This is a genomic window from Lysinibacillus sp. NPDC059133 (assembly GCF_042755925.1).
In the GTDB taxonomy this organism is placed as follows: Bacteria; Bacillota; Bacilli; order Bacillales_A; family Planococcaceae; genus Lysinibacillus.
This window is the reverse complement of sequence record NZ_JBHZDH010000022.1, coordinates 19697-70466: the sequence shown is the minus strand read 5'-3', so window position 1 is coordinate 70466 and position 50770 is coordinate 19697. Positions and strand designations below refer to the sequence as shown.

The 50770-nt window shown below is 35.8% G+C and carries 45 protein-coding genes, 2 riboswitches and 1 other annotated feature; of the genes, 13 read left to right on the top strand and 32 right to left on the bottom strand.

Annotated features, from left to right (window positions below; genetic code table 11):
• Nucleotides 1–183 (top strand): hypothetical protein (locus tag ACFXN8_RS13570; RefSeq protein WP_386845743.1); only part of this gene is annotated, 183 nt, incomplete at its 5' end.
• A 263-nt stretch (nucleotides 184–446) separates the two neighbouring features.
• Here ACFXN8_RS13570 and ACFXN8_RS13565 read toward each other — a convergent pair.
• From ACFXN8_RS13565 to ACFXN8_RS13550, 4 genes are all read right to left on the bottom strand, one after another.
• Nucleotides 447–1469 carry an ABC transporter substrate-binding protein gene (locus ACFXN8_RS13565; protein ID WP_386845741.1) on the bottom strand — a complete coding sequence of 341 codons (1023 nt, stop codon included), beginning with the start codon at nucleotides 1467–1469 and terminating at the stop codon, nucleotides 447–449.
• A gap of 353 nt (nucleotides 1470–1822) precedes the next feature.
• A complete protein-coding gene (locus ACFXN8_RS13560; protein WP_386845739.1) occupies nucleotides 1823–2401 on the bottom strand; it encodes a TetR/AcrR family transcriptional regulator in 579 nt (192 codons plus the stop codon).
• The gene (locus ACFXN8_RS13555; RefSeq protein WP_386845737.1) at nucleotides 2398–4599 is read right to left on the bottom strand and encodes an FtsX-like permease family protein; all 2202 of its coding nucleotides are present in this window, start codon (nucleotides 4597–4599) and stop codon (nucleotides 2398–2400) included. The genes ACFXN8_RS13560 and ACFXN8_RS13555 overlap by 4 nt, the downstream gene beginning before the upstream one ends.
• Nucleotides 4600–4616: 17 nt before the next feature.
• The gene (locus ACFXN8_RS13550; protein ID WP_386845735.1) at nucleotides 4617–5309 is read right to left on the bottom strand and encodes an ABC transporter ATP-binding protein; all 693 of its coding nucleotides are present in this window, start codon (nucleotides 5307–5309) and stop codon (nucleotides 4617–4619) included.
• A gap of 240 nt (nucleotides 5310–5549) precedes the next feature.
• Between ACFXN8_RS13550 and ACFXN8_RS13545 the strand changes: the two genes are divergently transcribed.
• From ACFXN8_RS13545 to ACFXN8_RS13535, 3 genes are all read left to right on the top strand, one after another.
• Complete coding sequence (locus ACFXN8_RS13545; protein WP_376075053.1) at nucleotides 5550–5804, top strand: hypothetical protein; 255 nt, start codon at nucleotides 5550–5552, stop codon at nucleotides 5802–5804.
• A gap of 82 nt (nucleotides 5805–5886) precedes the next feature.
• On the top strand, nucleotides 5887–6282 hold the full coding sequence (locus tag ACFXN8_RS13540) for a DUF1259 domain-containing protein (RefSeq protein ID WP_376075055.1): 396 nt from the start codon (nucleotides 5887–5889) through the stop codon (nucleotides 6280–6282).
• A 290-nt stretch (nucleotides 6283–6572) separates the two neighbouring features.
• Nucleotides 6573–6617: riboswitch (PreQ1 riboswitch) on the top strand.
• Between the two features lie 6 nt (nucleotides 6618–6623).
• On the top strand, nucleotides 6624–7106 hold the full coding sequence (locus tag ACFXN8_RS13535) for a QueT transporter family protein (protein WP_386845732.1): 483 nt from the start codon (nucleotides 6624–6626) through the stop codon (nucleotides 7104–7106).
• 202 nt (nucleotides 7107–7308) lie between these two features.
• Here the strand turns inward: ACFXN8_RS13535 and ACFXN8_RS13530 are convergent, their stop codons facing one another.
• Together ACFXN8_RS13530 and ACFXN8_RS13525 are read right to left on the bottom strand one after the other, a co-directional pair.
• The gene (locus ACFXN8_RS13530; protein WP_386845730.1) at nucleotides 7309–8040 is read right to left on the bottom strand and encodes a CPBP family intramembrane glutamic endopeptidase; all 732 of its coding nucleotides are present in this window, start codon (nucleotides 8038–8040) and stop codon (nucleotides 7309–7311) included.
• Nucleotides 8037–8750 carry a MerR family transcriptional regulator gene (locus ACFXN8_RS13525; protein WP_386845728.1) on the bottom strand — a complete coding sequence of 238 codons (714 nt, stop codon included), beginning with the start codon at nucleotides 8748–8750 and terminating at the stop codon, nucleotides 8037–8039. The genes ACFXN8_RS13530 and ACFXN8_RS13525 overlap by 4 nt, the downstream gene beginning before the upstream one ends.
• Nucleotides 8751–9008: 258 nt before the next feature.
• Nucleotides 9009–9209: a binding site (T-box leader), on the top strand.
• A 59-nt stretch (nucleotides 9210–9268) separates the two neighbouring features.
• On the opposite strand from ACFXN8_RS13525, the gene trpB reads away from it, so the two are divergent.
• Nucleotides 9269–10432, top strand: a complete 1164-nt coding sequence (trpB, locus tag ACFXN8_RS13520) for a tryptophan synthase subunit beta (RefSeq protein ID WP_386845726.1) — start codon at nucleotides 9269–9271, stop codon at nucleotides 10430–10432.
• A 41-nt stretch (nucleotides 10433–10473) separates the two neighbouring features.
• On the opposite strand, the gene ACFXN8_RS13515 is transcribed toward trpB, so the two are convergent.
• A complete protein-coding gene (locus ACFXN8_RS13515; protein WP_386845724.1) occupies nucleotides 10474–12099 on the bottom strand; it encodes a long-chain fatty acid--CoA ligase in 1626 nt (541 codons plus the stop codon).
• 297 nt (nucleotides 12100–12396) lie between these two features.
• Between ACFXN8_RS13515 and ACFXN8_RS13510 the strand changes: the two genes are divergently transcribed.
• Entirely contained in the window at nucleotides 12397–13392 is a 996-nt protein-coding gene (locus ACFXN8_RS13510; protein ID WP_386845722.1) for a serine hydrolase domain-containing protein, read from the top strand.
• Between the two features lie 262 nt (nucleotides 13393–13654).
• Here the strand turns inward: ACFXN8_RS13510 and ACFXN8_RS13505 are convergent, their stop codons facing one another.
• Nucleotides 13655–14608, bottom strand: a complete 954-nt coding sequence (locus ACFXN8_RS13505; RefSeq protein WP_386845720.1) for an L-threonine 3-dehydrogenase — start codon at nucleotides 14606–14608, stop codon at nucleotides 13655–13657.
• Nucleotides 14609–14959: 351 nt separating this feature from the next.
• Nucleotides 14960–16633 carry a methyl-accepting chemotaxis protein gene (locus tag ACFXN8_RS13500; protein ID WP_386845718.1) on the bottom strand — a complete coding sequence of 558 codons (1674 nt, stop codon included), beginning with the start codon at nucleotides 16631–16633 and terminating at the stop codon, nucleotides 14960–14962.
• Nucleotides 16634–17038: 405 nt separating this feature from the next.
• On the opposite strand from ACFXN8_RS13500, the gene ACFXN8_RS13495 reads away from it, so the two are divergent.
• Nucleotides 17039–18208, top strand: a complete 1170-nt coding sequence (locus tag ACFXN8_RS13495; protein WP_376075071.1) for an FtsW/RodA/SpoVE family cell cycle protein — start codon at nucleotides 17039–17041, stop codon at nucleotides 18206–18208.
• 178 nt (nucleotides 18209–18386) lie between these two features.
• On the opposite strand, the gene ACFXN8_RS13490 is transcribed toward ACFXN8_RS13495, so the two are convergent.
• Genes ACFXN8_RS13490 through ACFXN8_RS13480 form a run of 3 tightly spaced genes read right to left on the bottom strand, consistent with a single transcriptional unit; the run spans nucleotide 18387 to nucleotide 22733 of the window.
• A complete protein-coding gene (locus tag ACFXN8_RS13490; RefSeq protein WP_386845716.1) occupies nucleotides 18387–19745 on the bottom strand; it encodes an aspartate aminotransferase family protein in 1359 nt (452 codons plus the stop codon).
• 24 nt (nucleotides 19746–19769) lie between these two features.
• A complete protein-coding gene (locus ACFXN8_RS13485; RefSeq protein ID WP_386845714.1) occupies nucleotides 19770–21299 on the bottom strand; it encodes a CoA-acylating methylmalonate-semialdehyde dehydrogenase in 1530 nt (509 codons plus the stop codon).
• A 24-nt stretch (nucleotides 21300–21323) separates the two neighbouring features.
• Nucleotides 21324–22733, bottom strand: coding sequence for an amino acid permease (locus ACFXN8_RS13480; RefSeq protein ID WP_376075076.1), 1410 nt, complete (start codon nucleotides 22731–22733; stop codon nucleotides 21324–21326).
• Nucleotides 22734–23089: 356 nt separating this feature from the next.
• Between ACFXN8_RS13480 and ACFXN8_RS13475 the strand changes: the two genes are divergently transcribed.
• Nucleotides 23090–24658 (top strand): PucR family transcriptional regulator, encoded by a 1569-nt coding sequence (locus ACFXN8_RS13475; RefSeq protein WP_386845712.1) that lies wholly within the window; start codon nucleotides 23090–23092, stop codon nucleotides 24656–24658.
• Nucleotides 24659–24745: 87 nt separating this feature from the next.
• On the opposite strand, the gene ACFXN8_RS13470 is transcribed toward ACFXN8_RS13475, so the two are convergent.
• A complete protein-coding gene (locus ACFXN8_RS13470) occupies nucleotides 24746–25540 on the bottom strand; it encodes a carbon-nitrogen family hydrolase (RefSeq protein WP_386845710.1) in 795 nt (264 codons plus the stop codon).
• Between the two features lie 82 nt (nucleotides 25541–25622).
• The gene (locus ACFXN8_RS13465) at nucleotides 25623–26417 is read right to left on the bottom strand and encodes a PhzF family phenazine biosynthesis protein (RefSeq protein WP_386845708.1); all 795 of its coding nucleotides are present in this window, start codon (nucleotides 26415–26417) and stop codon (nucleotides 25623–25625) included.
• A 138-nt stretch (nucleotides 26418–26555) separates the two neighbouring features.
• Here ACFXN8_RS13465 and ACFXN8_RS13460 point away from each other — a divergent pair, with 138 nt between their 5' ends.
• The 5 genes from ACFXN8_RS13460 (at nucleotide 26556) to ACFXN8_RS13440 (ending at nucleotide 31959) form a co-directional block, all read left to right on the top strand.
• A complete protein-coding gene (locus ACFXN8_RS13460) occupies nucleotides 26556–27725 on the top strand; it encodes a pyridoxal phosphate-dependent aminotransferase (protein WP_386845706.1) in 1170 nt (389 codons plus the stop codon).
• 238 nt (nucleotides 27726–27963) lie between these two features.
• A riboswitch (SAM riboswitch) is annotated at nucleotides 27964–28069 on the top strand.
• Nucleotides 28070–28157: 88 nt separating this feature from the next.
• Nucleotides 28158–28991, top strand: coding sequence for a MetQ/NlpA family ABC transporter substrate-binding protein (locus tag ACFXN8_RS13455; protein ID WP_386845704.1), 834 nt, complete (start codon nucleotides 28158–28160; stop codon nucleotides 28989–28991).
• A 104-nt stretch (nucleotides 28992–29095) separates the two neighbouring features.
• On the top strand, nucleotides 29096–30121 hold the full coding sequence (locus ACFXN8_RS13450; RefSeq protein WP_386845702.1) for a methionine ABC transporter ATP-binding protein: 1026 nt from the start codon (nucleotides 29096–29098) through the stop codon (nucleotides 30119–30121).
• Nucleotides 30114–30785, top strand: a complete 672-nt coding sequence (locus ACFXN8_RS13445) for a methionine ABC transporter permease (RefSeq protein WP_386845700.1) — start codon at nucleotides 30114–30116, stop codon at nucleotides 30783–30785. Before ACFXN8_RS13450 ends, ACFXN8_RS13445 begins: the two co-directional genes overlap by 8 nt.
• 13 nt (nucleotides 30786–30798) lie before the next feature.
• The gene (locus ACFXN8_RS13440) at nucleotides 30799–31959 is read left to right on the top strand and encodes an alpha-hydroxy acid oxidase (RefSeq protein WP_386845698.1); all 1161 of its coding nucleotides are present in this window, start codon (nucleotides 30799–30801) and stop codon (nucleotides 31957–31959) included.
• 509 nt (nucleotides 31960–32468) lie between these two features.
• Here the strand turns inward: ACFXN8_RS13440 and ACFXN8_RS13435 are convergent.
• The 18 genes from ACFXN8_RS13435 to ACFXN8_RS13350 form a co-directional block, all read right to left on the bottom strand.
• Nucleotides 32469–33668, bottom strand: a complete 1200-nt coding sequence (locus tag ACFXN8_RS13435) for a glycine C-acetyltransferase (protein WP_386845696.1) — start codon at nucleotides 33666–33668, stop codon at nucleotides 32469–32471.
• Nucleotides 33669–33727: 59 nt separating this feature from the next.
• On the bottom strand, nucleotides 33728–34804 hold the full coding sequence (locus tag ACFXN8_RS13430; protein WP_386845694.1) for a nucleotide kinase: 1077 nt from the start codon (nucleotides 34802–34804) through the stop codon (nucleotides 33728–33730).
• A 395-nt stretch (nucleotides 34805–35199) separates the two neighbouring features.
• The gene (locus ACFXN8_RS13425) at nucleotides 35200–35919 is read right to left on the bottom strand and encodes a LytR/AlgR family response regulator transcription factor (RefSeq protein ID WP_386845692.1); all 720 of its coding nucleotides are present in this window, start codon (nucleotides 35917–35919) and stop codon (nucleotides 35200–35202) included.
• 5 nt (nucleotides 35920–35924) lie between these two features.
• Nucleotides 35925–37223: a sensor histidine kinase gene (locus ACFXN8_RS13420; protein ID WP_386845690.1), complete on the bottom strand. Its 1299-nt coding sequence runs from the start codon at nucleotides 37221–37223 to the stop codon at nucleotides 35925–35927.
• 50 nt (nucleotides 37224–37273) lie between these two features.
• A complete protein-coding gene (locus ACFXN8_RS13415) occupies nucleotides 37274–37414 on the bottom strand; it encodes a cyclic lactone autoinducer peptide (RefSeq protein WP_386845688.1) in 141 nt (46 codons plus the stop codon).
• Nucleotides 37411–37983: an accessory gene regulator B family protein gene (locus ACFXN8_RS13410; RefSeq protein ID WP_386845686.1), complete on the bottom strand. Its 573-nt coding sequence runs from the start codon at nucleotides 37981–37983 to the stop codon at nucleotides 37411–37413. Before ACFXN8_RS13410 ends, ACFXN8_RS13415 begins: the two co-directional genes overlap by 4 nt.
• 532 nt (nucleotides 37984–38515) lie before the next feature.
• Nucleotides 38516–39358 (bottom strand): ABC transporter permease, encoded by an 843-nt coding sequence (locus ACFXN8_RS13405; protein WP_386845684.1) that lies wholly within the window; start codon nucleotides 39356–39358, stop codon nucleotides 38516–38518.
• Between the two features lie 19 nt (nucleotides 39359–39377).
• On the bottom strand, nucleotides 39378–40109 hold the full coding sequence (locus ACFXN8_RS13400; RefSeq protein ID WP_386845682.1) for a SagB/ThcOx family dehydrogenase: 732 nt from the start codon (nucleotides 40107–40109) through the stop codon (nucleotides 39378–39380).
• A 23-nt stretch (nucleotides 40110–40132) separates the two neighbouring features.
• A complete protein-coding gene (locus tag ACFXN8_RS13395) occupies nucleotides 40133–40966 on the bottom strand; it encodes a thiopeptide-type bacteriocin biosynthesis protein (protein ID WP_386845680.1) in 834 nt (277 codons plus the stop codon).
• A gap of 11 nt (nucleotides 40967–40977) precedes the next feature.
• The gene (locus ACFXN8_RS13390; protein WP_386845678.1) at nucleotides 40978–42144 is read right to left on the bottom strand and encodes a hypothetical protein; all 1167 of its coding nucleotides are present in this window, start codon (nucleotides 42142–42144) and stop codon (nucleotides 40978–40980) included.
• A gap of 20 nt (nucleotides 42145–42164) precedes the next feature.
• Nucleotides 42165–43649, bottom strand: a complete 1485-nt coding sequence (locus tag ACFXN8_RS13385) for a YcaO-like family protein (protein ID WP_386845676.1) — start codon at nucleotides 43647–43649, stop codon at nucleotides 42165–42167.
• Between the two features lie 188 nt (nucleotides 43650–43837).
• Complete coding sequence (locus ACFXN8_RS13380) at nucleotides 43838–45262, bottom strand: hypothetical protein (protein ID WP_386845674.1); 1425 nt, start codon at nucleotides 45260–45262, stop codon at nucleotides 43838–43840.
• 5 nt (nucleotides 45263–45267) lie between these two features.
• Nucleotides 45268–46008 (bottom strand): ABC transporter permease, encoded by a 741-nt coding sequence (locus tag ACFXN8_RS13375; RefSeq protein ID WP_386845672.1) that lies wholly within the window; start codon nucleotides 46006–46008, stop codon nucleotides 45268–45270.
• Between the two features lie 12 nt (nucleotides 46009–46020).
• Entirely contained in the window at nucleotides 46021–46746 is a 726-nt protein-coding gene (locus tag ACFXN8_RS13370) for an ABC transporter ATP-binding protein (RefSeq protein ID WP_386845670.1), read from the bottom strand.
• 11 nt (nucleotides 46747–46757) lie between these two features.
• Entirely contained in the window at nucleotides 46758–49235 is a 2478-nt protein-coding gene (locus ACFXN8_RS13365; RefSeq protein WP_386845668.1) for a lanthionine biosynthesis protein, read from the bottom strand.
• Nucleotides 49204–50253 carry a hypothetical protein gene (locus tag ACFXN8_RS13360; RefSeq protein WP_386845666.1) on the bottom strand — a complete coding sequence of 350 codons (1050 nt, stop codon included), beginning with the start codon at nucleotides 50251–50253 and terminating at the stop codon, nucleotides 49204–49206. The genes ACFXN8_RS13365 and ACFXN8_RS13360 overlap by 32 nt, the downstream gene beginning before the upstream one ends.
• A 100-nt stretch (nucleotides 50254–50353) precedes the next feature.
• Nucleotides 50354–50527, bottom strand: coding sequence for a thiazolylpeptide-type bacteriocin (locus tag ACFXN8_RS13355; RefSeq protein WP_386845664.1), 174 nt, complete (start codon nucleotides 50525–50527; stop codon nucleotides 50354–50356).
• A 78-nt stretch (nucleotides 50528–50605) separates the two neighbouring features.
• Nucleotides 50606–50770, bottom strand: a 165-nt coding sequence (locus ACFXN8_RS13350; RefSeq protein ID WP_483869458.1) for a thiazolylpeptide-type bacteriocin, incomplete at its 5' end; no start/stop codon positions are given.

Genomic DNA, 50770 nt, shown 5'->3' with positions numbered 1-50770 from the left:
CGTCCGATGAGCCGCTTGGGCCAACAGATGTTTTTTGCGCGAAAGCGAAGTGCTAACGTAGCGGCAGCAAAAGGGTTTCATTCTGTGCGAAAGCGAAGTGCTAACGTAGCGGCAGCAGCACCGAGGTTGGTCACGAAGGCGTTATCACAGGATGTGATGGTTTTAGCCTTCGTTCCTCTATAGCTAATCCCCAAGGAGTCGCCCAGCCTCCCACTCCAATCAACTTATTCACATGGCATACTTTTAACAAGACTTGAACCATAACCTTCTCAATAAGGTGAAACTAGAAAAGATTATCCCATCATACTTGTGAATCAATACATAATTCTAAATAGAATGGTGATTCTTCCGCATAATTGATTTCAATTTTTATTCTAAAAGTAGATAAAGCGGAGGCAGTTTTAGTTCTCCCCCGCTTCGTCTCATAAGATGATCATGTTAGGCCATTACTTTTCTACAAGCTCTGCACCCCATGAATCTTTAATGTCGATTCCTAAATCATCCGCTACTTTTTTATTTATTAATAGTTTTAGCTTTTGTGGATATTGAGCTGGAATATCGGCAGGAGTTGCTTCACCTTTTAGAATCTTCACAGCCATTTGCCCTGCTTCATAACCGATGTCATAATATTCAAAACCATATGCCGCTAAGCCACCACGTGCCACAGAGTCAAGCTCGCCTACAACTAATGGTAATTTATTTGCATTCGCTACATCAATGACAGACTCTAGTGCCGAAACTACTGTATTATCAGTAATGATATAGAATGCATCGGCTTTACCGATTAACGATTCAGCAGCTTGTTTTACTTCTGCAGACGTTGCCGCAGATGCCTCAACCACTGTTAAGCCTTGTTCACCCATCACTTTTTTCACTTCTTTTACTTGCGCTACTGAGTTTTGCTCACCAGCGTTGTAAACCATACCTACTTTTTTCGCACCCAATTCCTTTAAGAATGCCACTGTTTTCGAAATAGTATCAGGATGTAAATCGATTGTTCCTGTTACATTTTTCCCTGGCTTCCCCATAGAGTCAATGAGCTGTGCTCCAACAGCATCTGTTACAGAAGTAAAGACAATTGGAATATCACTAGTAGCCGTCGCCGCCGCTTGTGCAGATGGCGTAGAGTTAGCAAAGATTAAATCTACATTGGCACTTACTAGATTGTTTGCAATCGTCGTGTTAAGACTGTTATCTCCTTGCGCTATTTGCGGATCGTAATCAACTTTTAAGCCAGATTCTTCAATTGCTTTTTTGAAACCTTCAGTTGCAGCATTTAAAGATGGATGCTCCACAATTTGAGTAATCCCGATCTTATATGTTTTATCATCTGCATTGCCGCTCTCACTTGCGTTATTCGTTTCGTTCCCTTTTGAATCCGACGAACTAGAACCACTGCTACCACAAGCAGCAAGCATTAAAACTAACCCCAATAACAGGAACGAAAGCTTTTTTAAATTGCTTTTCACAAATAATCCCCCCGATTTTGAATCTTTGATATTTATCACACTTTAGCCAAGCAAAGTGTGAACGTATCGCTATATTATCGTTATTATCGAGGTTCGTCAACAACATTATGAATGTTCTGACTTTTAAATCCAACTAAATATTTTATCTTTTCATTCAATTTGCCGCTTTAAACCGCTAAACTGCGCTGTTTTTACAAATGGATTTCTTTTTCTAACATAACAAAAATTTTTTTGACAATTTAGCGAAGTTATTTTTCTGACAACTAATTATATGCAATATATGTAAAAACTGAAAAACCTGACATTCTCCATTGGAAATGTCAGGCTGCCTTCATAACAGGTATAATGCGCTCTTACTTTTTCAAAATATCAACTAACCAACTACTTTGTGGTAACGGGATATCTGGGAAGCATACGTACGTTTGAGCAACACCTTGAATGGCTGAATAAAAACAACCTGCGAGTGCTTTAGGATCACCACCTCGTATTACTCCCTTAACTTGACCCTCTTTTACTAAACTTTCAAATCCCTCAGATGCTGCAAGATCCTTAGCAACTTGTTTTATAGTATCTGGTAAGTTACTTGCTATTTGCGTTTGCGCAACTAACATTAATAATTTTGGCGATAATGGGTGAGTTTTAAAGGAATCAAGTATTGAAGTAACTATTCCATTTAAATACTCTAACGGTTGTGCAAATTCCCCTTCAGAAATACCAATAACAGACATACTAGTTTTAGCTCGATTTAAAAGTTCAAGGTATACCTCTTCTTTAGAACCGAAATAATGAAACAGTAATCCTTGGCTTATTCCAACTGAGTCACCAATCTCTTTTGTTGTAGTTCCTTGATAACCGTTTCTAATAAACAAATCCAAGCCCGCGTTTAGAATTTGCTCTCGTCTAACTTCCTTCTGTTCGCGGCGTTTATTCATTTCATCATAACCTCCTGCAAAGTTACTGCATTCATGCTTTTTTTATAGAGTAACATAATGACCTCGTATGAAACAGCAAAGATCACGAGAGAAATTGTTATTACCTTGCTATCTGGTGTCATTGGTATTGCTACAGTTGATGCTTTAGCCAATAAATCAAATAAAAATTTAGTTAAAACAATAGCATAGAGTGTGCCAATTATAAATCCGATGTAGGCAATTATTCGAAAGCCTGACAATACGATCCGATTGCATTCTGCATTTGTATATCCAAATGCTTTCATCATAGCCAAGTACTTACGATTAGAGGAAATAATGATTTTCATTACAATACTAATCGTTAAAATACTTAAAGCTAAGCCAATTGTGATAAATAAAAAGGATAGTGCAAAATACGTTCCTTTTTGCTGAGAGTTTGAATATAATACATCTTCAAATTTTGAAACAAACATATGCTGCTTGTTGTCAAACTCGACAATGTCTTTAGTAAATACACCATTATATCCTTCTTTTTCTAAAAGGCCAGTATTGATTGCAACATCCATATTACTGTAAACTACTTCCCCATACACCGATTGCTCAAAAGCTGTTATAGGTAACTGATACGTAACATTATTTATATGAATTTTCGCAGCGTCACCAATCGTCAAATCATATTTCTTGCGCATCCAATCATTCACCACAAGGCCTTCCTGCTTTGAAATATCTATATTCTTCTGTTTCTGAACACTATAAAGTTTAAAAAGAGAACGACTACTAAATAATGCCATAAATTGGCCGTTATTTAATACATCACCATTCGGAAATTCTATTTTACAGTCTTCTGAAAAATAAGGTGTTTCAGAGTCTAAAAGTTTCATTTCCTTCGCCTCAATAAATCGAACATTACTTTTATATTCGGAACCTTTAAGTGTTAAAGAGGATACCTTATCAGACATTGCCTGCAAAGAAAAAGCAATCTGTAAATTAGCGCTAGCCATGAATCCTGTCAGCAACGCCAAAAAGACTAACAGAAAATTATTTAATACGATTGCTTTAAAGACCGCTTTCTTAAAAGGATTAGTTGATCTGTTTTTCCTAATTCGCTTAACAAGAAAATTTAATTTTACTGATTCTGCATTATGAATCATTTCTAATGGCGGTTTACGCAAGGTAAATACGGCAATCCCAAAAGCCATTATAGAGAAAAACAGCGCGGGGATTGTTATAAACAGTATGAATTGTACAAGATCAAAATTTAGTGAAACATTTGGCACGAGAAATGTAGCATTCATTCTATTAATGAACAGAGGGCTAACTGCATAGGAAACTAAATATCCTACAACTGCGCCTATAAACAAGAAAGGTCCAATTAGGAAATATCTTTTAGCAATTTGTAGCTTAGAGTAGCCAAGTGCTTTTAAAACACCCATATTTGATTTTGCTTCATTTATATTTTGGATAATGATAGTAACAAGCAAAACCATTACAGTTAAACCGAAGAAACTTAAAGCGCTAATAAGACAGATTTTAAACATTTTTTCTTTTGCGATTAATGTAGAAAGTATTTGTGGATTATCCTCTTTCTTCAACACGGACTTTATATTTGAATCCATAAGCATTTTTTCTAGAAGGAGTTGTTTCTGTTCCTCAGATACACTTTCAAAAAAACGGCCCGAATAACTTGTTTTTTCCTGCTCATCCCAATTTGAGTAAACTTCTTCACTACATAGTATTAATGCTTGAGTAGTAGGTTTGTAGCCAACACCATTATTAGCTACCAGCGGTGAAATTGCGTCAGGTAAAGTAAAAACTCCACTAATTGAATATGTTGTATTGCTAATAGTAACTGTATCTCCTAGTGCTAATTTATTCTCCTGTGAATAATTTTTATCTATTGCAATTTCAGTTGTTCTTTTTGGAGCAACGCCTTCCAAGTATATTGGAATATCAATGTTGCGCGTATTTCGCATAACACGATATATATTTTTTTCATCATAAATGACTTTATATGTTACAGGATCATACGTAAAAGAATACTTATTTGAAAGGTCCGTTATATCCCCTCCTTGTAGAATAAGCGCAAAGTCCTGCTGATGTTGATGTTCTTGTACCTTCTTTATGGAGTCTATGTTTTGAAGATAGAAAACCAGTAACGTACAAATAAATACTGCACAGGCAACAACCATTACGAGCGGAAACTGTTTTTTTACTCTCATCAAATGTACTCCCTTTCTCACCATGTAATTTCATTAACATCTCTTGGATCAGCATTGCTAGATACTTCTACGATTCTTCCGTTACCCATTTTAATAATTTTTGTTGCGATTTGAGCAATACTAACATTGTGAGTTACCATAATAATTGTAAATTTCAATTGTTTTTGAAGTTGCTTCAAATAAGTTAAGATTTGTTTGCTCGTTTCTTCATCTAATGCTCCAGTAGGCTCATCACAAAACAAAAAATCCGGTTTTTTCGCTAATGCACGGGCTATAGACACTCGTTGTTGTTGTCCCCCTGAAAGTTCATAAGGAAGACGTTTTTCTAATCCTCGAAGTCCTAAACCATCCATTATTTCAGTAATATTTTTGTTCCCTTTTAAATCAGCACCCATTTTAATGTTAGATTCTACATTTAAAAATGGGAGTAAATAATATGCTTGAAAGATAAAAGCTGTTTTATCACGTCTAAACAACGTTAGTTCTTTCTGATTTAACCCACAAATCTCATAGTCATCATAAGTAACACTCCCTGAATCTGGCTGCTCTAAACCTGAAATTACATTAAGAAGCGTAGATTTACCGGATCCAGAAGGGCCTAAAATGACAACGAATTCCCCATCATCAATTGACAATGAAACTGAATCTAATGCATAAAGCAATTCACGACCATTTTGATAACTTTTAACCAAATTTTCTACTCTTAACATGTTAGACCTCCAAACATTTCGTTTATTAATTAATTAATCAATTAATAAATAAACGATATTATTGATTAATTAATTTGTCAATAACCAAAATGCTCCGTTCAATCATGCATAGTAAAAAGCCACATCTGGTTAGATGCGACTAAATTTTTCTACAACAATATTCCATTTCAGTCTCCTTTTTTACATTTAAAGCATATGATGCAAATGAGACTAGTGCTGTTCTCAAAAAGGAGGAATATCATGAACAATAATGAAACCAATTCAAATCAACCTTCTTATTCACAAGAGAATCAAAATGCAAATGTTGGGGATATTGACACAATCATTTCTAATCTATGTGACAGTCTATTTGCATTTGCTTTGGATTTTGCCTTAAATGCCTTAGAGTATACAAAAGAATTGGATGAGGAATTAGAATATACAGATGAATTCAAGCAACAAGTAGACGATTTAATTTTGGAAATAGAAGAAATTAAAAATATTTTAGATGAGTAATTTCAAATCAGAAACCCGTTATATGTACTACTTTCACGCCAAGACATCCTCATTATTAATATAAAAAGTAGAGGTGTCTAAAATGCAAAGCTTTCAAAATATGTGTACGAAATTTGCACAGATTGCCAACGGAAAAGCTTCTGTGGAACATGGCGTATGCTCAGTAAAACTTCATCGAAATCTTCATGTGAAAATTCAAGGTCGCCCAAGTCGTAGTGCACTTCATGCTGGGATAACATTCGAATCGCTTGATATATATGGAAATGCACTTAACTTAGGTGAAGTTGTAGTACTCCAAGAAGAATTACAGCCATTTGTTAAAGTACTTGCAGAAAATAATTTAATTATAAGTGCTATTCATAATCATTGGATATATACGGACCCAACTATTTTGTACGTCCATTTTCAATCAATAGAGCCTCCATTAACCTTTGCCCAAAAATTTGCTCAAGCATTTAGCGTTTTAAAAAACTACTGATAACTACACTTGTTAAAAGAACTGCTTAGAACAGTTCTTTTTTGATATGGCTGGACTCTCCTTAGTGGTTGTTTCTCATCTATAGTCCAATTTCATTCCATATGTAAAGAAGCAAGTGTACAAGCCCTCTTCTTATGGATTCAAAATTCGAATCCTGGTCAAACACACACCTATCTAATTAATGAGCAACGAACAAGAGCTAAATATTACCGTTAGTACTATGAATTTCTGCGCTTTTTTTACTCAACGCTATTTACAAATAAGCATGAACATTGATATGATTGCATTTGCTTCACGTGGTTCGTAACCATCCCACGTAAAAAAACTAAGGAGAAATCAATATGAAAATAAAATTTTTAGCAACGAGTGGCATTATTGCAGCGCTCTACATTGCTATTACATTACTAGTCGCACCATTTGGCTTTACAGAGGTGCAGTTCCGAATATCTGAAATGTTTAACCATTTAGTTGCATTTAATCCGCGCTTTGCCGTCGGGATCATTATTGGTGTATTTATCTCTAACCTCTTTTCACCACTCGGCATCTACGATTTAGTTTTCGGTGTAGGCCATTCGATGATTACCCTTGGATTGTTCATTCTTATTTGTAAATTTGTCAAAAATGTTTGGGCCCGTTTAGTCATCAATACATTGTTATTTACATGCACAATGTTCATCATTGCTTTTGAATTGAACTTAGCATTAGAATTACCATTCTTCTGGACATGGTTAACTGTTGCTGCAGGTGAATTTGTTGTCTTAGCGGTCGGTGCACCGATTATGTATGCATTGAATAAACGCTTAAACTTCAAAAATTTAATTTAACTGACGGATCTTATCGAGCCGTATTTAATAAAAAGAGGGACGGTTGGTTCACCGTTCCTCTTTTTTGTTGTGTTCAATTGAAGAGGAAAAATCAATAACATAGCTTATGTTTAAATTCGAATATTTTTCATGTAAATAAAGTTTTATTACCTAGCAAAAAGAGCGTTGCAATGAATAGTCAGAAAGAAAATAATATGTTATTTTAATCCTTTTCATTCTCATCTCCTAATTTTCCAACATAATCAATCAAAGCATGAAGAAGTATTAGAGGTATAATGGAGTTCAATGCGACTGCAAGCATCCCGAACACAAAGCCAAGAATGGTTGTCCGAATGACACCAGATAAACTCTGATATGTATGCGCAAGACCAAAAATTATTGAAGTACACAATAGAACGAACCAAATTGACCATTCTGGAAATAGTATGTTAAATGCAAATATAAGGAATCCACGATAAATAATTTCTTCTGTGACCCCTGCTGTCCATGCTACTTGATTCCAAATGACTTTGTCTTTCTTTGTAACAGGTAGTAACTCAGTAAACGCTATTTGCTTCATTTGTTTTTGTTTCATTAATATCATCTTATTTTTAACATTATCACTTATAAAATATCCAATCGCGTAATATAAAAGCAATATAGTACATAATAGAGCTACCCCTATGACAATATATGTAGCAATTGGTCCTAATGCTTTTGTGTTAATACTCGGCATTATTACGCGTAGTTCTTCTAAAGTAAGTTCAGAATTTGCCACTACTATTAAAATAATAAGTGTTGGTAACCACAAACCTAGCATAACAATCTTATAATAGTGTATCCTGCTTGCGGGATTAGTCGGAACACGTATTTTAAATCTTTGATATAACCAATAACCTATAATTGGCTCATATAAAAGAGTAAACCCAATGAATCCCCATAATAGTATGTTCATTTTGTTTTATGCTCCTTTAGCATGGTCTCTATTTTTTCAATTAGCCATTTTTCTTCTTGTTTACTAAATGGTGACGAAAATAACATGCTATCCAACTGTATCTCCATAAGTTTTGGTTCTGTTAGTAACCAATTAAATAATTGTGGTAATTGAGAAAAAAGTTCTTCGAGAATAGTATGTACTTCGATATCCGTAAATTGGTTCTTATAAGCTATTTTTAATTGATTTATAATGTTTATTAAGTGTGCATCATAACGAACGTTGTGACCATTTGATACATCATAACTCTCATCTACAATTTCAATTGGTAAATAACCCTTTAACCATCGCTGCTGAGATTCCATATGTAAATTATTTTGAATTAATGCAATAAATATCTCTGGTTCGATTACCTGATTTGATTGAGTCAACGAAATTGTGTATTCAAGTAGTTCAATATTCTTTTTAATTTCCACCAATTTACGGAGCATTTCCCCCTTTTGGTACTTTAAAGACTCTGTTATGTCCCATTGCGATTGCCTCATTAGCTCTTGGATATCTTTTAATGAAAATCCTAACGTTTTTAATCCCGTTATTTTTTGCAGTGTAATTATATCTTCATTTTCATAAAATCTACGTCCAGTTTCCGAAATGTAAGATGGCTTTAACAAATTCATTTCATCATAATAGCGAAGAGTACGGATCGAGACACCTTGACCAATCGAATACATTCATATTTCTCCTTTTCTTTTAATACATTCATTATAGTTTCTAACGTAACGGTAGAATCAATAATGATTTTTGCTTTTATTTATAAAGAATTAAAGAACTTTATTATCAGTTAGCAAGTAATGCATTATATCCTTCTTAAAACAGCTTGCCCGTTAATTTCTTTCAGCGGAGTCGTACAATTGTGCCTGGGAATAATTGATTTGATTTTGCACAGCACGCCTTGACACTATTCTGAAAATACTTTAGAATTCATTTCAATAAATGCTAGGAAAAAGAATAGTAGCAAGCGGTAGTACTTGAAGAGAGCTGATGGTTGGTGCAAATCAGTAGTACATACTTGTGAATGGACTTTAGAGCAGCCTCATCAAATGTGAGGACGAATTTACTCCCCGTTACCGGAGTACGAAAGCGCGCAATTTTTGCGAATGAAGGTGGCACCACGGTTACTCGTCCTTTTTACAGAAGGATTGTAGTGGCTTTTTTTTATGGAAAAATTAGAAAGAGGAGTCGAGAGAAGATGAGTACAGTAGCAGAGAAAAAAGGATATTTCGGTGAATTTGGCGGTAGCTTTGTTCCCGATAAGCTTCAAAACGTTTTAACTATTTTAGATGAAAACTTCCAAAAATATAAAGACGATGAAGACTTTAATAAAGAGCTAGACTATTATTTCCGTGAATATGTTGGGCGCAAATCTCCACTTTATTTTGCTGAAAATTTAACAAAACAATTAGGTGGCGCAAAAATTTATTTAAAACGTGAAGATCTTAACCATACAGGTTCACATAAAATTAATAACGTTCTTGGACAGATTTTATTGGCCAAGCGCATGGGTGCTAATCGTGTTATCGCCGAAACAGGTGCAGGTCAGCATGGTGTAGCAACAGCAACTGCTTGTGCAATGTTCGGGATGGATTGCACAATTTATATGGGGTTAGAGGATACAAAGCGTCAAGCATTAAACGTCTTCCGTATGGAGCTTCTTGGTGCAAAGGTAGTAGCCGTTGATAAAGGTCAAGGGCGACTAAAGGATGCAGTGGATGCAGCATTTGCTGATTTAGTAGAAAACTATGAGACAACCTTCTATTTACTTGGTTCCGCTGTTGGACCTCACCCCTTCCCTTCAATGGTGAAGCATTTCCAATCAGTCATTAGCCGTGAAAGTCGTGAACAAATTTTAGAAAAAGAAGGAAAGCTACCAGCAGCAGTACTTGCTTGTGTTGGCGGTGGTAGTAATGCGATTGGTGCCTTTGCAGAATTTATTGCAGATGAAAACGTCCGCCTCATCGGTATTGAACCTGATAAGGCTGCAACATTAAATGAAGGAACACCTGGTGAATTACACGGCTTCAAATGTTTAGTACTGCAAGATGCAGAGGGCAATCCACTACCAACCTATTCGATTGCCGCTGGACTAGATTATCCTGGAGCTGGTCCAGAGCATAGTTATTTAAAAACAATTGGTCGTGGAGAATATGTAACGGTGACGAATGAAGAGGTGCTTGAAGCATTCCAAGTGCTGTCAAAAGTTGAAGGAATTATACCTGCACTTGAAAGCTCCCACGCAGTTGCTCACGCACTAAAGCTTGCGCCAACATTATCTCCGGAAGAGAGCATTATTATCAATATCTCTGGCCGTGGAGACAAAGACGTAGAACAAGTATTTCAAATGTTAAATAAATAAAATGAAAGAGCGATTTCCCTTTATGGAAATCGCTCTTTTAACTATACGAATGAACCTAATTTCGGATAAATTTCCGCCACATTGTCTCGAAGCTTAGCTTTTAGAAACTTTCCAACTGATGTTTTTGGAATTTCATCTAAAAATACCACATCATCTGGTACCCACCATTTTGCAAATTGGCTTTCTAAAAATGCAAGAAGCTCCTCTTCACTTGCTGACATTCCTTCCTTCAACACTACGCAAGCTAGCGGGCGTTCTTGCCATTTGACATGCGGAATTGCAATAACTGCTGCTTCAAAAACAGCATCATGAGTCATTAATGTATTTTCTAAATCAACTGAGGAGATCCACTCCCCACCTGATTTAATTAAATCCTTTGTACGATCTGTTATTTTGATAAAGCCATCCTCTGTTCGTACCGCAATATCCCCTGTATATAACCAACCATCTCGATACGCATCATTTGTACGTTCATCACGATAGTACTCGTGGGAAATCCATGGACCTCGTAAACGTAACTCACCCATCGTCTCTCCATCCCATGGAACTTCGCCATTGTCATTAACAATACTCGATTCAATACCGGCCATCGTCATTCCTTGCATTGCTCGCGATTCAATACGCTTTTCAATAGGCCATTCATCCATCCAAGACATATAGTTTGATAACGCTACAATCGGTGTTGTTTCAGTCATACCATACACGACAATATACGGAATGCCATACTGCTCTTCAAATGTACGAATAAGTCGAGTGGGTGAAGCAGAGCCACCACAACAAATAGCTCGTAGCGAACTAATATCTCGCTCACGCTTCTCTTGTTCCTGTAACGCACCAATCCAAATTGTCGGCACCCCAGCTGTTAATGTAATCTTCTCCTGCTCTACTAAATCCAAAATAATTGCCGATGTGAATTGTGGACCAGGCAATACTTGTGTAGCACCCACATTGACACATGCAAATGGTAAGCCCCATGCATTTGCATGAAACATTGGTACAATTGGCATCACGACATCACGCTCGGAAATGCCCATTGAATCAGACATACTTAGCATCATACTATGTAGCACTAGACCTCGATGTGAATAAACAACCCCTTTTGGATTTCCTGTTGTAGCACTTGTATAGCACATTCCAGCAGGCTCCTCTTCCCCTATATCCTCTGGGAACTGATAGTTTTCATCTGCTGTTGCTAATAAATCCTCATAGGATAATGCATTCGGTAATGTCGTTTCTGGCAAAGTATCCTCGTCCGTCATAATAATATAATGCTTCACTGTCTTGAGCTCAGGCGCAATGTTTTCGATGATTGGTAGCAAGTCCACATCAATCATTAACATCTCATCTTCTGCATGATTAATAATGTAAATTAAATGCTCTTCTGATAAACGAATATTCACCATGTGCAAAATAGCGCCGGAACATGGTACCGCAAAATAAGCCTCTAAATGGCGATGCTGATTCCAGGCAAAGGAGCCAATCTTCATTCCTCTTGTCATCCCCAGCTTTGTGAGCGCATCCGCTAAGCGACGCGTCCTTTTCGCCCATTCCCCATATGTTAAACGGTGAATCTTTTGTGGGCTCGTCCGTGAAACAATAGTCTTTCTAGCAAAATAGCTTTCTGCTCGTTTAAAAAAGTCTGTTAATACTAACGGCGTCTGCATCATAAAAACCATCCATCCCTTCTTCTTGTGAACTCCCTTTTTTACCTTTGCGAAATATTAACAGCTAATTTAATTGAATACTATTAATATTTTGAATATGATTATAGTAGAAAATTATAAATTAAGCTATATATTCCAATAATTTTCTTTTTATTGTTAACTTTTTCTAAAATAACTCATTCACATAACGTGGGGTTGATTTCGGTTCCGGCTGGGCCTTTCCTCGAGCATTGGAGGAAAGAATGAGTACAATTAACACTTGCATACATCAATATAAGTTTACTTAAAGGAGAGAGAGAAATGATGGGGTTTGACGAATGTATAAACGAAGATTTTAGTGGGGTCATATCAGTCACTCAAAATGGTAAAAATGTATACCGTAAAGCCTTTGGATACGCAGATTTACCAAATAAAGTATCAAACAAGATTGATACGAAGTTTGCAACAGCCTCAGCAGGAAAAGTATTTGTTGCCATAGCCATTTTGCAATTGATTGAACAAAGGCGATTATCTTTTGATAGTTGTATCGGGGACATCTTGAATTTTGATTTAAAGAATATTGATCCTCATATCACCATCAGGCAGTTGCTTAATCATACATCGGGAATACCCGACTATTTTGATGAGTCTGTCATGGAAGATTATGACGAACTATGGATAGATTACCCCAATTATAAAATTCGCACATCATCGGATATCATTCCATTATTTATACATAAGCCGATGATGTATCCTACAGGAGATAGATTTCAATACAATAATACAGGATTTGTTGTTCTTGGTCTTATTGTTGAGGCCATTACTGGCTCTTCATTTGATGTATATCTTAATGAACATGTTTTTATTCCTTGCGGTATGTTGAATACGGGGTATTATGAACTGGACAGATTGCCTGCTCAATGTGCAAACGGATATGTATATGATGACAGCAGGCAAGAGTTTTATACCAATATTTACAGTGTTGACGTAAAAGGAACAGGAGCAGGAGGAGCATTTACTACTGTAATCGATGTTGAAAAGTTCTGGGCCAGTCTGATGAAGGGTCAATTGATATCGAAAGAAATGTTAAAAGAAATGTTAACTCCTCAAGTGAAAGAAGAATGCTATGGGTATGGGATTTGGCTGGATAAAAAAGAAGAAGGCATGTTTGATTACCACTTTGAAGGCTGCGATCCTGGTATAAGTTTTTATAGTTCATACGACAAACAACAAGATTTACTTATCACATTGGTAAGCAATTTTGGGTGTAACGTATGGAAAGTTTTCAGAGATATCAAAGGTTTGATCAAACGGTAAATACAACTATATTTTAACCCCGCCCTAAATTTAGGACGGGGTTATGCTTGTTTTAGGTTTTAAAAAATAAATAACTTTATTGTCTTTTACACAACGTGACAGCAACAAAAGGTTTTCATCTGTGACGCTAATCCCCAAGAAGTTGCCCAGCCTCCACTCCAATAGGTATGTTTAACAAATGTCATCCCAATCTTGATTGCCTGTAAAAATAAAAAAAGACGAAGAAAACTAAATTCTTCGTCCGATTTTTAGGATTGTTTATTTATGAACAAGCTTTTGTTTGTAGCTTGATTTTTAATTTTTCTAGCATATCAATTGTCATTTTTGCTAAGTCATACTGCACTTTAAAGCCCCATTCTTTTTGTGCCGCTTCTACATTTATAGAATTTGGCCAGCTATCTGCTATCGCTTGACGTACTGGATCTACATGATAATCCATACGGAAATGTGGCAAATGCTTTCTAATTTCCGCCGCAATTTCAGATGGTTCGAAGCTCATTGCAGTAATATTAAAGGCATTGCGATGAATTAGTTTGCTACTATCGGCCTCCATTACATCTACAATAGCTTGCAATGCATCTGGCATGTACATCATGTCCATGTACGTACCTTCTTGAATATAAGATGTATACTTCCCTTGCTTAATCGCTTCGTAGAAGATCTCTACTGCATAGTCTGTCGTACCACCTCCTGGAGGAGTTACGTATGAAATTAACCCTGGGAAGCGTACACCACGAGTATCTACGCCAAAACGATCGAAATAATAATCACATAATAGCTCACCAGCAACTTTATTTACCCCATACATTGTTGTTGGACGCTGTAATGTATCCTGTGGCGTATTATCCTTCGGTGTCGACGGACCGAACGCGCCTATTGAACTCGGCGTAAAAAATTGCAAGTTTAACTCACGTGAAACCTCTAACGCATTCATTAAACCACCCATATTTAAATTCCACGCTAGTAACGGATTTTTTTCCGCTGTTGCTGATAATAACGCCGCTAAATGCATCATCGTATCTGCACCAAAATCCTTCGCTAAATCATGCATTCTTTGTCCATCCGTCACGTCCAATACTTCAAACGGACCCTTAGAATGCTCAAGCTTCCGAATATCTGTCGCTAGTATATTGTCCTCTCCATAAATACTACGAAGTTTTTCTACAAGCTCAGAACCTATTTGACCTAGTGCTCCTGTAACCATTATCTTTTTCATTTCTCCAAACCTCCACCTGTGAACAATTGTACTTTTACGGAGTACAGTGATATATAAATAAACATTGATTTAACAACACTTCTGATGATTATCATTATAATTTGTTCATATTAAAAACACAACCATAATATTTAGAATTTTGAAAGATAGAACGTAAAACCCTTTATCCTCAGTATATGAGCCCTACATAATATTGTGCTAGCTAAACAAACAAAATACATATGTTCACTCTAAAAGTACATTTGTTCATTTTTCTTTATAGGAGCAGTATTCATTTTGTTCGAAGAAACAACCCTGCACCTACTAGTCAAAAAAGAACCTTCTTTGTCCACGAAGGTTCTTTTGTTTAAATTAAATTGAGAAACGCTTTACGGCTATTTGTAAAACTTTTGATACCTTATGTAGCTCTTTAATATAATCATGGAATTGCTGCTGCGCGGTTAACTGATCGGCTGTTAAAGTAGCTACATGTTTAGTTGATGCTGCATTCCTATCCGAAATTGACGTTAACATCGCCGCATCTTCACTAACCTTTTTCGTATGGTTGGAAATTTCTTGAACGGTTGCAGATACTTCCATTATATATGGCTTCATTGTATGTACTTTTTCTAAAATTTGATCAAAGCTTGTTGCCGTATCTCCGGTAACCTGAACACCCTTTTCAGTTGCGACTAGCACTCCCTCCATCATTTGCACAGCATAGCTAGAATCTAAATGAATGTTTTGCACTATGGACGTAATCGTTTGCGTTGAATGAACTGTCTGCTCCGCAAGCTTGCGTACTTCATTGGCCACAACCGCAAATCCCTTACCATGCTCCCCAGCTCTAGCAGCCTCTATAGATGCATTTAAGGCTAGGAGGTTTGTTTGTGCTGTAATTTTTTCAATCACCTCAACCATTTGATCGATTGTAGCTGCTCTCTCTACAAGTTTAAATATGGCGGTATTCGATTTTTCAACTGCACGTTTAATGGCCTGTATTTGTGTTAAATTTGCCTGAACAATTTCCGTACCACTTTCTGCATCACGTGCAGTTTTATGAGCAAAATTTTCCACAACCTGTACTTTTTCTAAAATCACTTGCACACCATTTAGGACTTCCTCTAGAGATGCCGTATTGGAAGCTAATTTCTCAGTAGAAGCAGCAGTCGAACTTGAAATGGACTGCACATCCTTTGCAATTTTACGCGTCGTGTTAGACGATTGCTCGGAGGATCCCTGCAGTTTTCCAGTCATTTCTTCAACCTCATGCGCGCTATTGGATACTGTATGAAGTAGTCTTTTCACCTCTGTTACCATTTGATTGTAAGACAATACTACTTCGCCAAGTTCATCCTGCGCCACATAACTGGCGTTCGCTGTGAAATCCCCCTGCTCTGCACGCTTTAATAATGACTTCAATTGACGCGTTGGTATATTCACAGCTTTTGTTGCGATAAAACCTATACAGATGACTAACAAAACAACAAATAAACATACTCCTCCTAATAACCAATAACCAAATTGCACATCTTTCTGATATGCCTGTTGCTGTTCTGTAGCCCTCTGAACTAAATAGCTTTGAGTTTCTTCTAATAATGAATGACTTTGCTGGCTTACAGGTAAATACGACTGAGCATAAAATGGTTGTTGTTCATTGTGACCTAACTGCTTATAGCGCTCCAACAAGTCTACCTGCTGTGCTAGCAAGGTCTTCAATTTCTTCATCTGATGATCCATCTTTTTATCGATTTTTAGATTTTCTAAATGATTTAAAGGCTGCTCAGCATTTTTTAAAATGACAGACATTTCTTGATAAGTCCCAGCTGAACTCACTAAATAATCTAATTGTCGTTGTGATTCCTCTAGTTCATTTAACCATCCGATTGGCACAAGTCCTTCTGTATAGCTTTCACTTGCTTGCCATGACATTTTCCGTAAATAATCAACACTAAAAATACCTAGCAACACATTCGATAGTACACAAACAATCATCAGTACAAGTAACTTGTCCTTCACCATTATGTATCGAAAAAAACGCATCATCTTCGGCTCCTTCTCCAACTCTTACCAATAATGATAGTATGAAGATATAAAGCTAGTGTTTTGTTTTTGTAAAGATTGTACGAAGAGTTATGAAATTATAGCGATTTATCTCTGCAGAAAATCATCATATTTAACAGCACATTTTGTTTCAGGCGTTCGTGAACAGCCGGTTTTGCTTACAACACACTCTTAGCAACAAGCAATCCCATTTGATGAGGTCAAAAGAAACGAAACGTTATTCTAGCAACCCATAAAAATACTCATATTGAATCATATGTAAAATTAAATAATTAGTAAAATTAGTTTATAATTTGTATTTTTTGTAATAATCATTTAACTTGCAACCTTCTGCATTTCCTATCGTTGTCTATTAATAGTTCGGTTTATGTTAAAGGAGGTGTTTGAATGTTACAGTTTAATAAATTAGATAAAACTTTAGTCATTAGCTTGTCATTGCTCGGTATTATTAGTTGTCTTTTTGTCCATTCCAGTAGTACGGTGTTTGAGCAGTATACAAGCTCGTTTATTATAAAGCAGTTTTTTTATTACCTAATTGGATTTTTAGTTATGTATGGAGTAGCAACGCTTGATATCGAGCAACTAAAAAAAATAGGATGGCCATTTTATTGGGCGATGGTCTTGTTAACATTTGCTTTATTTATTGCACCCGAAAGTATAGCTCGGACTGTTAATGAGGCGAAGCGTTGGTACCAAATTCCAGTGTTAGGATCATTTCAGCCGTCGGAGTTTTTAAAGTTCGCACTTTTAATTGTTGTCAGTAAGGTCATTGTTGCACATCGAGAGAAATATGTGCGCCCTACCTTTTTAACGGATATGCGGCTACTCTTAATCATTGCTATTATCACTCTTCCCCCTATGCTTGCTGTTTACAAGCAACCTGATACGGGCATGGTCATGCTTTATATGTCGATGATTGTACCGATGATTTTCTTTTCAGGTATACAAAAAAAATTGCTAATAATCTTTACAGCCATTCCAGTATCAATTCTCAGCGTTGTGGCTATTCTATATGTAAAATTTAATGAATTTTTTACAGACAAAATATTAAATAAAATGTCAGGGCATCAGATTTCTCGAATTAATGGATGGTTGCAGCCTAATGAATATCCGGACTCATCTTTTCAAACAAGGCAAGGGTTTTCAGCAATTGGTTCAGGACAGTTTACCGGAAAAGGTTATATGAACAATAATGTCTATGTCGTGGAAAAGCATACAGATTTCATTTTTGCCAACATCGCTGAAGAGCTCGGGTTCATTGGAGGGGCATTTGTCATTACTCTTCTGTTTTTTGTTATTTACCGTATTGTTCTCATTACAGTAGTAGCACAGGACCCATTTATGACGCTGATGGGAGCAGGCATTGCTAGTTTATTAGCCTTCCAAATTACACAAAATATCGGTATGACAATTGGACTTTTACCTGTAACAGGTATGACATTACCATTTTTAAGCTATGGCGGAAGTTCACTCATCTCCAATTTCATGTTAATGGGCATTGTGTTGATTATCTATAATTCTTATAGTGGCTACATGTTTAAAACAACAAAAGAGTAGGTGAAAGTGTGTATGAACAATACTTTAAAAAAGAGAATTTTATTATTACTATTCCTAACCGGAGGAGCTTTGTTCATACTCATACTGCGCCTAGCCTTTCTTATGCTATAAGACAATCAAAAGCTGTCTCTAAAGTTTTACTACGACTTTAGAGACAGCTTTACTTTTAGATTTTATATTATGCCTTCACTTTATGAATACTATCAATCACAACTTTTATAATTGTATCAAGATCCTCTTGTACAATATTAAGTGGTGGAGATAATGTTAATACGTTATTGAAGCCTGCAACAGTGGCACCATTTTTACCTATAATAACACCCTGCTCCTTACATGCCGCAATAACAGCATTTACTTTATCTACTGGTAAAGGCTCTTTCGATGTTTTATCTGACACTAACTCGATGCCAATTAATAAACCTTTGCCTCGAACATTCCCAACATTCGGGTGATTAGCCAATGCTTGCTGAAGTGTTTGCAAAGTAGCCGCTCCAACCTCACTAGATCTTTCAAATAATGCTTCTCGCTGAAGAATTTCAATATTTTTCAATGCGACCGCACATGTGACTGGTGATCCGCCAAATGTATTGACATGACGGAAATAACCGTATGCATCAGACTCAGTAAATGCCTCATAAATTTCTCGTTTTACCGCTGTAGCTGATAATGGTAAATAGGCACTTGTAATTCCTTTGGCCATTGTAATAATATCTGGTTTTACACCGTAGTTCATGAATCCAAATGGCTTACCTGTTCGACCAAAGCCACAAATTACTTCGTCTACAATCATTAAAGCTCCATGTTTTTTACACACTTCTTCAATGCCCCTTAAGTAATTTTCCGGAGGCATGATGACGCCCCCACCTGTAATAATTGGCTCTAAAATCATTGCGGCTACTGTTTCACTTAGCTCCCACGTCATCGTCTTATCTACAGCTTTTACGCTTGCTAAATCTGTCGGAGCAAGTGTATCACTTTCATGTTCTCTATATTGATCAGGTGGTGCTACATGGATAAAGCCCGGAGATAATGGTTCATATTTATATTTTCGTTCCGCTTGCCCTGTCGCAGCCAATGCGCCAAAAGAGCTTCCGTGATATGCACGGTAGCGAGAAATAATTTTATAGCGAGAGCTTTCTCCTTTTTGTTGATGATACTGACGCGCAATTTTAAACGCAGTTTCATTAGCCTCTGACCCACTATTAGAGAAGAAAACAACATAATCTCCACCAAGCATTTCATTAATTTTTTCAGCCAGTTCAACTGCCGGTAAATGTCCCTGCGATAAAGGCGCATATGCATTTTTCATCATTTGCTCATGTGCTACATCCGCTAATTCCTTGCGTCCATAACCTACATTTACACACCACAATCCCGCCATTGCATCGATGTATTCAACGCCATCTGTATCAACAATCCTCGCACCATTTGATTTTTCTACTACATAGGTTGCTTGTGGATTGTAGGGTTTCATTGAATGCCATACATATTGTTCATCTTTCTTTAAAATATCACTTTGAAGATTTACTTGAACCATATCTATACACCCCTTTATGTTTTTTCACTTATTCGCATCGTTATTGCTTGGGAACGCAAATGAACTTGTCGTATCCTCTGTTTCATCTGGCCAGCGTTCAGAAATCGTTTTTGCTTTCGTAAAGAATCGTGCTTGGTCTGGTCCAAACATATGCCCTTCGCCAAACTTAGAGCGCTTCCATCCGCCAAAATTGTGATAGCCAACCGGAATTGGAATCGGAACATTAACGCCTACCATTCCTACTTCAATTTCTTCCTGGAATTTACGCGCCGCCGAACCGCTGCTCGTAAACATCGTGACACCATTCCCAAATTCATGGTCATTAATTAAATCAATAGCTTCTTGTAAGGTTTCAACGCCTACAACAATACGCGCAGGACCAAAAACCTCCTCTTTAAAAATAGTCATTTCTGGAGTTATATTATTTAACAATGTCGGACCCAGATAGAAGCCTTTAGATGTTTCACATATTTTTGGATTTCGGCCGTCCGTTACAAGATTTGCTCCTTCCGCAATAGCACCATCGATATATCGAAGAATGGTATCTTTTGATTGTTGCGTAATAACTGGGCCAAAGTCTACCTCCTCGTCTGTATATGGACCAACCTTTAATTTCAAGATTTTCTCTTTTAATATTTCTGTAAAGCGTTGTTCCGTATCTTTCCCAACGACGATCGCTCCTGAAATGGCCATACAACGTTGAGAAGCCGCTCCATATGCTGCACCTAAAAAGGCATTAGCCGTTTGCTCTAGATTTGCATCTGGCATGACAATCATAAAGTTCTTCCCGCCACCAAACGCAGCGACACGTTTATTGTGCTTCGTCCCTGTTTGGTAAATATACTCCGCAACAGGTGTGGATCCAACAAATGAAATTGCTTGTATCTCTTTATTTTCTAGCAGTTCATTGACCGCCTCTTTATCGCCATTAACGACTGTCCAAATTCCATCTGGCAGTCCTGCCTCTTTCCATAACTTACTTAAAAATAATGCTGAGATCGGCACACGCTCAGACGGCTTTAAAATAACTGCATTTCCTACCGCAACCGCCATACTTGTAATCGCCAGTGGTACCATAACAGGGAAATTAAATGGCGCAATGGTTGCCACAACTCCAAGTGGGGCTTTTGCAGAGAAGGCATTAATATTGCCGCCTACATTAACCGAGTATTCCCCCTTCAGCATTTGCGGGGCACTTATTGCCATATCTACGGATTCAATGCCACGAACAATTTCGCCCTTAGCGTCTTCCTTTGTTTTCCCACTTTCCTCACAAATCGCTTCAATCAGCTCATCCTGTCTTTCTACTAATAACTGACGGAAACGATGCAAAACCTCGACTCGTTTACCAATCGATGTCTTTTTCCATGATGGGAAAGCTGCCTTCGCTAGCTGGATAGCTTGCTTCACCTCATCTCTAGTCGCTAACGGAACTTGCGCAATGACCTCACCTGTTGTTGGGTTATAAACTTCCGAGTAACGACCACTAGTACCGGCTGTTTCAACACCATTAATAAAATGTGATAACGTTTTCATTTTTTGCTGAACTGTCATAATTTCCCCACTCCTCGTTTATTGTTATTCAAAATCCAATTTTTCCTTTTGAAAAATAGAACTTGCTTCATCTACTGGGTTAGGTGACTTTTTCTTTTGTGTAACTAAATAGAAAATCATCACTACTGCCACTACTACACATGTAAATAAAATTTGTGAGCGCATCGATTCAATAAAGAACATAGCGACTAGCAAAGCTGTGATAACCAATATTGTGAAATACGTTAAATATGGGAATAACCACATTTTCACTTTTAATAACTCGGGATTTTCTTTCTCAATTTTCCGTCGCATTTTTAATTGTGAAAAAGCAATGATTAAGTAAAGAATCAACGTGATTGCACTACATGAACTAAGTAAAAACATAAATACTTTATCTGGTGAAACATAGTTCATGATAACGGCAATATAAGAGAAGAATGTCGCTGTTAATATGGCATTAACAGGTGCTCCCTTTTTATTTAATTTCAAAAATGCTTTTGGGGCCTCCCCCTTCTCCGCTAAAGAAAATACCATTCGAGATGTAGCGTAAAGCGCGGAGTTTAAGCACGATAAAACCGCTGTTAAAACAACAAAATTCATGATTTGTGCAGCTGCGGGAATACCGATATAATCCAACACTGCTACATAGGGACTTGTTAAAATATCTGAGGAATGCCAAGGTAATAATGTGACAACTACCGTTATCGATCCCACGTAGAAAATCAAAATACGCCAAGTAATTGAATTTGTAGCTTTTGTCACCGCTGCTAACGGTTCGTCAGATTCCCCTGCTGCAATAGCAACAATCTCCGTGCCCATAAAGGAGAAAATAACAATGACTACGCCCATCAAGACAGCACCAAAACCATTTGGTAAAAAGCCACCCTCACCGATTAAATTGGCAGTACCTACCGCATCAAAATTAGGTGCGATACCGAAAATAATAAATGCACCAAGTGCCAAAAAAGCTATAATACTTGTAACTTTAATAAGAGAGAACCAATACTCAAATTCACCAAAAGCTTTTACGGAAACAACATTTGTTAAAGTAAGTGCTACGGTTAATAAAAGACTTAGTAGCCATAAAGGGATCCCATCATACCAATATTGAATAATCGCAGCTGCTGCCGTTGCCTCTAAAGCAATGGCGACAACCCAGAAAAACCAATATAACCAGCCAATCATAAAACCAGCCCACGGACCAATTGCTTCATGTGCATAATGCGCAAAAGATCCACTTGTTGGATTGACAGCTGCCATTTCTCCAAGCATTCGCATGACAAGAATAACGATAATACCCGCAAATATATAAGATAAAATTGCGCCAGGGCCGGCTAAGTTAATCACTGAGCCACTCCCCATAAATAGACCGGCTCCGATAACCCCTGCAATAGCGATCATCGTCATATGCCTTTTCTTTAACCCTCTTTGTAAATGCGTCTGTTGCTCCATATCAGCCCACCTCTTTTATTAGATTGGAATACCGCTTACAAAAATTTTACATGTTACATAGAAACGAAGTAATAGACAAACTGTAAAATTCTATACATTTGTTTTAAACATAATGTAAAATAGACTAAACATTCTTAAAATATGATATTTCAGTTTATTTAAGCAAAAACAACACATCAATAAGAAATTAAGAAAAAGGTCTATGATCAATTATGCCTCGGCATAATTGCGTCCGGAATCGGCTTTGTGCTTGCACAAAGAACTCCTTTCCGATTTCCTTGACATCCGCCGGAGGCAACTTATTTCAGCGGATGTTTGTACACCCGCTGAAATAAGTTAAAAGGAAGGGGGATAAAATGAGTCAATTTAAGCTTCAAGTGAAGGATGTATTAGAAAACACATACTTCCAAAGTGCGGAGGTCGTAGCTGGTGAAGAAGGATTATTACGCATTGTAAAGTGGGCCCATGTCATTGAAATTATACAAGTAGATAATTTTCTAGCTGGTGATGAATTAGTTTTAACAACAGGGATAAGCCTTCAGCACAGCATAGAGAACTTTATCTTTTTCGTAGAATCCTTAATCCAAAAAAATTGCGCGGCATTGTGCATTGAATACGGGACTTCCATACAGACCATCCCGGAAGTAATTGTAGCCCTTGCTAACCGTCACAGCTTCCCTATTATCGTTTTTCATGACACGGTTCCTTTCGTCCGTATTACACAAGATTTACATAGTCAAATTATGAATCAACAATATTTAATGATCTCTACTTTAGAATCCTACTCTCAAACATTAAATAAAAATGCTCTATTAGGGCAAACTGCAGAAGAAATTTTACAAAATATGTATCATGAATTGAAGACACAAATTATCTTTTCTATTAAAGGTCGAGAGCCTATCTTTTTTCCAAAGATGCCGCATCATAAGCGCCAACAACTAGTAACGATGAAAAAATCAGCACCCGTATTTAAAAATGAACCAATCTTTATTTTTGACCAGCATTATGCAGATTTAACGCTCTATAGAGAGGATGGTCTATTCTCAGAGTTCGAATTACTTATTTTAGACCGTACAGCTACTGCCCTGGCACAGTTGTTAATGAGAGAATTTTATATCGAAGAGAAAAGGGACATTGAGGATGCCTCTATTTTAGCGGATTGGATCGATCAAAAACTATCGAAAGAAGAAATCTATAAATTTATCGTCACCTATCATTCTAACTATAAGCTTTCTAGCGGGGCTGTTTTTATTTTAGCAACTCCTAATGCAGTCTCTAAGGTACAAGAGGATATTGTCTACAGTAAGCTCTACTATCGAAATCTTTTTGAGCAAAATGGATTTATACCATTTTTATGTGAAAGAAAAAGTTATGTCATTTTTATTTTACTCCATACGAAAGATAGTAAATCGAGTCGCGAATTATTAAATACATTAGTTTCTTCCGTTCAGAAAACTGATTTTTATAAAAAACAAATGGTTCAAGGGTATCAAATAGCCATTGGCAAAGTCGTTGCAGACGTAGAGGAAATACCGAAGAGCTATCAAACTGCACTCGAAACATTGTATATTTGCAGTAAAGTACAAACAACATCTTATTTTTATGATGATTTACATCTGTATCACCTCATCTATAAATTACAGATGCAAGTAAATTTACAGGAAGTGATTCAAGATTATTTGCAGCCCGTTATTGAATACGACAAAAAATATAACAGTAAGCTATTAGAAACCTTGCAAGTATACTTACAAACGAACGGCTCCAAACAACAAACTGCCAACCAACTGTTCATCGTCCGTCAAACGCTCTACCATCGTTTAAAAAAGCTTGAAAGTCTCTTAGGGGAAAATTTCATGAAGGGACATAATCGGATTACGCTTGAATTTATGTTGCTTGCTAATTCTTTAATTGAGGATAAAAACTAAAATACTTTGCTTTTGCGGGGTTTATCGGTGGTGTTGATTGGTTAGCACGCTCAAGGTTGCTTTGTTCCTTGAGCGTGCTATCAGATTTTAATTTTCGGTAACTACTCCGCTATATAATCCTGGTCTGCGGTCGTCATAAACTGGAATTCTACCTCGTACTTCATCGACAATCGAGAAGTCCACGTCAATGACAGCGACTTCTTCATCCTCTGCGCCAACCCAAAGCACTTCACCCCATGGTTGAATAATCATTGATTGACCATTGAAGTTTTCTACCTTTCTAGAAATACGATTAACAGCGATCACAAAGCATTGATTTTCAATGGCACGTGCTTGCAACAATGTTTTCCAATGGTCGATACGTGGTGTCGGCCATTGCGCCGGTACGAACAATACCTTTGCTCCCTCTAAGGCGTGAGCACGTAGCCATTCTGGGAAGCGAATATCATAGCAAATCACGCCTGCAGCCTCGATATCACCTAGGGCAAAGCGATTCATTTCATCGCCTGCTTCTAAATATAAATGCTCGTCCATCAAACGGAAAAGATGTGCCTTGTTATATTCACCTACTAACTCACCATTGTTATCAAACGTATACATCGTGTTGTAAAATTTATCGCCCTTCTTCGTTGAAACAGAGCCACCAACAATATGTACGCCAAGCTCTTTCGCTAAATCTGATAAAAATGCTTTCGAACGTTCTCCATCCACATCTGCAAGCTCTGGTAATTTTTCAAGTGCATAGCCTGAATTCCACATTTCCGGTAGTACAATAATTTCTGCACCTTGTTTTGCCGCTTCACGAATCTTGTCCTCAGCGCGAGCAAAATTTTCTTCTACTTTGCCAAAGCCTACGTTTAATTGAATACAACCAATCTTCATTACTATTCCTCCTCTAGACAGTACTGTTCTGTATTTATACTACAATAAATCAACCTTACTTCCATGGTTTAAGCTCAAATATTTAGATTAATATTTCACCACTTAATACTTGAACTGCCGAACCCGCAATAGCCACATCTTTTATTTTCGGTGTAACGTACAATAGCCCACCACGTTTTGAAAGCTGTTTGCTCACAATGCTTTCTTTTGATAACTTTTCACACCAGTAAGGTCCTAACGCACCATGAGTGGAACCATTTACATGGTCTTCATCAATACCCTGTGCTGGAGAAAAGAATCTTGAGACAATATCAATCCCCTCATCTTTAGAACGGCTTGTAATACAAACACCACGTACCGGGAACTGTTTCATCGCATGAAAATCAGCTTTGAAATCTGCAATATACTCTTCGTGACTTAGCTCCACTATATAATCCAATTCTGTTTTCCCGACATATGTTGGTTTCACACCAAGCCATTCTTCAAGCTCCAAAGGACATTCAATCTTTTCTAACCGATACTTTTGAATTGTTATTTCAACTAGTTCATTCAACCAAATTGCTTGCAAAGGGCCGCTTACAGTCTGGAATGTAATCGAAGAATTGACGGGTACAATTCCTTGTTTCCAAAGTAAAAAAGCGCTAGCGATTGTTCCATGTCCACAAATCGGTATTTCCTTTGCTGGTGTAAACCATCTAAGAAAAAAATCATGCTCCTTCTTTTGGACAAAAGCTGTTGTTGGTACGGGAATCTCCTGAGCAATTTTCTGCATGGTCGACTCAGGTATTGTTGAATCAAGTAAACAGACTGCTGCGGGATTTCCCTTGTAAAGTTCTGTAGTAAAAGCATTGACGATAAAATATGAGACTTTGTTCAATTTTTTCACCTCATAAATATAATCGGGTCTCTTTTAGTTTTTAGTTAACTGAAAAGACTCTAGACATTTAGTAAAAAAAGTAATACTATTTGCTTCATATCTTTAATAATTATTATATTCTGAAAAAGGTGAACATGGATGGAATTCTCAAAAAAACTACAGCAACTTCCAACTCAATTTTTTGCAGCACTTGTGCAAAAAGTAAACACTGCTCTAGCTGAAGGGCGTGATGTTATTAATCTTGGTCAAGGTAATCCTGACCAACCCACTCCTTCACACATTATTAAAGCATTACAGGAGGCAGCAGAAAATCCTCAAAATCATAAATACTCTCCATTTCGTGGCATAGCAGAATTACGCCAAGCAGCAGCAAACTTCTACAAACGTGAATACAATGTTGACATTGATCCTGACACAGAAGTAGCTATTCTCGGTGGTACGAAAATTGGTCTTGTTGAGTTACCGTTAGCCGTTTTAAACCCCGGGGATACTATGCTATTACCCGATCCTGGATATCCAGATTACTTATCAGGTGTCGTATTAGGCGATGTTAATTTTGAAGTCATGCCTCTTTTTGCAGAAAATCATTTCCTGCCCGATTATAATGCTTTATCCGATGCAGTAAAAGAAAAGGCAAAGCTGCTTTACTTGAATTACCCGAATAATCCAACTGGCGGTACTGCAACACTTGAATTTTTCGAGGACACAGTACGCTTTGCAAAAGAGCACAACATTATCGTAGCACATGATTTTGCCTACGGAGCGATTGGATTTGACGGCAATAAACCTATCAGCTTCCTCCAAGCTGACGGTGCAAAAGATGTCGGTATCGAAATGTATACATTATCCAAAACGTATAATATGGCAGGCTGGCGCATTGGTTTTGCAGTTGGTAACCCCGATATTGTTGCAGCCATTAACCTTATTCAAGATCATCTATTTTGTAGTCAATTCCCCGCAGTGCAACAAGCGGCGGCAGTTGCACTTACCGCTTCACAGAGTTGCACTGACAAGTTAAGAGCAACTTATGAGCGTCGACGAAATGTCCTGATCGAAGAAGCTCAGCGAATTGGTTGGCAAGTAGCGGCACCAAGAGGCTCTTTCTTTGCATGGCTCCCTGTTCCATTAGGTTTTACGAGTGAACAATTTGCCGATTTATTGCTCGACAAGGCTGATATCGCAGTAGCTGCAGGCAATGGCTTCGGTCAATATGGTGAAGGCTATGTACGGGTTGGTTTACTTGTTAGCGAAGACCGCTTACGTGAAGCGATTAGCAGAATTGAAAAATTAAACTTATTTAGCTCATAAACATTTCAATCCCCCTACTTGAGTAGACTCTACCCGAAAAACTGTTCCATTAGCACAAACTTGCTATGGGAACAGTTTTTTATTTCACTATCTTTTTTTGTTGCTCCAACCCTACTTCTAGCGGATTCTTTTTCAACTAAATATTATAATAAAATAAAAAATTTTAAAAATTCGATTGACTTACTATATTCTATAATTTATATTAGTTCTATCGGATTTACAAAAAAATATTATAAATCTCTTATCAAGAGTAGCTGAGGGACTGGCCCTATGAAGCTCGGCAACCTCCTTTTTTTAAGGAAGGTGCTAAATCCTGCAAACGATCATCGTTTGATAGATAAGAGAGGACGTTTTTTCATGAGCCTCTCTTAGTTTATAAGAGAGTTTTTTTTATTTTTAACTACCGATAAAACAACTTTGGAGGTATGTTTCATGAAAAAGAAAAACAAATTTTTATTAGGTTTAGCGAGTCTCACATTAGTAGCAGCATTAGTAGGCTGCGGTACTAAAGAAGACAGTAAAGATAGTCAAGATAAGGCTATTAATGAAAATAAAATTGTAGTGGGTGTGACTTCTGGTCCACACGAACAAATTGCAGAGGTTGTTGCAAAAGTTGCCAAAGAAAATGGCTTAGAGGTTGAACTAAAAACTTTCTCTGATTATGTTTTACCAAATACATCGTTAGCCGAGGGTGATCTTGATGTAAATAGTTATCAACACAAGCCATTCCTCGATGCATTTAACAAAGATCACAAAACAGATTTAGTGCCAGTAGGAAAAACAATTTTAAATCCTATGGGCATATACTCTGAGAAATATAAATCATTCGATGAGGTTCCTGATGGTGCAACATTCGGGTTACCAAATGATCCAACGAACGGGGCTCGTGCTCTATTTGTCCTTCAAGAGGCAGGCATCATTAAATTAAAAGAAGGTGCAGACTTAACAGCATCTATTCGCGATGTCGAAGAAAACAAAAGGAATTTTAAATTCATTGAATTAGAAGCTGCACAAATTCCGAAGCAGCTTAGTGAAGTAGATGTAGCAGCTATTAATACGAACTTCGCTCTTGATGCTGGCATTAATCCTAAAAAAGATTCAATCCTTTTAGAGTCTACTGACTCTCCTTATGTGAATTACATTGCAGTCCGTGCTGAAAACGAAGACGACCCAACAATCAAAAAGTTCGTTGAAGCTTATCAATCTGATGAAGTACGCAAATTTATTGAAGAAGAATTCAAAGGTTCTGTTATTCCGGGCTGGTAATTGACGATTAAGGACCTTTCATACAATCGAGAATCTGCGAGACTCCTACGGAAAACTAGCAGATTCTTGCTTTATAGAAGGGCTTAGAAAGGAGATATCACAGTATGATTCAATTAGAAAATATAACAAAAGAATTTAAAACTAAAAAAGATATCGTCAAAGCAGTAGATGGTATTAACTTGCATGTTAAAAAAGGTGAAATTCATGGAGTTATTGGCTACAGTGGTGCAGGAAAAAGTACCCTTATACGCTGTGTCAACTTATTAGAGCGTCCAACAACAGGAAAAGTATTGATCGACAATGTAGATATTACTTCCCTTTCTCTAAACGACCTTCGCAAAACACGTCAAAAAATCGGGATGATCTTCCAGCATTTTAATCTCTTGAAAACAGCGACTGTTTACAACAATATCGCGGTACCATTAAAACTTCTAGGCTATAACGACTCTGAAGTGAAAAACCGCGTTGCAAAATATGCAGAAATTGTTGGCCTAACAGAGAAATTAGATAGCTACCCTAGTCAGCTTTCTGGGGGGCAAAAGCAACGTGTCGCTATTGCACGTGCTCTTGCCCAAGAGCCTGAGATTTTGCTCAGTGATGAAGCGACAAGTGCTCTCGATCCTGAAACAACTGACGCTATTCTTGAGCTTCTCTTGAAAATTAATCGTGAGCTGGGCATCACTATTTTACTCATTACACATGAAATGAATGTTATTCAAAAAATTTGCGATGATGTATCCGTTCTTGAATCAGGGACAGTTGTGGAATATGGCTCTGCTATAGAGCTATTTTCGAAGCCTCAGCATCCAACGACACGAAAATTTTTAAATACCATTTCTCAACGTAATTTATCTCCTTCCCTTATCGAGCAATTAAATGTTTCGGGAAGTGTTATTCGTTTAACATTCCTTGGCGAAAGTACCGGGAAACCTTTACTTGCAGAAGTGAGCAAAGTTTATGATGTACAACCAAATATTTTAACAGCCAATATCATTGAATTAAAAAACGGCATTGTCGGTAATATTGTCGTGCATCTACACGGTGAGGCATATATCGTAGAAAAAGCACTTAAATATTTTACAGAAAATGGGGTAAGCGTTGAGGAATTAGGAGGCGAATTATATGAATAGCATTCAAAGCTTCTTTGCAGATTGGTCAGATGTTATCGGGAAATCCATTATCGAAACGTTCCAAATGGTCGGGATTTCATTATTCTTTTCTATTTTAATCGGGATCCCTTTAGGGCTTTTAATCGTTTTAACTCGTCCGGGACAATCGTTTGAAAATAAATTTCTCTATCAATTTTTCAATTTATTTATTAATATTATTCGCTCGGTACCGTTCATTATTTTACTATTCTTCATTTTACCGTTCACAAAGATAATCGTTGGCACAACTATTGGTGTAAAAGGTGTTATTGTGCCGCTTGTTGTTTATACAGCACCTTACATTGCGCGACTTATGGAAACGGCACTTTTGGAAGTTGATCCAGGTGTTGTGGAAGCTTATACAGCAATGGGTATTAAACGTCGTCACATCATTTGGAATGTCTTACTACGTGAGGCTCGCCCATCCATTATTTTAGGCTTAACAATTGCCACAATCGGTCTGATAGGAGCAACAGCAATGGCAGGAATGGTTGGTGCTGGGGGTTTAGGTGATCTCGCATACCGTTACGGTCATTTACGCTATGAGGTCGATGTGATGTATGCGACAGTGTTTATCTTAATCATCCTTGTTCAGATTATTCAATCAATAGGTAACCGCTTTGCTGTGAAACTAAAGAAAGATTAGTAGGAGGATTACGATGACAAAGACAACACCTAGCGATCTACTGTTAAAAAATATAAATGCACAGGCCCCCTTCCCTATTTGCTTTGCAGATTTAGAAAAGGCAGTTGCAGAAAAAATGGAAGCTGGTCCGTTTGGCTATATCCGTTCAGGTGCTGGGGGTGAGCAAACATTACGAAATAACCGCGCAGCCTTTGAAAAATACTCTATTATTCCACGCTTTTTACAGGATGTTTCAAGTATTGATACATCGATTGAGCTGTTCGGAAAAGTACATCCAACGCCATTCTTATTTGCTCCTGTTGGCATGAACAAAATGGCACATGACGAAGGAGAGCTTGCCGTTGCACGTGCAGCTGATCAGTTAAAAATTCCTTATATTCAAAGTACAGTTTCAAGCTATGCACTTGAGGATGTGGCACAAACAGCTCCCACTGCTACTAAATGGTTTCAATTATATTGGTCAACAAATGAGGAAATTGCCTATAGTATGGCCGCTCGAGCCGAGGCTGCTGGTTTTGAGGCTATTGTTTTAACTGTAGATACAGTCATGCTTGGCTGGCGTGAAGAAGATGTTCGCAATCAGTTTTCGCCATTAAAGCTTGGATATGCACGAGGAAACTATATGAATGACCCCGTTTTTACCGCTTCCTTACCAGATGATTCATTTGAGTCATATGTACAGGGCGTGTTGCAAAATATTTTCCACCCGACATTAAATTGGGAAAATGTACGTGAATTAAAGCGCCGTTCTAATCTCCCTATTTTACTAAAGGGGATCTTACATCCTGAAGACGCAAAACTAGCTATAGAAAACGGCATTGACGGTATTATCGTATCAAACCATGGTGGTCGCCAACTGGATGGCGTAATTGGTTCACTTGATGCTCTTCCTGACATTGTGAAAGCTGTAAAAAGACGAATTCCTGTTATTTTAGATAGCGGTGTGTATCGTGGTATGGATGCTCTTAAGGCACTCGCTTTAGGAGCAGATGCTGTTGCCATTGGTCGTCCCTTCGTCTACGGACTTGCATTAGAAGGACAGCAAGGAGTCGAAAAAGTAATGACGAATTTATATGATGAATTAAAAGTCTCTATCGCTTTAGCGGGGGCAATATCTATAAAGGGACTACGTGATATCACATTGGTGAAAGAAGATGGAGTCGATAGTAAATGAAACAAGTAGTTAGAACCAAAACATTTGTAGCTGACGCTTCGCTTTCGCTACCAAAACATTTACTGAAAGAAGTAAAAAATGATATCGCTGTTGTTTGAGTAAGAGCAGCTTTAAAAATATTTCTTAGAAACAAATACAAAAAGACCAGGATCTCAGCAATAAAGTGAGCCCTGGTCTTTTCGCGAAAGTGAATCTTACTAATCATTTTTGCTCTTAGTTTTAGATTCTATTAATTAGTACGATTAAGTCTAATAAAAGTTACAGTAATTATTAAAAAAATATATTTTTTATTTAAAGGGTTTAAAAGTAATGCCTAAACTTATGTTTTTAGACGCCGTCAATTAGGGCTTTTTAGTGATGATGAGAGATTTATCGGAATAAATTTGTGTTTTATCGGAACAATTTCAGATTTTATCGGAATGTTTCATCATTTTATCGGATCATTTATAAAATTCACTTTAATGCTAATGTTAAAAAGGGCTACCTCACTATTGAGGCAGCCCAATTTTTTATTGAATAACGCCTAGCTCACGGCCGACTTTTTCATAGATTGCTAGAGCGTCGTCCAGCATTTCTTTTGTATGTGCCGCTGTAGGCATGTTACGAACACGTCCTGTGCCTTTTGGAACCGTTGGGAAAACGATGGATTTAGCGTAGACGCCTTCTTCAAATAGGCGACGTGAAAATTCCTGTGTAAGCTTTTCATCACCAATAATACATGGTGTAATTGGCGTTTCAGATGCACCAATATTAAAGCCAAGCTTAGCAAGACCCGCTTTTAGATAATCGCCATTGTCCCAAAGCTTATCGTGAAGCTCTGTTGAGTCAATCAGCATTTGCACTGCCGCTGTAATTGCAGCAACATCACCTGGTGGTAATGCTGTTGAGAATAAAAATGGACGAGAACGCACTTTTAGCCAGTCAATTAAATTTTTCTTACCTGCTACATATCCACCAACAACACCAATTGCTTTAGAAAGTGTACCAATTTGGAAGTCAATTTCTTTTTCTAAACCGAAATGCTTCACAGTGCCCTTTCCTTTACCGGTTACACCTGATCCGTGCGCATCATCGACATATGTTATTAAATCAAACTCTTTCGCAATCTCAACGATTTCTGGTAATTTTGCAATATCACCGTCCATTGAGAATACGCCATCCGTAATAACCATGATTTTATTGTATAAGCCTGATTCTGTTGCTTCCTTTGCCTTTGCACGTAAATCGTCCATATCTGAGTGATTATAGGCAATGATTTTCGCACGTGATAAACGACAGCCATCGATAATCGATGCATGGTTTAATTGGTCCGAAAGAATCGCATCATTTTTATCCATAACAGCTGAAATAGCTGCCATATTACAGTTAAAACCTGATTGGTAAGAGATCGCTGCCTCTGTTCCTTTAAATTCAGCAAGCTTTTCCTCTAATTTTACGTGTAAATCAAGTGTGCCGTTAATCGTACGGACTGCTCCAGCCCCCACACCGTATGTCTCAATTGTTTCTTTGGCAATACGCTTTAAATCTTCATTCGTTGCTAAGCCAAGATAGTTGTTTGAGGATAGATTAATTAGATTTTTGCCACGTACCTGAATAATGGGACCGTTTGCTCCCTCTACTGGATCAATTTCATTGTATAAGCCTTGTTCATGTAAGTTTTGTAGGTTTTCATCTAAAAATGCATTCAATACTTTTGACAAGCGTATCATCCTTTCCTAGGAAAACTGTTTCTAGCTCCTAGTGTAGCATAAGCATGTTATAAGAAAAATTACTTTGTTAATCTTTCGAATAGTGGGGCAGTTTTTTCTCGCCAAAGAGATGACGATAGACAATTATCTATTAATCGACGGACTGTATACTCCGCTTCCGCATAACGCTTCGAATAACCCATTGCATCCTGCATTGCTTCTTTATACTTTGCGCGAATATCTTCAATTTGAGCTTCTGCATCCTGTGAAATTGCGCAATGTTTCCCTATATCGAAAATTTCATCCCCTAGTCTGCCGTCCTGTGGATCAAAGATATGAGGCTCCGTACTATCAAAGATGCAGAAATTTAATTCCGGGATAATAACCATATCAACAGAGTTTGCATCCAAGCCACACCAAATAATTTGTGCATCGAGCCCTCTCGCATTGGCTTCATCCGCTAAACCTTTCATTAACGAAGATTTACCTGTGCCTGGTTTTCCTTTGATCATCAATCTTCGAGCTACATTTTTCGTTATACTATCTACTGTATTTTCGGCCCCTCTCGGCGTTAATGTTCCGAGTAAGCGATGTGTGCGCATACCTGTTTTGTTTAAGACAATCGATTGGAAAACATCTGTCTTTAAATGTTCTACCTGGTCATTTAATGCCTCCCAGTTCATACAGCTCTGTGTGACTACTTCCCAATCATCATGAATCTCTATAGCTTTAGTAAGCGACGAAATACACTTCACACGCCATGACTCTCGTTCGGTCATCGTATTAGCAAGCTGTTCACCAACCTTTTCAAGCTGGATTTCTTCTAAGCAATCATAAAATGACATCACCCGATGCTTTGTGCCAAGAAAAGTCGGTTCAATCCCCCACTCCGATGACCATACAAATAATCGATTACAGCCTTGCACATACACTGCCTCTACAACATCCTCCAACAAAGCATGCTTAAACCATTCCACCGCAAAGCCCTGCTTCACATAAAAATACCCAAGCTCTTTAAGAAGCTCAGATCCTTTAAACGTCGGTGCACCCTGCAAAATATAAACTAATTCTGCCTCATCCATCATTTCTTTATATAAATGTTTAATTCCTTGCCCAGTCAGTGCGTGTCCATAATAATAGGTCACATTTCCGTTCAATTTCGATCCCCCTTTATCTTATGCCTTGCATTATATGAAGGAACCTTTAAAAAAATGAAGAGCTACTTTTATTTTTTACAAATAAAAGTAGCTTCCTATTTAATAGAATATCTATCCCACTAGAATACTGGCATTAATAAACTTTCCAAATGAACCCTGTAGTTCCGAGGTTAGTATAAATAATGGACACGTAAAAGCGAGCAATGATAGTCATAATTTCACTAAATCAATAAAAAATCCACCCAGAGTATAGAAAGTATGTTGTCAAACTTGTAGTAGAAGAAGTTCGTAAAACTGTCGGGGATTTACATATTGCAAACGTTAAAGTAATAAACAGAAATATAGCCTTCTCTTTTTAGCAACATCCACTAAAAGAGAAGGCTATGAACATGCCCTTACTTCATTAAACCTTTAACCTGTCGAGCTGAGACATAACAAACTTCACCATTATCTAAAAAAATAATTCTTTCCTTAGAATCTATATTTTTAATTTTTCCTTTATTTACAATAAAAGATTTGTGACAGCGATAAAAATCTTCATACAAACCTTCGTAATCCTTTAATCGACCGTAAAATTCAAAATGTTCATTTTCTAAGTGTAAAATAATTTTATGCGAGCCTGGGGAAGCTTCGAAAAAATAAACATTTTGAAAATCAATATTATGGGTACGTCCTGTTGTTTTAATTTGAAATTTTTGAATGTTATCTTGTTCCCCTATTTTTAAATAACGTCGATGTGCTTCTTTCAAAGTAGATAATAATTTTTCCTTTAACGTATCTGGGTGATCTTTAATGATAAAATCTAACGCAGCCAGTTTATAAATAAATGTAAGATAACTCATTTCTGCATGTGTTGTAATATATACTAGACTAGCAATAGGGTCTTTTTCTCGAATCTTAGTCCCTAATGCAATACCTGTAATTTCATGACTTAAATCTATATCTAAAAAATAACAATCAGCTTTATCATTTTCTAAAAATGCTAGAACATCATCTGGATTTGTAGTGGCCAGTACAATTTTCATCCCATTGTCTTCAATCATAGCGTAATTTTCGATTGTTTTTTTTGCTCTTTCTAATTGAGCTATATCATCTTCACAAATAATAATATTCATCTTATCTACTCCTTTTGAAACTCAACTTCTTGAATAAAATAAGGAGAACTAATTTTTGTGTTCAAATTGACATTATGTAAATCATTTGTTATTTGACGTAAATTAGCTAAGCCTAGACCTCGATTTTCTCCCTTTGTTGAAAAGCCTTCTTGATAAATTTCATGTACCTTTATAGCTATTTCCTTATCAAATGTGTTACTCACAACTAATAAAAGAACATCATCCAAGTGGATAAACGCCATGCGGACTTCGCTATTTTCAACACCTCGTGCAGCTTCAATTGCATTATCTAGTAGAATACCGACCATGCGATTTAAAAGAATTGGATCTATATCAATTTCAGTAATCTCCTCAACAATTTCAATATAAAACGGTACACGATGTGATTGGGCTTGTAAAATTTTTGTGGTTACTAACCCTTTTAAACTATTTATTTTCAAATTATTTAACATCATCATCGCTTGTTGATTTAATTGTTGTTCGTCTTGATTCGCTTCTAAAATATGATCGTAGAAATATGTATGTAGACCTTCGTAATTTTCATCATCAATAAATATACGTAATGTAGATAAAATATTAATGTAGTCGTGTTTAAATTTGCGCATATCCTGGTTAACCTGTTCAATTGATGCAACATAGGATTCGAAGTTTTTCATTTCTTGCTCACGTTGCTTCATTTTATATTGTTTAAATGCTAAATATAAAACGACAAATATACTAATTGTGAGTAATACAAAATAAATTAGGAACATCGCTAAATTATTTTGAACACTCTCATAAAAATTGTCATGGTCAATTGCCATGATATTGATGTACATAAAAATAACTGTCGCAACACCAAGGAATACCGAAATATACGAAATGAAGCTATAGGATACCCAGCGACTGATTAAATATTTCACAATTTTTTTATAACAAAAAGCAAATGTTATACCAAATACTATATAAAAAAAGAAATAACTAATTAATGATAGGTACTCATTCCCTATCCCATTAAACAAACGAAAAGTCAGTATATTAGAAATATTGTCGCCGATTACTAAAAAAATCAGTGCCATAAACACATGAAGAATGTTCATAACAACTTTTGTTTCTCGATAAATCATGATTGCTAATACTGATAAATAATACAAAATAGATATCGGTCCAAAAAAAGGGAATAATATAAAGGTTGGTAAAAATATAACAAATAAAATAATTAAAAATTGTTTTTTGGACCAATATAAGTCTAGTACATATGTGCCGAAGAATAATAACATTGAAAACTGAACAATGGCCATTAGTATAAATTCAATCGATAGCACGTCTATTCCGCACTTCCTTTAATAAATTTGAACTACATAGCCATTATATATTAAAATTCTGTATTTTTCATTTCTTCTGGCAACTCTATTTCATCCATCCATCCTGCACACATCATATTAATACTGCTCTCCGCAATTCCAATAAATACTGCTGCACTAAGCACTGCAAGGGATTTTAAATACTTTTTCATTTCATTTCCTCCTTTGATTTTAACCATGAATATATAATAATCAATGTTTCAATTAACATACCTGCTACTATAAATTTAGAGATTACTATGGGTAATACTATAATTGCTATGCTAGTTATCAAAAATCTTTTATACATTTTTTTTCGTAAATAATTTATATGCCTAGCACTTTTTATTTTGTTTTTTTGTGAACCAATAGGCGCTAATAATGTAAGGACCCCAACACAAACTAAAAAAATGCCCCAAATAAAAATTAAAGAAAAATTATTAATATGAAAGAAATATGTAAAACTGAGAAATAAAATAGTACTCGTTACTAAACATGTTTTAAAAGAAGTACAATGTATTCCAAAAGCTACTTGTCGAAAATAGAAAAATCCAATATGAACTATAGCTAATTGCCATGCTATTCCTAGAATAAAAGCAAGTAAGTAAATAATAACGAACTTCTTAAAATCCATAAGAAAAATACGTAATCCATGAATTAACTTAATTTCATCTAGCTCTGAAATATCTACAAATTTTTTATAATGGCCTAGAATTGTTTGTTCTTTTAATGTGTATACCATTTTATCCCCCCCTGTTCTAATTTCATTTTAATAAACTAAAACAGAGTATTCATATTATCCCCACAGAATACCATTTTTCTGTAATATACGTATTACTTTTGAAATCATTTTTTCCTGAACGTACTATTTTTCACCTCAAACGTAAAGAAGCCTTGGAAATTAATCCAAAGCTTCCCATCTGAATTAGATAGCGTTTTAATCTTTTCTCCATATTTTAGGTTTGGATTGATTTCCTACATTTTGTGTAGAGTATACAATAAAGAACATTCTCCAAAAAATGCTGAAATTAAACCTTGAGGTTGCTTAAATGTTTAGAATGCTGACTCAATAGCTACATGGGCTACAACTTTATATCATTCCTCATAACTTAGTCAAGCACATGTTTTGGTGAAGAGCCTTTTCTTTACAAGAAAAGCATAACTGTTTTTTTATTTTTTTATCAAAAGTATATTAACTTACTCTTCTGATTACATAAACGCAAAATAAAGAGGAAAATACACTGTTTCGAGTATTTTCCTTACAATTATGATCGTTATACGACAAACTCAACCAAGTATTTTGGATAAAGCGTTACCGCTTCACTGTATCCTTGTAGATCCATTCGATTGATGCAGACTTTGTTTCTAGTTGGGAAAAATTCATTTTGCCGCATTTTATTATATAAATTGAATAACTGAATAAATAAAATCCTCTCTAAGAAAAAGCACATCAATAATTCTTCATGATGCATTATTGCTGCATTCTGCTCTCCTTCTATTGAAAACTTGGGAATCTCGAATTTTGTTGTATTGATTAATGGACCAATCTCCAAACTATTATCCTGACAGCTTAATGCCAGTACATAGTTCGCAAAAGAGTCTATTTGATTGATTTCTGCAATTTTCTTTTGTGTTCCAATTAGCAGATCAATATTGTCCTGCTGTTTTTCATCATATACGGTTTGAATAAACGGTGATTTTTCCAAAAAATCTTGAACATTCGGGAATTTATCTTCTAAAAAGACCTGAATATTAAATATTTTCCCTGTCTCAATAATTTCTTCTGCAAAAATCACGTATTCTTTAATCGCTTCTGTTGAAATAAAATACGGGGTAAAAAATTCCGTATAGCTTCTAACTAGATTTAAAAGATCTCTAGATTTTTGCTTTTCATAGTAAGTAAACAGTTTAGAATCCTTTTCCAACAGCTGCTTTCCAAGCTTATTCTCCAAACAGTCCGTTGTTTCATCTATTCCGTGATAGACAATTTCTTTTAATTTATTAAACTCGATATCATTGACTTTAAAAGCCATGACTGTTTCTAAGGTTATACAATCCTGAATCATAAAGAAATCGTTGACTTTTTTTACTTGATATTTTAATTTTAAGCAATACATATTCCGTCTCAGCTCCTTTCTAGCCTAAAAGAAATGCATACAAAGATGTTTGATTATCTCTCAAAAGTCTTGATAGCTCAATATCATAAAAACCGCCCAAGGGTACACTTTCCAATCCTAGATAATTAGCCACTAACTGGATATTCTGTCCAATATGCCCGGCCTCTTGTTGCACCAACTTATAGGAGATATCTGTATACTTTCCAGAGATATCCGACATGTCACAGCTCAATACAATAGCGAACTGCGCTGTATTAGCCAGATACTTTTGAATAAATACTTTACTGATTTCATTCCACGGCTGATCTTGTTTAACTAATAACTTTTGAGTATCACTATTCAGCTGCATAATATTACCCTGCTCTATTAAATCAATATCTACCAATTGCTCGTTGAATAAAAAATAAATATTGACATAATACTGTGCCCCACCGGAAGGGTATGTACGATTCTCTTTATCACCGCCAATCATCGCCAATTGAGCAAATTGTGCCATTAACTTTCTATCAACCTTTACCTTGGCTTTGAATGGTTCCCTTGCCGAATATCTCGTCCCTAAAATTCTTTCAAATAAATTTTCATGGTCAACTGTATAATCCAAATCAATTAGCGGATAATTTCCATTTCCCTGTAATTCCCTCGGTCTGTGAGCATATACTTGAGTATTGGTGAATTCAGGTTCATTGATTGACATCATATGATAATCAATGAATTTTTTCTCTATATTCCGCTCACCTTTAAAGTTCCACAAATTAACCCCCCCTTTTTAAGAAATCATCCAACTTGAAGGAAAGCATCTGAAAAAATAAATTCATATTCCGGAGAAACTCCTAAACGATTATTCAGCATATGAATATGAGAAATTACTATATAAAAGGCGTACTCCGGCTCGAAAGTAGCTTGACATAACTTTATTTGAGCAAGCAATGACTTAAAAATCTTGAGATACGGCTGATAGAATTCAATCGCAAGTTCTCCCTTTTTCAAGCTACTGATTCTGTTGCTAATCACTTTGTATAAATTCTCCGAAGTCTTATTGTTAGAAAATTGTGCCCATATTTCCCGATACGCAAGAAACATTGTCTCATGCTTCTCGATATATCCTAATTCTTGAGCAATTTCTGTACAGAGGTACATGAGATCAATTGCTAATACATAACGCTGATTTCGATTAAGCTTTTGAATAATTTGTCCGGCAAATCTTGACGAGTGTACAAATAGTTCTTCGGACAGCACCATCGCTACTTCTCCCCCATAACGATTCAGCTCTGGTACATAATCAATTGTCTGAATTGAAAAATTCGGATAAGGAGCAGTCGGTTTAATGCCTTCTGTCTGTACAATTGCCTCTTCATATGAAATAGGTTGGAACGTATGGCTCTTATGCTTTTGATGAAAACTTTCTAATAATTGATCCAAATCTTTTTCAAATTTCTCTGCTGCGTCAGGTTCAGTTTGGTATCTCAATCGGATATGAGGACCCCCATCCCAATAGCGAATGAAAAAATATCTAACCTTTTCTTTATCTAAATAAGGCAACAGACAATCTTTTAAAAACTCTTCAATTAATAGATAATCGTGAATGAATAAATGTTTAGATATCCACATACTACTCTCCTTTATTTTAAAAATAAACTGTGACTTGTATTCCAGCTCCTAAAAAGATTTAATGAGTAGCCAATCTGTTTATTTCCTTCTAAATTGAATTTCTCTTTTATTATGGTGTCATTATAATTTTTAATCCCACGAGCTGCTAATCCATATTTCGCAGCAATAATTGATAAACGTTGTGCAAAATGGCCAATCTTCAAAAAAATTTCATCATAATCTTGTCCTGTTTTTTCAAATGTAAAGAAAAACCAATAGTTCATTCCCTCTAAATTAGTGAAATCTTGATATTCGTGTAACATCTTTTTATACATAAGTTCGTCTTTAGGCTGAATAAATTCACACTTTTCTCCAATCTGGTAAAACCCACTTCTGAGATCAATAATATTATCCATAAAGCTCCACAAACCTATTTCAGGATAGTCTTGCACGGCTGCTTGACACTCCTTCAATAACTGTTGATGAGTATCAGCTGACATCATCTTTCTTACCACTGCATCCCCCCGAATATTTTGCTCCGATACCCTTCTCCTGAAAAATTCAGTTTCCGGTTGCTCTTTTATATCTTCTGTACTCAAATGATATTCTTGATCCATAGCTATTTCCAAAACAAGGGGAATTGTAACAAATTCACGAGGTTTCTCCAGCGAAACCGTTGTTAGTTTACGATGGCGAATTTGATGACCATTTAAAACAAAATCAAGATTATAGAGATAGTGACCCGTATTCAGTAAACCCAGCATTAATGAAAAATCACCATAGAATTTTTGGAGCTGACGATTGTCATTAATTATTACTAGATAGTCTCTTTCAGAATTCAATCCTTTGAAAAAATCTTGGTTATACACATAAATTTTGTCTGTTAATGGTTTGTAAACAAACATATGGATTTTATGAACGAATACCAATTTGAGACTATCAATATTTCTAGCTTTTGGAGAAAAAGAGTGGAAATAGTATTTGCTGAAAAAATCTATCCGCTGAATCATCTCTAAATAATAATAGAGATCATATATAATCGAACTCCAGCCATCACTTTTACCCAGCTCTTTCAAAAATTTCATGTCAATCACATCTATATGATTTTTAAACAACAAGTCATCATCAAATTGTGCAGCAGACAATGTCTGCTTATAACGATTCTCTCCGAATCGTTCTAAATATTGTTGATCAATCATCCTTATTCCCTCCCATTCATTTATGGAAACGGATGCGGCGTCTTTTCTATCCAGTCTTTATCTAACTTCCCTTTCTTCTTAAACTGAATAGCCTTTTCAATACGCTGACTGACAACTCGTCTATTTTGATGTCCAAAGGTCATCGTCAGCATACCAGGTACTATATATTTCACATTCACAAATCCTGCCGAAAATAAATTCGGGTTCTCTATCGTAGCACGATACGCTTTACCAGAAATATTGACCAATTGCTCTTCAAGTGCTCGAACAACCTCTAAAAATTTTCCCTGATAAGTTGTATATCCTGCTTCCAATTGCTCATAGGAAGAAACTGCTTCAGTATCTAATGCAAATTTAAATGCAGACTTCATCTCCTTATTTGAATAAAGAAGCAAATGGTCTTCCAGCTTGTGAACGGATTGAGGATTCTTCAACAATTGTCTTTTTCTAGTTTGATGTTCCTGATTATTGAAAATATTTGTAAAAACAGTAATTGCTGTTGTAGCTTCAATCAATGCTCGTTCAATGGACTCTTCCAAGTCGAAAGAAGCTGCTGCAGCTGTGTAGAAGGCCATTTCATTCTCCTTAGGTTCCTTCTTTTCTAATAACACCCAGATTGTTGGGATTTTTACTTCCATAGAAATATCGAACAAATGAACACGGATATCTTTTCGCTTGAGAGATTCCAGATAAGACTGTATTTTTTTGGAATTAATGCTTGATTCATCAATTCTGACAGGTGGAATCTGCCCATACCATGTAGCTAAAAAAGCATCTCTTTCAATTAGTTCCAGCATTGCATGCAGACTCGCTTCAGCTTCTGTTGAACCGAGAGCACTACCATTGGAGCTTTCATAAATATATCTCTTTTCATCAGAAACAACATGAGAGTTGTAATAAATCAACTGCTCGGGAATTAAAGTTTCTTTTTCACTGTGCAATGCCCAAACTTTTTCATAATTCAGCGGCTGATCTTCTGTATAATTCTCTGGATTGCCATAATCGCATTGCGCCATTACTTCACTCAGCGTGAGATCAATAACTTCAGAATCCTTTTCCCGTATTGCCGTTTTTTGTTTTTTATAAGGAAACGCTGTGGCATAACGCTCCAACGATTCCAAAATAGAAATATATTTTGATTTTTCATATGTCCCTGTCCGACCATAGGAAAGCATTGATATCCCCTTATACAGTACTTCTGTCTGTACCATCGGTGTCCCATAGGAATCTCCTGCACGCGTCAAGGCATTCACAATCGACGATGGATGCGTATAGATTAACTTCTTGTTTTTTTCAATCTTCTCCCGAACCTTTTCAAAGCTCAGTTGTCGATTATCTTTTGCATCGAAAATCGTATCCAATTCCAGAGGCCGGTTTGAACTAGTGTCTACATTACACTCACAATCTCCTCGCTTGAAGGTTGCTTTCGCTTGAATTTCCAATGTATCCCGATTTAGCTCATATAGGAACGGTTCGCTACTTTTTTCAAGCTTCTGAACAAGCATAGCAATTATTTCTGATTCTAGCTGGTTAGGCTGATCTTCTAGCCAACCGAAATATTGTTGGTAGCAGTTTAGTTCTTTTGTTCGCTCCTTAAAGCAGTTGAAGCAAAAGGATGAATCATTCTTTGATGAATGAATAAAAATATACTTTTGGTTTGTCAGAATTGTAGCTGCAATTGTTTGTATGGACATCACTTCACCTCCAAAAGTTCATATTCAAAACCATTTTCATCGAGAATTTTCCCTACAGTAGTCTGCTGTCCGCTTACTTGTTTTACTTGATCTGATCTGCCCCAATTTAAAGAACTATCTTCTTTTAATTGGAGCTCATTTAAATCTATTGATTGAAAGAATGATTCTTTCACAGATACACGATTTTTATACATACTAATCCAAGTCAGTATAACTGTTGTCAGCTGAGCTGCTGTTCTTACTGGGATTCGGAAAATTAGTGCCTCTGAATCGTTATTTACAACATACAAGTAATACCCACCACTAACACAAGCCTGGAGATAGAAATTTGTTGATAGCTTTTCTTGATTCAGTAAACTGCTGATAAGCTCGGATTCTTCTAACTCACTCAAATCTAATCTGAACAGTTCTCCTGTCTTATCATGTTTGGTACTATATATGACTTTCTCCTGCTGCTTCAGTAAAAGTTCTTTTGAATAACTGTTTTTTAGTATTTCGAGAAATGCTGCTTCTGCAATAAATTGTGCCAGCCTTTCAAAAGAAATATCTGCGAAGTAGTAATTTTCTTGGTCTTCTGTTTGTACAGTAATAATCTGCAACGGAGATTGGTTGTAGGTGAAATATGCTTTATCATTATTAAAGGATACGATCTTTGAATCATATTCCTTTACGAATATTTCCAGTGAATTAAAATTCTTTATAGCATCTTGATGCGTCCTTCCTGAAAATTGATAATCCACTTGTTTAATTCCGTCAAACGCCATTTTTCTTTCAACTTCCATCATAGTATTTATATTGAATATTGGGGTATTTTTATCAACAGAAGATACAATGGCACTATAAAAAAGGAAACCCGACAGAAGTTTCTCTGAAATATCCTCTGCTGATACTTCTTCAAAATTCTTATGGTTTCTTGTTGAAACCCAAATTCTATCCCCTTTTTTTCCAATATAATATTTTGCAACGATTTCCCCATCTGTTTGAACTTCAATATTCTCTACTTCTATAATTTCACTTTTAATTTGATTCTCTTCCAATAATTCATTTAAGCAAGTTGCACCAAAAAACGATTTAGGAATTCTTACACAAATTTTTCTAATTTCTTTCAGACCTTTTTCTACGGATAGACAATGCTCTTCTACCCATGGTAAATAGGAACTACTTCTGTGGAAGTCATAAATTTCCGGATCAATTAGATAAAAAATATTTTTTTCTATAAGAAACTGAGTCAGTTTCCTGTAACGCTTAAACTCTTCAAAAAGTTCTGTTTCTTCACTCCCTTGGTATGCCTTACTAATCAAAGAAGTAATTTTTTCATATTCAGAAACGCTCATTTTTAATTTTATTTTTTCGTTTGACCCATATATAAATAAATCTGGTTCATTATAGTGATATCGAATATTTCTTCGAGCCTTTATTATCATAATAATCACTCCTTCTTATTGTTGAACTTAATAACAAATAATGAAATAATCAGGAGAATCGATATGTAACAGATTGAAATTAACATATCTTGATTGAGTTCAAATGTCTGATTCCAAATTGAAATATAAGTTTTATTTAAATGATAGAACGGATTCCCATAAGACACATATTGAATAAACTTAGGAAGACTCTCCACAGGAACAGAAAAGCCGCCAGTAAACATAACAATTTGAAATAAAACAATCGACATAATTAGTGCTGTTTTTACTTCCTTAAAGTTGGAATAAATCGCATGAGAATAAACCAACATTACCGCATTAATAAGCAACAAACTTAAATATGAAACCAAGAAATTAACGATAGAAAGTTGCAAATCATAAACGAGTAGGCCAATTAATGTAATTAAGACAAATCCTGCAGTTGCAATAATAAATGACTTGGCAATACTGGACATCAAAAGAATTTTATCTGTTATAGGCGTAATGAAAAGTCTTTTTTCAATCCCAGCTGCACGATTCATTACCTGATCAAAACCAAAGGCAAAAAACACTACTGAAAAACTAATTAGGACAATAAACGATGGTGTATACGTTTGAACATAGTTCATTCCTCCGCTATAAGTTGCATTACTGAACATTTGTCCCATTAAAATATATGTTACTGGTGGTACAACAACTGTGAATACTAAATAAAATAACTCTCTAAAGAACATTTTTAAGTCATATTTAATTTGAGTTAATAACATGTTTACTCCTCCTTATTTAGCAATTTTATCAAGATAAAAGCTATTAATTGATTTATGACCGGATTTCAGTATATTTTCTGGAGTATCAAATACTTCTGTTACCCCATCATTAATGAAGAGAACTTTATCACAGTAAAGTTCGATTTCGTCCATGTAATGAGTCGATAAAATCACTGTACTGTCATTTTTTTTAATATATCCTGTGATGCTTTCCCATAATACGTTCCGCATATGAGGATCCAGACCGGTAGTCGGTTCATCCAAAATAATCAAACGCGGTTTTGAAGAAAAAGCAATTGCAAGGCTAACCTTTTGCTTCCATCCCCCAGATAAATTATCAAAAAACGTATTTAAATGCTCTTTCAATTCAAATTCTTCTATAATTTCATTTAAATCGACTTTGCTCCCATAATAGGAACGGAAAAGATCTAATAGTTCTTTTACTTTTAATTTTTTATAAAACTGTGTAGGCTGAAGTACCGCGGAAATATTACTTTTGATTTTTCCCAACTGAGCTTGATCAATATCCTTCAGGTTATTACCAAAAACAACTACCTTACCGTCATTATAATCTTTGATTGTCATTAAAATTTCCAGGAATGTCGATTTCCCAGCACCGTTTTTACCGATAACACCAATAATTTCACCTTTTTCAGCAGTAAAGTCTATTCCTTTCAAAACAGCTTTTTTTCCATAGCTCTTTGTTAATTTTTCTACCTTTACATTATAGTTCTGCATGGTTCACCCTCCTAATTGTCAATCGTATATTCTACAACATATTCCCTAAGCTCATTCTTAAATTCAGGCAATACCTCTTCGATATAAAACACAGGATCTTGATTTTCTTCATTTATAATTTCATTAATAAAATGTTTGAATAGTATCGGTACTGTGATATCAATAAACAATGGCTTCATTGCAGAAATTTCATCTCCACTACGATATTTCTTCAAAAAGAATGTTTTAGGTAAATGCTTATCTAAAAAATAGTCATTAACGCGTAAATACAACTCTAATTCATTTGCAGCTTCTTTGTTTATATTCGCAAAATCTTCAGGTTTAATATTCCACTTCTTTCTGTACATCACAATATTTTCAAATATAATTCTTGGCATATCACTTCTCTTTTTCAGGAAATAATTAATATCAAAATTAATTCTCCCGCTTTGAAACAGAAGTAGTAATACAGATAGAACTCCTGGAAGAAAGACTGGAACTAATGACGATTTGTAGGCTACCTTCGCTTCTTTCTTCTGATGATCAAGCACTTTCAGTTTTTTCGTTTTCTTATCGTATTTAACGGAAAATTCCGATATATCAGGATGCCCAACATCATGGAACCTCTGATTTCCAAATTCCAAATTTAACTTTTGATCATAATATCTATCATGAATTCCGCCATTAAACCCAAACAGCTCTGTCACTTCGTAATAATTCTTATCATAATAATTTTTTTGAACATATTCTTGATACTGTAAATCGTCATTCAAATTCTCAAAAAAGTCTTTAAATCTAGATAGAAATTTTTCCTGACCATCATAGATATCGTTTAAAATTACTTTCTCCTGAAAAAGTTGATAAAATAGCGTCATACTAAATTCATTGCCGTATTTAATATACTCGGGAATTTTTTCTAAAAATGGTTTTACTAGTTCCTGAAATTGTATTTCTTTATTTTGATTTTCATCTAAGTATTGAGAAAAGAATGTCTTGAATTCATCTCTAAGATCATCCAAAATCTTTACTTCAGGCGCAATCGCTTCACCATAGCGGTAATCCATGTCTTGGAAATAAGGGAAGAAGTATCTCAATTTTTCAAAGAATACATTGTTTAATAAATTGCTGTCGGATAAACTAGTTTCTGTATCACCATATAATTTCTTATAAAGCGCAGCAACTTCATATTGCACACGAATATTCACATCAAACAACAGTAAAAATGCCGTAATTTCTTCAAAAAAATCATTAGAAAATTTATTTTCAATATCTTTGAGACTGCTCTTATTATTCTGAGCATCAAACAAGATATCTTCATATAGAATTTCCGTACCAAAATTCGGAATGTTTTCACTCAAATTTTTAATAACTTCCTCAATCTTTTTCCAAAGAACTAACCGCTCATTTGTACCTGCCAGTTCGAATTTCTTTTGCATTTCATTAATAAACTGAAGCTGGAGTGATAGTTCTTCACATATGCCTTGTTCTTTTAAATAGGCAATCATTTCTACTACAAGATTTCTTTTAGCATTTACTGTAATTTTCTGTACTAATATTTTTGTGGAAACAAGTCTTTTAAATACATCCAACTCATGTTCAGAATATAGTTCGTTTTCTCTAAGAAATTGAGCAAAGTCTTTATAAAATATGGTTTGCCCCTGATTTTTCTTTAGAAATTGAATTACTTCTTCCGCAATCCCCATCTCGACCAGCTTGTCACTTGTTTCATATATCTTCTTAGATTGCGGAACATTTTCTTGAGTAACATAGAAAATCTTGGAGTTTCTTTGGCCAAATTTTGAAACATGGACTGGGATTTTTTCTAATGCTTCTTTATTCGAACGAATGATTTCCAAAAATATTCTAAAAAGTAGAGCATGGTTCAATTCAATGTTTGCCCTTTTTTTAATTAAAAATCGATTTCCAGAAGAGCCCGTTTGAGTAAGGTAAGAAAACGGACTAGTTTTCATAGAGCTACGCATTAACAAATTGATAATAAAATTATCCAACTTTTTTTCTTTTTTATTATGTGTTTGTACAGGTTTTGATAAGTATTTTTCAATGTTCCTATAAATTGTTTGATTAAAAAATAAAACTGTCTTTTGCAATTGGTCATCTGCTATTTCTCGTTGCAAAATCTCTCTTGATTTCAATACAGCTCCTTCATAACTTTGTTGCAGCTTTTCTTGATACAGATCTAATTGATCTAAAAGTTCTACTAGACGACTCATCAAAATTGGTCCTGCGTATTTCTTTAAGCGAACACTACGTAAATTATGAACATCCCGTTTCAAATTCAAAAGTTTTGGATCCTTTTGTAAAGTAAATTCTTCTTCAATTTGACTAACTACAATTTCCTTCTCTCTTTCAATTTTTTCATGAATTTTGTTAATCTCATCTATACCTATCTGAATTTCCTTTGCTTTTTCTCGCATTTCAAAATACCACTGATCAGAGGTATTGGTTCCTCGATAAACACTAAATGGATTTTGAGTAACTGTTACTGTCAAGACCTAACTCCTCCCTCCAAGTCATCCCTTTATTTCTTTCCACTACTCTGTATGCCATATAAATATACTTTTGCTTCTTCAAAGCACTTATATTAAAGTAAGGTAGTATTAAATACAGCAAATTCACTGTAAATCTATAAGCCGTTGCTTCGGGATTTTCCATAAAATTATTTCTCTTTGAAAAGCGCACAAAGTTCCTATGAAAATCATTTTCAAAATTTTTCTCTAATCCCTCAATAGTACGAGCCAATTCCGCTTTATAGTGATCATCTATTAATTCATCCATCTGACTTAAACAACGTCCATAAAATTCCGAAAAATACTTAAACCATCTATTAATTAATTGTGAATGTGCTTGCTCAGATACTTCAAAACCTGATTGCTTTTCTAAATAAAGTGTCTCAAATGACTTTTCGGTATAGGGTTTCTTTTGCTTAGCAGAAAGCTCAAAGAAGCCCTGGACATGCGAGACAAATGAAAGGTAACCTTTATTGTTATTTTCTTCATGATAAATATCTGAAATCCTTGAAAAAATAAGTGGGAACAGCTCTTCAACGCTTACGCTTACCTTCTGTGTTTCTACATATTTTCTTGTATCCAGTAGCAGTTGGTAATGTCTGAATCGTTCATTCACATATAAGCTAGTTATTCTTTCATTATTAGAATGAAAAGAATATGGATAGATGTTCATTTCACCGTGATCTCGAATCTCTCGTTCGTTTTTCTTATTTTCCAAATTCGAAACAAATTGGAAGCTCTGATTATATTTTTTCTTTACTTTTTCAATGTACGATTTATCTAATGGTTTTTCTTCAATGAGATGACAAACTCTTTTTTCCAAAGCAGCATATTCAGTTTGCGATATTTCATTTTTTGTAATCAACTGAATATGAGGTCCACCTTCCCAACTTTTCGAAACAAAATATTGACATCCTTCCCACATATCATCAATAAGTAATAGCAATGATTGTTCTAATGAACTATCATAGTTATATATACAGGTTTGATACACAGCCACACACCCCTATGTACTTTTTTCTTCTTTAACAAGACAATATTGGTATAATCAGGCGGCTGTCACAATTCTTTGTTTCAACCGCTCAATTATAATCAAGTAATTAACAAGAACCACAGCATGATGATGAGCCACATGTCGATGTTGCTGAACAACTTGTTGAGCCACTGCTAGCTGTTGTTTCTGGAATCGCCGACACCTCATCCAAATCTAATAATTCTACTTCTAAATCAAATTCTTTTGTATTTACTTCTTGAGTATTCATTTCTTTTTTCATCTTTTATTCCTCCTATAGATAGTAATTATTTGTTTATTTATCTTACAGAAACTGACTCTAAATCTTCCAAACGATTAATTAACAAGAACCACAGCATGATGATGAGCCGCATGTCGATGTTGCCGAACAACTTGTTGAGCCACTGCTTGCTGTTGTTTCTGGAATCGCCGACACCTCATCCAAATCTAATAATTCTACTTCTAAATCAAATTCTTTTGTATTTACTTCTTGAGTATTCATTTC

Excerpts from the sequence above, each read along its gene's own strand:
- ACFXN8_RS13440 (WP_386845698.1), top strand. The coding sequence starts at position 30,799 with ATGACAAAGACAACACCTAGCGATCTACTGTTAAAAAATATAAATGCA.
- ACFXN8_RS13405 (WP_386845684.1), bottom strand. The coding sequence starts at position 39,358 with ATGTATTGCTTAAAATTAAAATATCAAGTAAAAAAAGTCAACGATTTC.
- ACFXN8_RS13550 (WP_386845735.1), bottom strand. The coding sequence starts at position 5,309 with ATGTTAAGAGTAGAAAATTTGGTTAAAAGTTATCAAAATGGTCGTGAA.
- ACFXN8_RS13410 (WP_386845686.1), bottom strand. The coding sequence starts at position 37,983 with ATGGTATACACATTAAAAGAACAAACAATTCTAGGCCATTATAAAAAA.
- ACFXN8_RS13510 (WP_386845722.1), top strand. The coding sequence starts at position 12,397 with ATGATGGGGTTTGACGAATGTATAAACGAAGATTTTAGTGGGGTCATA.
- ACFXN8_RS13450 (WP_386845702.1), top strand. The coding sequence starts at position 29,096 with ATGATTCAATTAGAAAATATAACAAAAGAATTTAAAACTAAAAAAGAT.
- ACFXN8_RS13560 (WP_386845739.1), bottom strand. The coding sequence starts at position 2,401 with ATGAATAAACGCCGCGAACAGAAGGAAGTTAGACGAGAGCAAATTCTA.
- ACFXN8_RS13540 (WP_376075055.1), top strand. The coding sequence starts at position 5,887 with ATGCAAAGCTTTCAAAATATGTGTACGAAATTTGCACAGATTGCCAAC.
- ACFXN8_RS13385 (WP_386845676.1), bottom strand. The coding sequence starts at position 43,649 with ATGCTTGTTCAGAAGCTTGAAAAAAGTAGCGAACCGTTCCTATATGAG.
- ACFXN8_RS13530 (WP_386845730.1), bottom strand. The coding sequence starts at position 8,040 with ATGAACATACTATTATGGGGATTCATTGGGTTTACTCTTTTATATGAG.
- ACFXN8_RS13425 (WP_386845692.1), bottom strand. The coding sequence starts at position 35,919 with ATGAATATTATTATTTGTGAAGATGATATAGCTCAATTAGAAAGAGCA.
- ACFXN8_RS13415 (WP_386845688.1), bottom strand. The coding sequence starts at position 37,414 with ATGAAAAAGTATTTAAAATCCCTTGCAGTGCTTAGTGCAGCAGTATTT.
- ACFXN8_RS13435 (WP_386845696.1), bottom strand. The coding sequence starts at position 33,668 with ATGATACGCTTGTCAAAAGTATTGAATGCATTTTTAGATGAAAACCTA.
- ACFXN8_RS13460 (WP_386845706.1), top strand. The coding sequence starts at position 26,556 with ATGGAATTCTCAAAAAAACTACAGCAACTTCCAACTCAATTTTTTGCA.
- ACFXN8_RS13515 (WP_386845724.1), bottom strand. The coding sequence starts at position 12,099 with ATGATGCAGACGCCGTTAGTATTAACAGACTTTTTTAAACGAGCAGAA.
- ACFXN8_RS13470 (WP_386845710.1), bottom strand. The coding sequence starts at position 25,540 with ATGAAGATTGGTTGTATTCAATTAAACGTAGGCTTTGGCAAAGTAGAA.
- ACFXN8_RS13545 (WP_376075053.1), top strand. The coding sequence starts at position 5,550 with ATGAACAATAATGAAACCAATTCAAATCAACCTTCTTATTCACAAGAG.
- ACFXN8_RS13500 (WP_386845718.1), bottom strand. The coding sequence starts at position 16,633 with ATGATGCGTTTTTTTCGATACATAATGGTGAAGGACAAGTTACTTGTA.
- ACFXN8_RS13525 (WP_386845728.1), bottom strand. The coding sequence starts at position 8,750 with ATGTATTCGATTGGTCAAGGTGTCTCGATCCGTACTCTTCGCTATTAT.
- ACFXN8_RS13535 (WP_386845732.1), top strand. The coding sequence starts at position 6,624 with ATGAAAATAAAATTTTTAGCAACGAGTGGCATTATTGCAGCGCTCTAC.
- ACFXN8_RS13375 (WP_386845672.1), bottom strand. The coding sequence starts at position 46,008 with ATGTTATTAACTCAAATTAAATATGACTTAAAAATGTTCTTTAGAGAG.
- ACFXN8_RS13495 (WP_376075071.1), top strand. The coding sequence starts at position 17,039 with ATGTTACAGTTTAATAAATTAGATAAAACTTTAGTCATTAGCTTGTCA.
- trpB (WP_386845726.1), top strand. The coding sequence starts at position 9,269 with ATGAGTACAGTAGCAGAGAAAAAAGGATATTTCGGTGAATTTGGCGGT.
- ACFXN8_RS13395 (WP_386845680.1), bottom strand. The coding sequence starts at position 40,966 with ATGTGGATATCTAAACATTTATTCATTCACGATTATCTATTAATTGAA.
- ACFXN8_RS13455 (WP_386845704.1), top strand. The coding sequence starts at position 28,158 with ATGAAAAAGAAAAACAAATTTTTATTAGGTTTAGCGAGTCTCACATTA.
- ACFXN8_RS13505 (WP_386845720.1), bottom strand. The coding sequence starts at position 14,608 with ATGAAAAAGATAATGGTTACAGGAGCACTAGGTCAAATAGGTTCTGAG.
- ACFXN8_RS13390 (WP_386845678.1), bottom strand. The coding sequence starts at position 42,144 with ATGATTGATCAACAATATTTAGAACGATTCGGAGAGAATCGTTATAAG.
- ACFXN8_RS13445 (WP_386845700.1), top strand. The coding sequence starts at position 30,114 with ATGAATAGCATTCAAAGCTTCTTTGCAGATTGGTCAGATGTTATCGGG.
- ACFXN8_RS13490 (WP_386845716.1), bottom strand. The coding sequence starts at position 19,745 with ATGGTTCAAGTAAATCTTCAAAGTGATATTTTAAAGAAAGATGAACAA.
- ACFXN8_RS13355 (WP_386845664.1), bottom strand. The coding sequence starts at position 50,527 with ATGAAAAAAGAAATGAATACTCAAGAAGTAAATACAAAAGAATTTGAT.
- ACFXN8_RS13480 (WP_376075076.1), bottom strand. The coding sequence starts at position 22,733 with ATGGAGCAACAGACGCATTTACAAAGAGGGTTAAAGAAAAGGCATATG.
- ACFXN8_RS13555 (WP_386845737.1), bottom strand. The coding sequence starts at position 4,599 with ATGAGAGTAAAAAAACAGTTTCCGCTCGTAATGGTTGTTGCCTGTGCA.
- ACFXN8_RS13485 (WP_386845714.1), bottom strand. The coding sequence starts at position 21,299 with ATGACAGTTCAGCAAAAAATGAAAACGTTATCACATTTTATTAATGGT.
- ACFXN8_RS13475 (WP_386845712.1), top strand. The coding sequence starts at position 23,090 with ATGAGTCAATTTAAGCTTCAAGTGAAGGATGTATTAGAAAACACATAC.
- ACFXN8_RS13370 (WP_386845670.1), bottom strand. The coding sequence starts at position 46,746 with ATGCAGAACTATAATGTAAAGGTAGAAAAATTAACAAAGAGCTATGGA.
- ACFXN8_RS13380 (WP_386845674.1), bottom strand. The coding sequence starts at position 45,262 with ATGATAATAAAGGCTCGAAGAAATATTCGATATCACTATAATGAACCA.